The organism is Corynebacterium sp. HMSC29G08, assembly GCF_001806875.1.
GTDB lineage: Bacteria > Actinomycetota > Actinomycetes > Mycobacteriales > Mycobacteriaceae > Corynebacterium.
In genome coordinates this window covers 1-44,837 of record NZ_KV786236.1, presented here as the reverse complement: position 1 = coordinate 44,837, position 44,837 = coordinate 1, and the positions used below count along the sequence as shown (strand labels likewise).

Sequence of the window (44,837 nt, the reverse complement as noted above, 5' to 3'; positions counted from 1 at the left end):
GAGTGTTCTGACCAGCACGTGTCGGAGTAAACGTCGCCGTCAACATTGCATCGAACTGACCATAGGCTTCATCAGTAATCTCAGGGCCAAGTTCAGCAAGCGTACTATCAATCGCCCGCAAATGCTGCAGATTCATCACACGCGTTTCAGCCTGCAAAGCATGCAACTTCGGCAAATGCTGCAGGCGCGCATGGGCAAAAATCGCGCCTTCAACAAGAGATTTAGCCCAGCCGGTCGCTTCCCTAATGGCCACTACTTCCACTTCGAAGTCATCAATATGTGCCCCATCGGTAGCGAAGCGGCAAAACGCATTCCAGTACATATCGCGGATACCCTGACTACAGGTGCTCAATGGATCGTCTGGTCGCTGGGTGCGAAAGTATGGCTTACCCACGATGTACCCCCAAGTGTTATGTTCCCGTCTTCCCTTTTGTTTTATACCCCTAATTATAGCCGACCACCTGTTCCAAACGCAAGAGGATAAACATGATTTATTGTACTATTATCCGCCTATACGTTTGACAGCCATGCTAGCGGCTGCAATCAGTATAAACCCCACCCCCTACACACCCCTGACCAGCAAAAAAGGGAAATACGTGTCAGAAAAAGACCGTGTTTTCGCGCTCCATCCAGGCTCCCTTACCGCTTTCGGAATCCCAGCAAGTCACGCCGGTTTGCTCCACCGCACAGACAAACGGTCCGTGGTAGACCACCTCGCCGTATTGCACCACCTCGGTAGAAGGCGAGCCTTCGGGCCATACAAGATCCGAATACAGTGGGGGCTCGTTCTGCTCACGGACGTAACCGTGCAGTACCTCAACCATCCAGCGAGGCATTCCCAGTTCACCGATGCCGTATTGCTCAGTTTCCATGTAGGACTCGACACCGCAATCGAACATTGGTGGGTCTTCAAGGTTCATCATGCAGCCGATGTTTCCGGAGGGCGTAGTAAATACCGCGTACTCAACATCCATGCCTTCATAGCTCTTGACCGTTGCTATCGGGCGAGCATTCGGAGGAATTGGACCACCCGCGCCTGGATACGCAAGCGGAGCTCCAGGCACGCCGCGCTCGGGCACAGCAGCTCCGGGAGCAGACTCCGAAGCAGACGGTGTCGACTCACGAACCTCGGATACAGCCTCAGAACCCGTCACTGCAGACGTCTCAGCAACAGTTTCCGTCACCGTTTCCGTCACAGTTTCGGGTGTGCCGCTACATCCCGCAAGGAGACCCGCAGCACAGATTGCGGTTAGCTGTGCGGTAACTACCCGTGGATTAAAAGTGCAATTCATGCCCCGATATTTTAAAAACGGGACCTGCAATGTACGTAGGAAGAAACGTAAAACCCGCTGGCATTGCTTTGACCAGCGGGTTTTACCCCACCAGTGGAGCCGCCGGGAATTGAACCCGGGTCCTTCACCACCGCGCCAGGGCTTCTCCGTGCGCAGTTCGCACAGAATCTCTACTCGGCCCTCCGGATCAGACGAACATGTCCGGATGACGGGCCCAGTCAGTGAAAGGTGTCCCTTCCAAGGCCCCACTGACAGGGCCGGAAGGCAAGTCCCCTAAGTCGACGCCAGGTACCGGGTCGGGGACTTCCCCGGCCTGACGGACACGCAGGTCGCTAGCTCTATTTATTAGGCAGCGAGGGCGTAGTCACGCTGAGAGTTCTTCTCTGCGTTTATTAGTTACAGCGACGCTCACGGTGGTCTCCTGCCTGCACCGGCACGCTTCCCCTGGCTAAGTAGATGAAGTCGAAACCAGAATCGACCCCATGTCCACTACGAGAAAACGTAGGTAATGAAGCACTCTAGCTTGCCGACGGCCTCACGCGCAAGAACTCCACCACTGCATCGGGCCCGGCGTCAACCGCAAGGCGCGCAGCTTTGGCCACTTCGGTGGCGGGCATCTTCGGCAAAGCGTCATCACCAGCGAGCATGTCGGTGTCCGTGCGTCCTGGGTGCAAAGAGGTCACACGGATCTTGCCGGCTTCTTCAAGTTGCAGTGACTCAGTAAAGCCTCGGAGTGCGAACTTGGAGGCGCAGTAGCCGGAGTTATCTGCAATTCCGTGGAAGCCGGCGCCGGAGTTGAGGGTGATGATGAGGCCACGTTGGCGTCGTAAAGCAGGAAGCAATGCGCGAGTCAGGGTGACGGGCGCGAACAGGTTGACCTCCATCATCCTGCGCCACGCGGCGTCATCGAGCTGCTCCAGCGGGCCATGCTCCATCACACCGGCGGAAAGGACGAGCACATCGAGCTGCTCGATCCGGGAAGCGGCACGCAGAATCGCATCGGTATCCGTCAGGTCCGCAACGAACGGCTCTGCGCTCGGCAGCTCGGCAACCACCTCGGAGGCATCGGCCGAAGCACCTGCATAAATATGGTGGTCCTTGCCCAACTCTTGCGCAATCGCGTGACCAATGCCGCGGGTTGCGCCCGTAATCAGTGCGGTCTTCTTCATTGTTTAGGCCTTAATCCCCTTCAGCTTGCGCCCCAGCTCGCGCGTGATTTCGCGGTCCTCAGTACGACGCTTAATGTCACGGCGCTTGTCATAATCCTGCTTACCCTGCGCAAGACCAAGCTCCACCTTGGCGCGGCCGTCCTTCAAGTAGAGGGAGAGTGGGACGAGGGTACGGTTGCCGTCGCGAAGCTTGCCCTCCAGCGAATCAATCTCTCTGCGGTGCATGAGCAGCTTGCGGGTGCGTCGCGGCGGATGATTCGTCCAGTGGCCGCGCGAGTACTCCGGAATGTGCATGTTGCGCAGCCAGACCTCGCCGTTGTCAATGGTTGCGAAGGCCTCCACGAGGGAGACTTTGCCCTCGCGCAACGCCTTAATCTCGGTGCCCTGCAGCACAATGCCGCACTCCCAGGAATCCAAGATGTTGTAGTCATGGCGAGCCTTCCGGTTAGTGGCAAGCACCCCGGAATTGCTCAGCTTGGACTTCTTTTTCTTGGCCATAAGTGTCCAAAGTCTACTACTTACGCACGTAGGAACGAAGCGCCACCTGCGCGGCCAGCCCGCCGATCAGCATTGCACCAAGCCCTACCAGCGGCAACACCACAAACACCGCAGAATCCGGCACGTGCGCAATCAGCTGCGAGGCGTAGAGCTCCCCCAGCATGGTGTCAATGACGGAACGTTTGCCAACCCATACGAGCAACGTGGCCAAGATCGAGCCCATGAGCACAGAAAGCACCGCCTCAAGCACGAATGGGGCTTGGGTGAACCACCTGGAAGCACCCACCATGCGCATGATCCCAATCTGTTCACGACGGTGGAACGCCGCCAACTGCACCATGTTCACAATCAGAAACAGCGCAGCCAACCCCTGTACCGCCGCCACCATCCAGGTGACATTGCGGAAGGTGTCCATCGTTTTCGCCGCCTGGCGCACGGTATCCGCCTGATCGGTGACCACGCTGACCTGTGGCATTGTTGCGATATCACTGATCGGCCCTTGGTCGCCCGGGTCCTTCAAGCGCACGTGCAGGACCGCAGGAAGCGCCTCCGGACTGGTTTCACGAACGAGGTCCGGCTCAGTGTCTTGGAACAGTTCCACGAAACGCTCGTATGACTGCTCGCGGGAGCGGAACGTCACCTGCTCCACCCGATCGTCGCTCTGCAGTTTGTCACGCACCTCAAGGCATGCCTCGGAGGAACAGTCCTGGTCATTGGCCGAAATCTCTTCGTCCAGCTCCACCATGACCTCAACGCGGTCAAGGTAGAGGTTCTTCGTCTCAGCAGTCGCGCGCGACATCAAAATGCCCGTGCCCACCAACGCCAGCGACAGGGCGGTAGTAATCACCAGCGCGATCGTCATGGTGATGTTGCGGCCAAGGCCCTTAATGCCCTCGCGGAAGATAAAGCCCCAGTTCATTTATGCCCTCCCGTAGACACCGTTGGCGTCGTCACGCACAAGCTTGCCCAACTCCAACTCAATGACACGTTTGCGCATGTCGTTGACCGCACGCGCGTTGTGCGTGGACATGACCACGGTCGTGCCCAGCCTGTTGATGCGCGCCAAAAGCGCCATAATCTCATCTGCCGTATCAGGATCCAGGTTGCCCGTCGGCTCATCCGCCAGCATCAGCTTCGGCTTGTTCACAAACGCGCGCGCAATCGCCACTCGCTGCTGCTCGCCGCCCGAGAGCTCATGGGGCATCCTTGTGCTTTTCGACGCCAACCCCACCAACTCCAACGCCTCCGGCACCAACTTGGCAATCCTGGTCTTTTTCATACCAATGACCTCAAGCGCAAAAGCAACGTTGTCGTAGACATTCAGCCGTGGCAACAGTCGGAAATCCTGGAAGACGTAGCCAATGGCCTGGCGCAGCTTATTCACGTCCTTGCCTTTCAGCGCGTTGACGTGAAAGTCATTGAAGTAAATGTCGCCCGAGGTGACGTTTTCCTCACGGATCATCAACTGCAAAAACGTCGACTTACCTGAACCGGACGGGCCGATAAGGAAGGCAAAGTCCCCGTCTGGAATCTCAAGCGAGACGTTATCCAGGGCGGGCCGTGTCGATGTTGGGTACGACTTGGTCACATGGTCAAAGCGGATCACGCCGCCTACTCTACCTGTTACGGGTGTGACTATTGTGACTCGGCTAGGTTTCGGGCTTCCTGCTGGAACAGCAGCGCGCGCCCACCCCCATCGATAAGGGTGAGCGCGTTTGAGTGAGCTAGCAACTAGTCGTTGATGTAGCGGTACTGCTTGTTCACAAACTCATCGAGTGCGAACACGGAGAGCTCGCGGCCAAAGCCGGAGCGCTTTACGCCACCGAACGGCAGCACTGCGGAGAAGTACTGGCCCAAGTTGACGTGGATCATGCCGGTATCAATCTGGTCTGCAACCTCGGTAGCCTTCTCCACATCCTGGGAGAACACGGCACCGCCGAGGCCCTGGTAGGAGTTGTTAGCCAGCTCCACAGCGTCCTCAACGGAGGAGACCTTGTAGATCTCAGCCACTGGGCCGAAGAACTCCTCGTAGTACGGCTCGGAGCCAACCGGAAGGTCGGTCAGAACGGCCGGGGTGAAGTACGCGGTGGTGTCGTCGATCTCACCACCGGTGCGCAAGGTTGCACCTGCAGCCACGGAGCGGTCAACCTGATCCTTGAGGATCTCGGCTGCGCGACGCGAGGACATTGGGAAGTACTCGTTCGCACCCGGGGTGCGCGGGTCACCCTTGGTGTAGCCCTCCGCGATCTCCACCATGGCGTCCACGAACTCGTCGTAAATCTCATCCATGACGATGATGCGCTTGTTGGAGGTACAGGCCTGGCCAGCGTTGTGGATGCGCTTGTCCCAAGCCTCCTGAGCGGATGCCTTGATGTCTGCGGAGTCCAGAATGATGTACGGGTCGGTGCCGCCGAGCTCGAGCACTACCTTCTTCAGATTGCGGCCAGCGATCTCAGCAACCTTCGCACCTGCACGCTCGGAGCCGGTCAGGGACACGCCCTGGACGCGCGGGTCACCGATGATGGTCTCAATCTGGTCGTGGGTGGCGTAAATGTTGATGAATACGCCCTCCGGGAGGCCAGCGTCCAGCATGATCTGCTCAAACGCCGCACCCGACTTCGGGGTGATCTCTGCGTGTTTGAGCAGGATGCAGTTGCCGTTCATCAGGTTCGGTCCGGCGAAACGTGCGATCTGGTAGATCGGGTAGTTCCACGGCATGATGCCCAGGATGGTACCCAGCGGCAGGCGACGGACAACGGCCTTGCCACCCGGAACCTCAACCTCCTTCGGTGCGGAGTGCTCCGGTGCGTTGTCGGCATAGAACTGCATGATGTCGCCGGAGAAGTTCATCTCCCACTCGCCTTCCGGAATGGGCTTACCCATTTCCTCAGCGGCGATCTGTGCGAGCTCCCCTGCACGCTCCTTCAACAGCTGGGCTGCCTTGCTCACAATTGCTGCGCGCTCCTCAAAGGAAGTGTTGCGCCAGGTCTTGAATGCCTCGGCGGATTTTGCCAGGGTCTGCTCAACCTGCTCATCGGTCAAAAAGTCGAAGGTTTCAACGATTTCGTTGGTCCAGGGGTTCTGCACACGGTACTGGTTGGACATGGAGGATGCTTTTCCTTTCAAAAATGGGGTCGTTTTTTGGTGTCCGCGCTTCAGCTAGGCGCCTGCGCGGTACTCACCGTCGTTCATCTTGATGCCTTCGTCTTGGCCCATGTAGGACGTTTCTTGAGTCAGGGCATCAAGCAGAATCTGGTGGTTTTGTGCCACTTCCTTCTCCAGCGCCTCTGGGTTGGCGCGCAGAAGGTCGTAGCGTTCCTGCACCTGCGGGATCGCCAGCTCGGTGAAGGGACGCGACGCTGCGTGCGGCACGTTGTAGATGTCCGCAACCTCGTCGCCATGCATGATGCGGGTGGCGGCGTACATCCAGTCATCGATGGTTTCATCGGAAAACGGCAACAGCGCCTTGACGTTGGTGCGGAAGCCGTAGAAGAGTGCCTCTACCAGGGCGCGAGAGGCCTCGTTCGGCTCGCCGTCCACGAAGTGGATTGCGTCGATGGTTTCCTGCGAGGCGTCGATATCCGTCTCCGGCTCCAGAATGTCGCCCGGAATACCCAGCATCAGGCCGACAATCTTCCAGAGGTAGAACAGGTCCTGCTCCTCCTCCAGCGACATGCGGTAGCCCAGGTTGCGGCAGTAGGTGAAGGCGATGTAGGTGAAGTCAAACCAGGTGCGGAACATGTCGAATTCACTGATCGGCGCGCCCCACTCGGAGTAGTCCAGGCCCAGCTTGGTCTGCACGCGACGCACGTGTGCGTGCATAGCGCGCACCATGCCGGTGTGGATGTAGCTGACGTTGCCGGGCTTCAGGCCATCCTTCAGGTACACCGAGTAGATCCAGTTGGTGGTGTAGGCCAGACGGTGCACCGCACCTTCGGTCAGCTCACCGGTGTTGACCAGGATGTCCGCAATGGACGGGGTGGCGTAGGTGTGGATCAGCGCACCCGGTCCGAGCGAGAGGTTCTGCGCCAACACCGGGATCGACAGCGCCGCACGCTGGCCGCGCTCCAGGCGCTCCCAGTCAACGCCCTCAAGCGCCTTGTTCATGTCATCGATCAGGGCCGCTACCTCAGGCAGGGTGTTCTCATCGGCCTCGCCGCGGGCGAGTGTTTCACGCAGCTGCGGCATGATGTCCTTGACCTTGGCGCCACTGGTGAACAGTGCGTCTGCGATCGGGTCCATCGCCCAGTAGGCCTGCTCAAAGCGCCGTGCGCGCTCCTCACCAAAGCGTGCGACGAACTCCTCGCGGTTGCCGCGCTGGGTCGGCCAATCCTTGCGGTCATAATGGCCGGCCGCCAAGGGGTTTTCTACAAAGGTTTGGGTCATTTCATTCTCCGTTTCAGAGGGACTTTTGCTTATCGACGCCTAACGGCGCGCTTCCTTCGAATCGTCATGCAGCTTGAATTCCGGCTTCACGTCCGGATCGTGGTCCTTCACATACGCTTCGATCTGGTTGAGCACGTCCTGCCACGGCGGGTTGTTTTCAGCAGCCTTGGCAACCTTGCGACGCTGCGCTCCCGGCAACTTGTCCAGCGCCGAGAAGATCGCTGCCTCCGCCCTTGCCTTGGCGCCGAAGGCAACCTTCCAGTGTTTGTATGGCGTGCCTTCAAAGCGGGAGCCCTTGACCATGAACTCGGTGTCTTCATCACCGATGACGTTGGCCAAAGCGCCGAGCACCTGGCCTGGCATGTTCTTGTCCAGCTTCTCCAGAATTGACATCAGCGCTGTGGCGATGCGTACGTGGTAGTCCGATGAGTAACCACCGTTGGCATAGATGAAGTCCGTCATCTTGCGCATCTCATCACCAGTCTTGGGAATGAGGCGCTCCTCCGCACCCATCAGGTGGAGTACCCACGCCCAGTACATGGCCACGTCGTCCCACTCTCCGCCGGAGTGCGGGCGGCCAAAGAACTCGTCCACCGCGATCGGCATAAGCGCGAACCAACCCTCGCCAGAGACGAGGAAGGACGATCCGATCGGGCGCCCGAACTCGTTGTAGTGCTTCGGGCCCCACAGCTTCTCCAGTCCGCGGTTGGCCTGAGCGTGCAGGAGGCGCACACGCACAGCCTGCTTCAGGCCATCGCTGTAGCGGTCAAACACGCCCTTGCGACCCAGGTCAGCGAAGAACTTCACGGTCTCCAGGGTGCGGGTGAACGCCTCGTACTCGAACATGCCGGTCTCGCCCGTAGCTGCGGAGGTACGGTCCTCCATCGTGGTAGCCCAGTAGGCGAAGGCGATGGAGAGCAGCTCAGAGGAAGGCGTCACGTTGTAGTACGCGACACGGCCACGCTCTGCGGCTTCCAGATCAATCCACTCCGGGATGTTGTCGACTTCTTCGAAGAAAGCAACCAGCTCTTCCGAGGGGTGCTCCACCGCGTCGATGCCGCGGTTGAGTGCCGTCTCAAAATCTTCGCGAGACTTCTTTGCACCGTCGCGCTTGAAGGCCTCCGCAAGCTTCGCGCCGGTCTCGTCGGTCTGCCACATGTGGTCATCCAGCAGCTTGGTCTGGAAGCTGTCGTAGCCGTCCCAGGTATCGGCGACCGTGTGCCACTTGTCAAAGAGGTTGTGGCGAAGCACGCTCCAGCCCGGGGTGCTGGTGCGACGCTTCGGTGCTGGACGCAGGGGCATGCCCTCGCGGTAGAAGTAGCGGAAGTCCTCGTACGGGTTCTCCGACATCGGCAGAACCTCTGGGTACAGCGCGTACTTTGGCTTTTCTTGTTGAATTTGATCAACGCTTGCAGTCATACATAACACTCCTTGTTATGCGAGACACATCACACGGTTACAGCTTGTGTGGCTGCCGTCTCATTTACGGTGTGGCCTTATAGTAGCCAGTACACGCGCCGCGTGCACAACATTTAAAAAATAAGTTTTTTAGCACCTGTAATTCTCACTCCTAGGCGGGCTTAGTGCAGGTCAACGGAGGTTTTAAAATGAGGGAACAACGAAAACCGTGGAGCTCCATCGCGAAAAAAATGCTCGGTGCAAGTAAATCTTCAAGTCTTAACGCAGCCGATCGCGCCGCAGCATTGGCGTCACGCAGCCCGCTTCCGGAGAAGCCACAGCCGCCAGCACCAGAAGCACCGATGCCGCTCAACGTGATCGGTGTGGATCACGACTGGGACGGTGTCGTGCTGATTACGCTACAAACTGCGGACGGCAGGGCACTGCCCGGCTATGAGCCCGGCTGCCACGCAGATTTCCACATCCCCACCGAAGAGAGAAACGTCGGCGAGGAATTTATCAGGCAGTATTCCCTCTTCCCCACTGAGACGATTGGCCAGGACGGCCCAGAGGAAGGCAAGTACGGCATTGCGGTGAAGTTGGAACCGGATTCCCGCGGTGGCTCGATCACGCTGCACAAGGTGACGGTGGGCGACACACTGTGGATCAACCCGCCACGAAACAAGTTCGCCCTCGAACCTAGCGCGAGACGCACTGTTCTTGTTGGCGCGGGCGTTGGCATTGCGCCGATCTACTCACTGGCCCGCGAGCTCAAACTCCAAGGCGCTGACTACACCATCTTGTACTTCGCCTCCAGCACGGAGCGGGCCGTGATGCAGCACTTAATCGACGCCCACCTGCAAGGCCAGACCCGCTCCATCTTTGCCTCCGGCGCGCGTGAAAAACAGGCCGGTTTTATCGCCGAAGCGCTTCAATCCTCCGACATCGCCTCCGAATACACACACCTCTACGTCTGCGGCCCGCAAGGGTTCATGGACGGTGTGATTGATGTGGCCCGCGCCCACATTCCAAAAGAGAACATCCACTGGGAAGCCTTCCGCCCCACCGAGGAAACGCTTGCCGGCAACGTTGATGCGGATGGCTCGTTCCAGGTGGAGTTCATGGGCGAGACCTACACAATCGGCGAAGGCGTCTCCGTCTTAGACGTGTTTGAGGAAGAGGACCTGCCGATCATGTCGCGCTGTTTCGAAGGCACATGCGGCACGTGCGTAATGAAGGTGGTGTCCGGCACACCAGACAACCGCGACAGCTTCTTCACGGAGGAACAGCATGAGCAAGGCGCGTTTGCGACGTGTGTGTCGAGGGCGCTGAGCCCGTCGATAAGCCTGGAGCGTTGGAAGAACATCTAGAGCAAACGCACCATCGCCACGCCGGTAAGCACGAGGGCAAGACCCAGCACACGTGCGGGTGTTGGCCGGGTGCGTGTGCCGGTGCCAATGCCCAAGGTCTCCAACAGTTGGCCGCACACGATCGTGCCGGTCAAAGATCCGATGACGGTGGTTCCCGTCCCCAGGATCGGCGACAGCGCGGCCCCACCAAGGACAAAGAACACGCCGAGGAAGCCACCGAACCACATCCACCAGGGTCCCGGCGCGATCCCCGTTGCCAGTGCGTGCCGCTCCCGCGGCAATGCCAACACCAGCACAAACAGGAATACCAGGCCCACGCCCAATGAGATCTGGGAGGCATGCACGGTACTGCCAAGCGCTAAGGCAAGTTGACCGTTGACGGCGGTTTGGGTGGCAGAGCCCATGCCCATCAGCACGCCAAAGGCGCGCAGGAGCCAAAGGCGCACGCCATGGGCGGCACCAGTGAGCGGCAGTTTTCGACCAACGCCGAGCACCAACACAATGCCCACCACCACTACGACGGCACCAAGCAGCCGAAGCGGCCCAACGGCAAGCGGCGGGTAGTGAAAAAGCCCGAAGCGATCAACCACAAGCCCCATAATCACCTGGCCCAAAATGGGCAAGATCACGGTTTGGATGGGGCCAAGCTGCGGGAAAAGCACGATGTTGCCCACAATGAACAACACCCCCATAAAGCCACCTAGCCACACCCACCACGGTTGGGTGAGGGCGAGGGTGAGGTTGGGGGTGCACGTGGACGCTGATAAGCAAGCAATGCTCGAAGCCGTAACCACCGCAATGATGAAGGTTACGAAGGTCGCCGCAATCGGCGAGCCTACACTCGCGCGGAAGCGAGTATTAATGGCGGTCTGGACGGGGACGATCGCCCCGACCAGCATCGCCACCAGGACAAGCATTTAGCTGTCCGTTGGAATGTCGCCCGTCCGCTCAAGCATCTTGGCCACATACCCAGTATTGATATCGCCGGAGCGGAACTCCTGCGAATCCAACAGCATCGCCTGGAACGGAGCGGTGGTAACCACGCCCTCAACCTTGAGCTCATTAAGCGCGCGCAAGGTGCGCTCAATGCACTCATCGCGATCTTCTGCCCAGCAGATCAGCTTGCCCACCATCGAGTCGTAGAACGGCGGGATAGTGTAGCCGGTCTCAATGTGCGTATCCATACGCACACCGAAACCGCCCGGCGCGCGGTAGTGCTCGATCTTGCCAGGACGCGGGGCGAAGTTCTCGTTCGGGTCCTCAGCGTTAATGCGGCACTCGATCGCATGCCCACGGATCTGGATATCATCCTGCGTCATGCGCAGCTTCTGCCCGGAAGCAATACGCAGCTGCTCCTTGATCAAATCCACGCCAGTGATCATTTCCGTAACCGGGTGCTCCACCTGGATACGCGTGTTCATCTCGATGAAGTAGTACTTGCGCTCAATGTTGTCAAAGACAAACTCCACCGTCCCGGCGTTCTTGTAGCCCACCTCTTTGCACAGGTTAATCGCGGCCTGCTGCAGGCCAGCGCGCAGCTCCTCATCGATGGCAGGCGAGGGCCCCTCCTCAATGAGCTTCTGGTTACGACGCTGCGAGGTGCAGTCACGCTCACCCAGCGCGATGGCATTCTCACCGTCTGCGAGCACCTGGATCTCAATGTGGCGGATGTCCGTGAGGTAGCGCTCGATATAAACCGACGAGTCGTTGAACGCGGACTGCGCCTCATTCATGATCTCGTTGAGGTCTTTTTCCAGCGTGTCCTCCGACTCCACCACACGCATGCCGCGGCCACCGCCGCCGGCAGCGGCCTTGATCAGCAGAGGAAAGCCAGTTTGCTTGGCGACGGCCAACGCTTCCTCAAACTCCGTCACCACGCCGTCCGAACCGGGCACCGTTGGTACGCCAGCTGCCTGCGCGATCTTCTTCGCCTCGATCTTGTCACCCATGCGACGGATGTGCTCCGAGGAAGGGCCAACAAAGCCAATGCCCTCGTCCTCGACCATCTTCACAAAGTCAGATTTCTCCGACAGGAAGCCGTAGCCAGGGTGAATAGCGTCAGCCTTGAAGGCCATCGCGGCGGAAACGATCAACTCCGGAGAGTTGTAGCTCTTTGCAGCATTTGCTGGACCGATGCACACCGCTTGGTCCGCTTCCTTCACACCGAGGGAGTCACGGTCCCCCTCGGAGTAGGCCAGGATCGACTTGATGCCCAGCTCTTTGCAGGCACGGATCACACGCAGCGCGATTTCACCACGGTTGGCAATAAGGACGCTGCCGAGCAGCTTTTCGTTGTCTGCCATGTGGTACCTACTTCTCCTCGATGACCATGAGCACCTGGCCGTGCTCCACTGCATCCTCGTTCTCTACGAGGATCTCGGTGACCGTGCCGGCAACCTTTGCCTCAATGTTGTTCATCAACTTCATCACCTCAACGATGCAAAGTACTTGGCCAACCTCAACGGTGTCGCCAACCTTCACAAACGGATCAGCACCCGGCTTCGGCGCCGCGTAGAAAGTGCCCACCATCGGGGACTTGACCTGGACACCGTCGCTGGACGGGGCGGTCTTTGGGGCTTCAGCCTTCGGGGTTTCAGCAGGTGCTTCAGCCTTCGGAGCCTCAGGGGCAGGGGCCGGGGCTGCTGGAGCTGCCGGAGCTGCTGCAACATTCAAGCCGCCAGGGGTGCGCGACATTGCCAGCTCTACATCGCCGTACTTGATGTTGAGTTCCTGGATGTCTCCGGACTGGTTGACCCACTCAAGGAGGGACTTAATTTCGTTGATGTTCGGGGTGTTAGACATTATTTGTTCTCTCCTTTAGTGAGGTTGATTTCGAGGTCTTGGGCCTTGAGACGGAACTGTCCGGTCTCGGCGATGTCAGCCATCTGCTTCACCAGGGCAGTCAGGGTGCCGCCGGCGATACCTTCACCCTGGCCAGAGCGTCCTTCGGCGATGTAGCGTTTCATCTCGTCGACGTTGTTGCCAGAGATAGTTGCGCGAAGCAGGATCGTGTCAATGTCGTCGTCCGGGTACTGCTCCTGCAGTGCCGGCAACGCAGGCTGGAGCTCAGGGCGCTCAGGCTTAATCTCAGAGGAGCCGTTAGCAATGACCTTTTCCAGAACGTCCGGGTCGATCGGTGCAAGGGGCTCACCGTAGTAACCAAGCGCGTACTTCTTAATCTCATTCGGCACCACCGAGTAGCGCTCACCGGAGATCACGTTCATCACAGCCTGAGTTCCAACGAACTGGGCAAACGGGGTGATCATGATCGGGTACGCCAGCTCCTCGCGCACGCGCGCGGTTTCATAGAGCAGGTCTTCAAAACGATCGGACAGGCCTGCGGTTTCCAGCTGGGACTCGAAGTTCGTCAGCATGCCGCCCGGCAGCTGGTGCATGTAGTGCACACCGTCGTATGCACGCGGGACACCGACCGGTTTGCCTTCGGCGTCCGCGATTTCCTGGATGCGCTTGGATGCGGCGTCCACGCGGTCGTCGTCAATATTAACCTGGTAACCCAGCGCACGAAGGTCACGGGCGAGCGCCTGGGTAGCCGGCTGGCCCTGGCCGTTAGCCAGCGGTGCGATAGAGGTGTGGATTGCGTCAACACCAAGCTCAGCCGCAAACAGGTAGGTCAGCGGGGACAGACCGGTCAGGGAGTGGGTGTGCACCTCAAGCGTGCGGTCCCCAATGACGGAACGGATCGCAGGAATGATCGTCTTCATGCGGTCCGGGGTGAGCAGACCAGGCGCATCCTTGAGCATGATGCGATCACAGTCCGTGCGGTCAATCAGTTCCTTAGCCTTGTCAATGTAGAGCTGGTCCGTGTGCACCGGCGACAAGCAGTACGACAAGCAGCCATAGGTCTCAGCGCCGAGCTCTTTGGCCAGGATCAGAGTGTCCGCGATGTTGTCAATGTCATTAAGACCGTCGAAGGCACCAATCACGGCAAAGCCGTTCGCACGCAGGCGCTCAACCCACGTATGGATGACATCGTCCGGCAAAAAGTCGAAAGACGCCAGGTTACGGGAACGAACCATTGCGCGGAACTTGGTGTTCGGCGCCGCCTCATGCACAAGGCGGACACGCTCCCAGGGGTCCTCCCTGATGTAGCGCACCGGCACGTCAAACTCGATCGGGGCGACCAAGTCAACGTGTTCGAAACCGGCGTTCGTCACATCATCAATCAGTGAGAGGATATGTTCCGTACGCATGCGGGTAGCCCAAATGGACTGGTGCGCATCACGGAACGTGGTGTCAACGATCTTGATTTCTCGCTCACTGTTCGCAGGTCGGCCACCTGCGGCAAGGATCTCAGCGAGGGTCTCAGTACTCAGCTCTTCAGGACTCAGAGCAGCCATAGGTACCTCCTAGTACAACGCTTGTAGCGGTGCGGGCATCGCCGATGCGAGCTCCGTTGCGGCCAACCCTATCTGTGCAACACCTCACACCGGAGGGAAAACTGTTGAAGTTTTTGTTTTCCCTCCCCCATAAGAGGGTGCGCTGCATGCACCTAGGTTCGCAATGCGAACGGAAACTTTCAATTGTTTTCCCGTCATAAGTCTATGACCTGCAACTATACGTTTTGTCAGCTAACTCCCAAATAAATTCAAAAGTGTGAGCTTCGACGTATTCCTGTCGAATGTGACCGCGGTTATAGTTTTTCAACATCGCCTATTTGCACCTGAGGAGGAAGCATGACGACCAAACGTTCCGGCATGGGCACGACCCACATTGCGGCTGAGCGCCCGGCAGACCGCAAGTCACTCGGCGCCAGCCTGATCGGCCAGCTGCTCGAGTGGTTCGAGTGGAGCTCATACGCCGTATTCGCCCCATTCATCGCCGCTGCGTTCTTTGACAAGAGTGACCCAACGTCAGCGCTACTGGCCACCTTCGGCGTCTTTGCCGTCGGCTTCCTTGTCCGCCCACTGGGCGGCATCGTCTTCGGCCGCATCGCAGACCGCATCGGCCGCAAGAATGTCCTGATGACCACGATCATCATCATGGCGCTCACCGCCGTGATCATCGGGCTGATGCCCACCTACGAGCAGATCGGCATCTGGGCCTCCATCCTGCTTTTGATCATCCGCGTAGCCCAAGGCTTCGCCCACGGCGGCGAATCCGCCACCGCCAACAGCTACATCCCGGAGATCGCCCCGCCGGCCCACCGCGGCAAGTGGGGCTCCATGGTCTACATGTCCATCTTCGGCGGCTCCGTCATCGCGTACACCCTCGGTGGCTTCATTTCGCTGGTTCTTAATGACGATCAGATTGCCACCTGGGGCTGGCGCATCCCGTTCTGGCTGGGTGCTATCGCCGCCCTGATCGCACTCTACCTGCGCCGCCACATGAAGGAGTCTGACCACTTCGAGGAGCTACACGAAGGCGGTGCTGAGAGCTACGACAACCTGTCCTCCGAGCGTCCGGGAACCCCGAAGCGCCCGAACTGGGTCAACATTCTTCTGATCATCGGCATGGTTTCCGGCGTGACCTCTGCGCACTACACCTGGACCAGCTACGTCTCCACCTACGCCATCACCCACGAAGGCATGTCCACCCAGGGCGCTTACTGGACCTCCGTGTTCGCCCAGGTGTGTGGCTTAATCGCCCTGCCGCTGTGGGGCGCGATCTCTGACCGCATCGGCCGCAAGCCCGTGATGTTCATCTTCGCTATCGCGATGGCCCTGCTGCAGATCCCGCTGATGGGCTTCATTGATGCTCGCCCGTGGACCATGCTGATCTCCGCCACCCTGGCCGTGATAGTGGTCGCTGCCGGTGGCGCGCTGCTCGCGCCGATCATGGCTGAGGTGTTCCCCACCTCACAGCGCACGTCCAGCATCGGCTTTGCCTACTCGCTGTCCGTGGCAGTCTTCGGCGGTACCGCACCATACATCTTCCAGTGGTTCACCGCCCAGGATCTGACCCATATCTCCGGCATCTACGTTGTGGTGCTGTGCATCCTAACCTTCATCAGCATGTGGATTTTGCCGGAGACCAAGGGCATCGATCTACGCGACGCTTAAGTCTCACTCAAGTCTCACTCACTCAGACTTCCCGGCCGGTTTGCTGCTGCGCCATCCGCCAGCGAATACCAGCCTCGAGGAAGCCATCGAGATCCCCGTCGAGCACTTTCTGGGGATCACCCACTTCAAATTCCGTACGCAGGTCCTTGACCATCTGGTACGGATGCAACACGTAGGAACGCATCTGGTTGCCCCAGCTTGCGTTACCGCCAGCGCCGAGAGCATCCATCTCGGCTTTTTCTTCTTGGCGCTTCTTTTCCAACAGCTTGGATTGCAACACGTTGAGTGCTGAAGCCTTGTTCTGGATCTGGGATTTCTCGTTTTGGCAGGTCACCACAATGCCGGTTGGAATATGCGTGATGCGTACCGCCGAATCGGTGGTGTTCACGCTCTGACCACCCGGACCTGAGGAACGGTAGACGTCCACACGGATGTCTGAATCGGGGATGTCAATATGGTCTGTCTGCTCCACCACGGGAAGAACCTCAACCTCAGCAAACGAGGTCTGGCGGCGCCCCTGGTTGTCAAAGGGCGAGATACGCACCAAGCGATGCGCGCCCTGTTCCACGGAGAGCTGGCCGTACATGTACTCACCATGCACCACAAAAGTGGCGGACTTGATGCCGGCTTCTTCGGCGTAGGAAATGTCGTAGACATCTACTTTGTGGCCGTGTTTTTCAGCCCAGCGCACGTACATGCGCATCAGCATTTCCGCCCAGTCTGCCGCATCCACACCACCCGCGCCGGAGCGGATGTTCACCACGGCTTCGCGCTCGTCATACTCGCCGGAAAGCATGGTTTGCACCTCCAGCGATTCGATGGCCGAGGTGATCTCGTCGAGCTCATCGTCCGCCATGGAGGCATCGCCTTCTTCTTCGGCGAGCTCGTACATGACCGGCAGGTCGTCCAAACGCGAGCGCAGCGACGTAACCTTTTTCAAACGTGCCTGCACGTTGGACAGTTCGGTGGTGACTTGTTGGGCGTGCGCGGGATCGTCCCAAAGCGAGGGGTCCCCTGCCTGCTGTTCAAGCTCGCGGACGCGTTGCGCCATGGTGTCGAGGTCCATCACCTGCTCAATGGTCTGCAGGGTGGTTTCGAGTTCCTTGATGCGAGCTTGGGTCTCCGGTTGCATAACCATGCAGTCTAGTTGTTCGGTTTTACTCACCAACCGCCATGGTGGCCGCTACATTGTCGCGTGCCCATTATTAAGGACGGGCTTGAGGTACCGAAGCCACAGACCAAGGCAAGTAATACCAGGTTGCACCGGGTAGACTTCGACACATGGTGGAGACACAACGCCGCTCGAAACAACGCCCGCCCGCGCTAGCCAGTAAAGGCCCCCAGCTGAGCAAAAAGCAGCTGGTGGGCCTGGTTTTGGGCGTGGTCTGTTTTCTCATTCCCTTCTTCGTCCAGATCCCGGAGCTGTCCACCCCCGGGCACCGGATGCTGTCGATCTTCTTGCTCGCCATCGTCTTCTGGGTGCTCGAGCCCGTACCGCTGACGGCGACGGCGGTGCTGGTCATCCTGCTCGAAGTCCTCATGCTCTCCGAGGGCGCGCTGATAGACCCCACGGGCGGCGAACCAGCTCTTGCCGACCAACTGCTCCCCGCCTCCGCCTACTTCTCCGCGCTGGCCCACCCGGTGATCATCCTCTTTTTGGGAGGGTTCATGATCGCCCACGGGGCGGAGAAGTTCGGCCTGGACCGCAACCTCGCGGCCATTATGCTGCGCCCCTTCCCTGATAAGGCACGACTCACGGTGCTGGGACTGATGCTCATTACCGCCGTGCTCAGCATGTTCATGTCCAATACGGCCACCACTGCGACCATGTTCGCGGTGGTGATCCCGATTTTGAAAACGCTGCCTGCGGGTAAGGCACGCGCCGGCGTCGCCTTGTCGATCCCCCTGGCGGCAAATGTCGGCGGCATCGGCACACCTGTGGGCACGCCTCCGAACGCGATTGCGATCGGTGCGCTCGCTGAGCACGGCATCCGCGTGTCTTTTACAGACTGGATGCTTATGGCAGTGCCGTTCATGTTTGTCGTGTTGGCCTTTGCCTGGGTGTTCCTCTGCATCGTCTTCATCCCCGCCGAAACCCGCATTTCCATCGATATGCGCTCGAAGTGGAACACCTCTACCGACGCGAAGCTCTTCTACGCCGTGGCGGGCCTGACCATCCTGTTGTGGATGAGCGAGCCGCTGCACGGCATCTCCTCCAATACCGTCGGCTTCATCCCCGTTGTGGCGCTGCTGTGCCTGCAGGTGATGAAGGGCAAGGACGTCCAGGCGCTCGACTGGCCGGTGCTGTGGCTGGTCTCCGGCGGTATCGCGCTTGGCACGGGCGTGGGTGCCAGCGGCCTGGACGAGTGGTTGGTCGGCTCTATCAGCTGGGAGGTTATGGGCGCGCTTGCGATCCTCGCGGTGCTCGGCCTGATCGGCTTCGGCATGGCGAACGTCATCTCGCACTCCGCGGCTGCCAACCTCTTGGTGCCGCTAGCAGTCTCACTGGCGCTCTCGCTCGATGGCATCGACCCGCTGGTAGTCGCCGCGGTGGTGGCGATCGCCTGCTCGCTGGGCATGGCGCTGCCGATCTCCACGCCGCCGAACGCGATTGCGTACGCCACCAAGGAGATCTCCATCCCGCAGATGGCGCTGGTCGGGCTCGTCGTCGGCACCAGTGCCACCCTGCTGCTGATCTTCGTCTTGCCGTCTGTGTGGCAGCTGATGGGGCTGGTGGTCTAGATGCTGCCGCGCTCCACCCTCGCCATCGTGGGCACATCCCAGGCCACCCGCGACGTGCAGCAGGTGGTCAACGAGGCGATCGGCGGCACGCACGACATCCTCGCCGCCGATAATGTGGAGCACCTGCGCTCGCTTCTCGACGGCGACCCGCTCGCCCTTGTCACCGTCACCGTCCACGAGGACGGCCTGGCCGCCGACCACCCGCTGCTCGAGCTGATCTCGCAGCCCGGCTTCGAGTACACCCGCGTGATGGTGCTGACCACCGCACCCGAGATCGCGGGCCTGGACGCGCTCACAGACATGGGTCGGCTCGACATGCTCGTGTTCACCCCGGCGATCAAGCCGGAAGCACTCCTTCACAACATCCAGCAGCAGCTCAACCGCTACTGGTACATGCGCGCCAAGCGCGATCCCTCGATCGCCGGTACCTTCGACTTGCCCGAGGTCACCGAGCTGGACGTCGGGCTGACGGACCAGGAGATCATCAACCGCATCATCCAGGCCGCCGATACGCACCTAGGATATCAGCCGCGCCTGACCTTCCCGCCCGGGGTGTACCTGACGAAGGAGGGCCACTACGTCGAGGAAGTCATCTTCGCCTTGTCCGGCAAGGTGCTTTTGCAGCGTTTTACTGACGCCGGCGATATCGTCATGCACCACGCCTCTACCGGGCATGTGATCGGACTCCTCGCGCTTGCAAGCAACCGGGTCGGCTTTTTCACCGCGCGTACCACCACCGAGGTGGTCGCAGTCCAGTTGCCCACCGAGCAGGTGGACTACCTCATCCGCCAGGAGCCGGAGCTTTCGCGCCTGTTCAATATCTTGTTCGTGCGCTCCTACGACCGCCGCCTGCGCCGCGCCGAGGACATCCAGATCGAGCAGCACGAGCTCACCGCCCAGCTCGAAGACGAGCGGGCACGCTTGACCACGGCGCTGCACAACCTGGAAGCAGCACGCCGCGAGCTGACGAGCCAGGCGCGCTTCGCCTCGCTCGGCGAGCTGGCTGCCGGTGTGGCCCACGAGCTGAATAACCCGATGGCGGCGATCGAGCGCACCGCAGCCCACTTAGCCGAGGACGTCGAAGGGTTGATCGCGTCGAGTCCCAATCGCAGGTGGCGGGAGGCGACCAGCCACGCGCTGGAGGCGGCGCGCAGCTCGCACGCGGTGAGCACCAAGGAGGCGCGTGCACTGCGGCGCGAGCTGACCGAAGTCACCGGCGATAGGGCGCTCGCCCAGCGCTGGGTGCTCGCCGGCCTGCACGACGTGGAGTTTGCCAAGCAGGTGCGCGCGAATCGGAGGTTGGACTACGAGACGGTGGAGCACGCGGCGTCGATAGGCACTGCCCTACGCAACCTCTCCACCGCATCGACGCGCATTACGCAGCTGGTGGCCTCGCTGCGCGCCTACGCACGGCCCGACGGCGACCCGGTCACCGACGTGGACGTGCACCAAAGCATCGAGGACACCCTGCAGCTGATCGCCCACAAACTGCGCGGCGTAGAGATCAAACGGGACTTCGCCGAACTGCCGCACGTGACGTGTACACCAGGGCAGATCGCGCAGGTGTGGACGAACCTGATCACCAATGCTGCCGAGGCCATCGAAGAGTCCGGCAAAGGCTCCACCATCACAATTCGCACGAGCGCCCCGAAGCACGGCTGGGTGCGCGTGGAGATCATTGACGACGGTCCCGGCATCCCACCCGAACGCATCGATAAACTCTTCGAACCCCGCTTTACCACGAAGAACGGGGAGGTTCGCTTCGGCATGGGCATCGGCTTAAGCATCTGCCGCGGCATCGTCAGCGCACACCACGGCACGATCGAACTGACCTCTTCTACCAACGGCACCTGCGCCACCGTGGGCCTGCCCATCGACGGCCCGCATGCACACGACGAAGGAGACACACCATGAACCTTGCCATCCTGATCCTCGAGGACGAGGCGGAAGTGCGCGCCGCCGTCGAGCGCGATCTTTTGCCCTTTGCCGAGCACATCCGTGTGGAGGTCGCCTCCGACGTGGAGGAAGCGTGGGAGGTGATCGACGAGCTCACCGAAGACGGCGACGTTCTCGCACTCGCGTTGTGCGACCACCGCATGCCCGGCACCACCGGCGTGGAGTTCTTGGTCCAGATGATGGACGACGATCGCACCGCCGCCACCCGTAAAGTCCTGGTCACTGGCCAGGCGCAGCTGCGCGATACGGTCCGCGCGGTCAACGAGGCCGACCTGGACCACTACATTGCCAAGCCCTGGGACGTCGACGAGCTGCACCAGGTGGTGCGCACCATGCTCACCGACTACGTCGAGGACATGGACATCGATCCCCTGCCCTACCTCGACGTCCTCGACGCGGCGCGCGCGATGGAGCTTGTCCGCCGCCGTTAGGGCGCGGGATTTGTGCCCTGTTTACCCACCAACCGCCATGGTGGCCGCTACACTGTTTCGTGCCCAACACGGGCGCCCAAGGCTTAAGGGCTGAGATCGTGCTGATGCCGCACGAGCACCGTTTGAACCTGTCTGGTTAGCACCAGCGAAGGAAGTAGAAGGAGCGGCAATGGCCGATATTTACGCGCAAGAAATCCACCCGAAGCACAGCTACGCCCCCATTATTAAGGACGGGCTTGAGGTACCGGAGACCGCGATCCAGCTCGATGACTCCCCCACCGGGCCGAATGAGCCGTTCCGCGTCTACCGCACCCGCGGCCCCTACGCCGAGCCGGAGGTAGGACTGCCGGGACTGCGCTCGGAGTGGATCACGGGCCGCGACGATGTGGAAGAGATTGAGGGACGCAGGCGCAACCTGCTTGACGACGGCACGCGTGCCGCCAAGCGCGGCGCCGCCTCTGAAGAGTGGCGCGGGGCCACCCGTCCGGTGCTGCGCGCCAAGGAAGGCAAACGCGTCACCCAGATGTACTACGCACGCCAGGGCATCATCACGGAAGAGATGAAGTTCGTTGCCCTGCGTGAGCACTGCGACCCGGAGAAGGTGCGTGCGGCGGTGGCGAGTGGCCGCGCGATCATTCCGAATAACGTGAACCACCCGGAGAGCGAGCCAATGATCATTGGCAACCAGTTCCTGACCAAGATCAACGCGAACATTGGTAACTCTGCGGTGACCTCCTCTATCCGTGAGGAGGTGGACAAGCTGCGCTGGGCCACCCGTTGGGGTGCGGATACGGTGATGGATTTGTCCACCGGCAACGACATTCACACCACCCGCGAGTGGATTCTGCGTAACTCGCCTGTGCCGATTGGCACGGTGCCGATCTACCAGGCGTTGGAGAAAGTCAACGGTATTGCGGAAGACCTGACGTGGGAGATCTTCCGCGACACGGTAATTGAGCAGGCTGAACAAGGTGTGGACTACATGACGGTGCACGCTGGCGTTCGCCTGCCGTTCGTCCCGCTGACGGCGAACCGCGTAACCGGCATTGTGTCTCGTGGCGGCTCCATCATGGCTGGCTGGTGCTTGGCGCACCACAAGGAAAGCTTCCTGTACGAGAACTTCGACGAGCTGTGCGAAATTTTCGCGCAGTACGATGTGGCCTTCTCGCTTGGGGACGGCCTGCGTCCAGGCTCCGTCGCCGACGCCAATGACCCGGCGCAGTTTGCAGAGCTGAAGACCATCGGTGAGCTATGCAAGCGTGCCTGGGAGTATGACGTGCAGGTGATGATTGAGGGCCCAGGTCACGTGCCGCTGAACATGATCCAGGTCAACAACGACAAGGAAGAGCAATGGTGCGGTGGCGCACCGTTCTACACCCTTGGCCCGCTGGTGACGGATATTGCGCCTGGGTATGACCACATTACGTCTGCAATCGGCGCAGCCCACATTGCTATGGGTGGCACGGCCATGCTGTGCTACGTCACTCCGAAGGAGCACTTGGGCCTGCCGAATAAGAACGACGTGAAAACGGGTGTGATCACATACAAGCTCGCTGCCCACGCCGCCGATGTGGCCAAGGGACACCCGGGGGCACGCGACTGGGACGACGCGATGAGTAAGGCGCGTTTTGAGTTCCGCTGGCACGACCAGTTCGCACTCTCCTTGGACCCGGACACCGCGCAGTCGTTCCACGACGAGACGCTGCCGGCAGAGCCCGCGAAGACGGCGCACTTCTGCTCCATGTGCGGCCCGAAGTTCTGCTCCATGCGTATTAGCCAGGACATTCGTGATGAATTTGGGGACCGTCTGGCTGATCTGGGCATTCCGGAGATTCCGGCGGATGTGGCTGCCGTGAGCGCAAACGATGCGATTGCTGGTGAGCAGGAGATGGCTGAGGAGTTTCGTGGGCAGGGCTCCCAGGTCTACCTAGAAGAGCAGTCGCAGCCGCAGTAAGTGGGGTATGAATGGGTGCGTGACTTCAGAACCCATTTCAGCACCCATTTCCACTGCAGCTTTTATTGACGCTCACCGAAACGACGATGACGCACAGCTGGCCGCAGCGCTTGTAGCGCATGCTGGCCAGCTTGCACTCTTTATGCGTGATGGTGGCTCGATTGCGTTGTCCACACAACGCAAGACGTCGGTGTCTGATGTGGTGACCGAAGCCGATCACGCCGCTGAAAACTTTGTGGCCAAGGTGCTCGACGCGCTGCGCCCCGAAGACGGCGTGCTGGGAGAAGAGGGCCACGCCCGTGCCTCAACAACCGGGCGCACCTGGGTGATTGACCCTGTTGACGGGACGTATAACTTTGCGCAGGAGTCGGATTACTTCTGCTCGGCGCTCGCGGTAGCCGAGGGCGATCCGGCAGACGGCAAGGCTCTGATTGGCGCGGTGCACCGCCCGGCGACGAACACGACGTGGCTCGCATCCGATGGCCAGGCGTGGTGCGACGGGGAACGGTTGGGGGCGTTAGATATGGCGCACATAAGCGAAAAGGCCCTGGTGACATACCTGCACCCCACGTTTATGGCCGATGAGGCGATTGTGGGGGCGTGGATGCGCGCGGTGAAAGATGCTGCGACGATCCGGATGATGGGCGCGGGCAGCGTGGATTTAGCCAACATCGCTGCAGGTCGTATGGGTGGCTGGCTGCAACATTCGGTGCCTGATTGGGATTGGCTGCCGGGCAAGGCGCTGATTGAGGCGGTCGGCGGGGTGGCCACCAAGGTTGATGCGGGTGGGGTGAGGTGGTGCGTGGCGGGCAATCCGCTGATGGTTGATGAGGTGGCGACTAGGCTTATCGGGCATGCAGCGTAACCACGATCTGAAACTCGCACTAGAACTCGCCGACCTGGCGGATGACATCACGTCTTCTCGTTTTGATGCAGCTGACCTGCACGTTGAGTCCAAGCCGGACTTAACGCCTGTGTCGGATGCGGACCTGGCTACGGAAACAGAGCTGCGCGAACACCTGGCGCAACAGCGCCCAGATGATGCGGTGCTGGGCGAGGAGTTTGGCGGTGACGCCGTGTTTACCGGCCGCCAGTGGGTGATCGACCCGATTGATGGCACGAAGAACTTCGTGCGCGGCGTGCCGGTGTGGGCAACGCTGATTGCCCTGCTTGAAGACGGCGAGCCGGTTGTCGCAGTCGTATCCTCCCCTGCCCTGTCACGCCGTTGGTACGCGGCGAAAGGCGAGGGCGCATGGCGCGAGGTTGGAGACGGCAAGGCAACCCAATTGCGGGTATCTTCCGTGGCCAAGTTGGAGGATGCGTCCGTGTCCTTTTCCTCGCTGACCGGCTGGCGCGACCGCGGCCTGCGCGAGCAGTTCATTGAGCTGACAGACACGGCGTGGCGCCTGCGCGGTTTTGGTGACTTTTTCTCCTACTGCCTGGTGGCAGAGGGCTCGGTAGATATTGCGTGTGAACCGGAGGTCTCGCTTTGGGACTTGGCGCCGCTGGCGCTGTTGGTTACTGAGGCCGGTGGCCGCTTCACCTCATTGGCGGGCGTTGATGGCCCGCACGGTGGTGACGCGGTTGCCACCAACGGGCTGTTGCACGACGAGGTGCTTGGCCGCCTGCAGGGTTAGTTTCTGCTAGTTACGGCAGACGGAAGCCGCCGGGGACGGTGGGCAGGAAGGCGTCGGCACGCGCGGAGCCCGTCGGTGCATGCAGCGGGCCCTGCAGTGGGGTGTGGCAGGCAAGCGCGAACGGCTGCGGGAACATACCACCGTTGATAATGCCTACCAAGCGATCGCCGGTGTAGAGCGGTCCGCCGGAGTCGCCCTGCATTGCACAGACCTGGTTAATGTTCATCACACCGCCGTCCTGCCAGGTAATTCCGCAGGTCACGCCGGAAGCAACGCCCTTTTTGCACACGGTCTGCCCGGCCGGCACAGGTGCTGCACCCAGGTGGTTGATGGTCAGCCCGTCATAGCTGCGGGAGACTTCCGTGTTGGGGTGCAGTTGGATTACGGCATAGTCCAGGTTGCGGTCCACGGCGATCACACGGCCGGTTTGGCCGAGTGCGCGGGCATCCGCGTTGACCACCGGGTCACCGACGTTGCCTGCGCAGTGGCCTGCGGTCAGGGCGATTTTTTCGCCAGCGTCGTTGTAGCCGGCAACTGCCACGGTGCAGATCAAGTCATTCGGGGCGTGTCCCACGTAGATGGGGGTGCCAGGCCCGTAGAGGGCGTTGCCGCGTGCCTGGGCCTGGGTGGCTTCGGCGGGGGTGCGTGGAGCATCATGGAACGAGGTGGGCACGCGGTGCAGCACGCGATCCGCGTTGAGTTTGCCGGCAAGTGCCTTGGACATGAGGTCTGTGCGCCAGACGTAGTTGGGGTCAGCTGGCTGTGCACTGGCGGCAGGTGCGAGCAAAGCAGTAGCAGTAAGAACGGCAGCGGCGGCGACAGCGGCGATGCGACGGAACATGCGGACCCCTTTTGTTATGTGTCTTGTATGCGTCAGGCAGGAAATCACAAACGTAACTTCAGTTAACACAAACACCTTACGTCACAGCGGTGTTAGGATCACCCCCGTGACACACCCTGCGCTGCATCCTGCAATGACGTTCAAAACCCTCGACCAGATGAGCTCACGAGAGGCCTTCGACCTATTTCGCCTCCGCGTGGACGTGTTTGTGGCCGAGCAGGACTGCCCCTTCAATGAGCTTGATGACATTGACGCAGCCGAGGACACCTTCCACGTCCTCGCCTACGACAACGCAGGCAGGCTCGCCGGCTGCGCACGCGTCTACCCCGAGGTTGCAGACGGCAAACCCCGCGCGCGCTTTGGCCGTTTCGTCGTTGCGCCGTTCGCGCGCGGCACCGGAATTGGCCCCGAGATTGTCCGCAAGGCGCTAGCGTTCACCACCCGCTGGCCAGGCGACGTTGTCATTGAGGCGCAGAGCGGACTTGTCGGCTACTACAACCGCTTCGGCTTCAACGAAGAGGGTGAGGAGTTTTTAGACGGCACGATCCCCCACATCGCCATGCGGCTGGAACGCCCCTAACCCCAGTGGTATGATTTTTGAAGTTTCATAAAGGTTTGAAGGGGAGTAGCTCACCAACAACTCGCTCGACATACTGGTTCTCCACGTAGAGCCCGGGCGGTTGGCCTTACACGCTTTACAGGACATGCTTTACAGGCGAGCGAGACCTTCGGTTGTTTTCTGCGCCGAGAGGATTTCCTATGCCCACCCATCCCCGTGAAGAACAGCGCATGCTTGAGCGCTTCATGTGGATCTCTATCGCGGCTTCCCTGATTGTTATCGCGTTGAAGGCGTATGCCGCGTATGTCACTGGCTCTGTTGGCTTCCTTTCGGACGCGCTGGAGTCTTTGGCCAATGTCGCCGCCGCCCTGGTTGGCCTTTGGGCGTTGAAGCTTTCCGCCAAGCCTGCGGATGAGAACCACAATTTCGGCCACGCCAAGGCCGAATACTTCGCAGCCCAGGTAGAGGGCAGCCTGATTCTGGTGGCGTCGGTGGCCATTATCTACACGGCCGTGCAGCGCCTGATCACCCCGCAGCCGGTGGAGCAGCTTGGCATTGGTTTGCTGTTTTCTGTGGTGGCTACGCTGATCAACCTCGGTGTGGGTGCGATGTTGGTGCGCGCTGGCCGCACGCACCGCTCCAGCACGCTAGTTGCGGATGGGAAGCATTTGCTTACAGATGTCTGGACCACCGTCGGCGTCATCGTCGGCATGGCCTTAGTGTGGCTGACCGGCTTGCAGGTCCTCGACCCGATTGTGGCCATCCTGGTTGGCGCCAACATCCTGTACACCGGCTACAAACTGTTGCGCGAGGCTATCCAGGGCCTGCTTTCAGAGACGTTGCCGGAGGAAGAAGTAGCAACGGCACAAGAATTTTTGGACACCTACGCCAAGGACAATGGTGTCGTATTCACGTCGCTGCGCACTACGGCTTATGGGCGCCAACGTCTCATCAATGTTGTCATGCAGGTGCCTGGTGAGTGGACGGTGTCGCACTCCCACGAGCACGCCGACAATGTTGAGGAAGGCCTCGCTGCTGCCCTGGGCGGTGCGGAAACCATCGTGCACATTGAGCCGCTTGGGATAGAAACCACCACCGGCCCGATCATGGCGTAGCGCAACAGTGATAGGTTCGGTGCCGTGAATCAAGCGCTAGCGCCAAACCAAGCAACCACACCCCGACTCTTAGTCCCCGACCTTGCGCGCGGCCTAGCCCTGCTGGGCATTGCCATGGCCAATGCGGTGCAGACGTGGATGATCAATGACATTGACGCGCTGGACCAGCCGGGTTCCACCCTTGGCGGTGTGCGCCCAGACAGCACGCTCGACCAGATTGCTGCGATCCTCTCGGCCGTGTTTTTGCACGTACGCGGACTGCCGATGTTTTCCACACTGTTGGGCTTTGGCATTGGCCTTGTCGCGGCAAGTGCGTGGCGTAAGGGCTATCCGGCAGCCAATGCGCGCTTGATGCTGGTGCGCAGATACGGGTTCCTTGCCCTGTTTGGCATCGTTCACATGCTGCTGATCTTCCACGGGGACATCATGTTCTACTACGGATTGATGGGCATGCTGGTTGCCGCCATGTTCACGGCAAGCAACAAAGCGCTGCGCATTACCGCTTACTCAGTGCTCCTGGTCGGCGCCGCGTTCGGTACTGCTATCGCCGTGGCGGTGTACAGCGTCCAGGCGCCGATCGGCGCGATGGAGCAGACAGCCACCCCTGAGATGACCAGTCTGGGCGTCTACTTCAGCGAGAACCTCCTAGGCGGGTTGGGCATGTTGCTCAATGCCCCGTTTGCGGTGTTCCAGCTCGGCGGGCTTGTGCTACTGGGCTACGTGTGGGCGCGAGAGGGCTACCTGGTCAACGTTGAGCAGCACAAAGGCGTGCTAGTCCGGTGGACCATCCTGGGTGCCGTGGTCGCCCTGGTCACGGGCGTGCCGTGGGGCTTAAGTGCCGCAGGTTTCATCGACCCGCTGCTTGAAGAACCCCTCTTTATGCTCAACCTGGCCTGGGGGCTGTTCACCGGCCCGGCTATCCTGGCAGCACTCGCGCTTGCCACCAACGGCGTACAGCAGCGCATCAACACCACCGGCCAGACACCGGCGTGGGCACGCCCGTTCATCGCGTTGGGCAAGCGCTCGATGTCCGGCTACTTGGCGCAATCGTTCCTGTTCATTGCGCTGGTTATGCCGTTTGGGCTGGGGTGGGGCGTGGAGGCGTCGATAAGCGGGAAGCTCCTTGTGGGCTTTGTGGTGTGGTTGATCACCCTGCTGCTTGCCATGGTGCTGGAGCGTGCGGGCCTGCCGGGGCCGTTTGAGCAGCTGCACCGCCGCGCAAGCTACGGCAAGACGAAGCGGCTGGAGCCGTACGTGCCACCGCTGCCCCAGTAGGCTTTGAGCATGGCTGATACCACCTTGATGAATCCCCGCAGCTTGGACCTGCGCTGTTACTTTGTCACCGGCCAAGGCCCCGATGTGGTCGAGCGCGCTGTTGAGGCGGCCCACGGTGGCGCCGGCATCATTCAGGTGCGCTCCAAACCAATTTCCGCACGTGAGCTCTACGCCCTGTCTTCAGCGATTGCCGCGCAGCTTCCTTCCTCGAGCATCTTGCTTATCGACGACCGCGTGGACATCGCCCTCGCCCTCCAAGATGAAGGCGTCCACGGTGTGCATTTGGGACAGGACGATCTGGACCCGCGCGAGGCACGCCGCCTGCTCGGCCCTGACGCTGTGATCGGCCTAACTACCGGCACACTTGAGCTGGTCAGAGCCGCAAATGAGCTTGAAGGCGTGATTGATTACATCGGCTGCGGGCCGTTTCGCAATACTCCGACTAAGGACTCCGGCCGCAAGCCCATCGGTCTGGATGGCTACCCGGCGCTGGTGGAGGCCTCCCGACTTCCAATGGTTGCCATCGGCGATGTCACGGTGGATGACGCGTACGCACTGGCCGGAACCGGTGTGGATGGCGTGGCCATTGTCCGCGGCATCATGCACGCCGATAATCCCCGCGCCTACTGCGAGCGGGTGGTCGCGGAGTTCGACCGCGGCCGCGCTGCGCTCGCCTAGCTACAGGTTCATCTCGACAATCCCGTCACGTTCACCTCGACAATCCTGTCAGGTTTAGCTCGACAATCCTGTCAAGTTCAGCTCGACAATCCTGTCAAGTTCAGGTATTTTCGCAGTATGAGAGCTTATCGGCCGCGGATTCTTGATTCAGTTTTAGAGCAGTATCTCAAGGCTTCATCAGCGGTGAATATCACTGGTGCAAGGGCAACTGGGAAGACAACTACCGCTCTCCAGTCAGCTAATTCCTCAATCCAGTTGGACGGGCAGCGACCGGAGATAATTGAAGCCGCATCGCTAAACCCATCGGCAGTCCTTGAAGGCGATGCGCCACGTTTGATCGATGAGTGGCAGCTGGCACCAGATCTCTGGGGCGCGGTCCGTCGGGCTGTGGATGCGGACCCAACGCCGGGTCGTTTTCTACTTTCGGGATCAGCATGGCCAGATGACACAGCTCTGCGTCATTCCGGGGCAGGAAGAATCATTGACCTTCCAATGCGCCCGATGACCCTATATGAGTCGGGCGACTCAACGGGAAGCTTTTCCCTTTCCCGCGTGTTCCAAGGTGAAGCTCCTGTACAGGGGCAGCAGCTCAGCCCCCATTCAATTGATGACGTCTGCGCATTGATCACCCGAGGCGGATGGCCGGCATGGGTGGACAGGGAGGCTGACCAGGTCGAACTCCTTGTTGAGGGTTACATGGACACGTTGGCACAGCGCGATTTTCCTTTCGTGGGTGGGCCGCGCCGATCGCCTCAGCGCCTTCTCCATTTTCTTCGGGCGTATGCTTCACTCACCGCTCACCCAGCCCCGCTGAGCACAGTGCAAGAGCGTCTGGGGGAAGATGGTGTGGAGGTTGGTGAACGGTTTGGGTACCAGTTCCATGAGTTTGCAAGCCGGATGCATCTCGTCGAAGACCAGCCGCCATGGGCACCGGCACGCAGGTCTAAAACTCGGCTGAGTGCCACGCCTAAGCGCCACCTCGTAGACCCTTCGCTTGCCGCATCTGCGCTAGGTGCTTCCCATACGGCTCTTGCTGTCGACCCGCGCACTCTTGGATTCCTTTTTGAATCACTCGTATTGCGTGACCTGCGGGTGTACAGCCAACCGTTGCGCGGCACCGCTTTCCATTTCAGGAACAAGGATGGCACAGCCGAAATGGATATTGTGCTTGAGCTTCGAGACGGTCGCTGGGTCGGAGTCGAAGTGAAACTATCACCACAGGCAGCTAAGGAAGCCGCCCCACGTTTACGCGAAGTCGCCGACACCATCGGAAGGCCCCCAGAAGGACTGCTGATTGTCACGCCAACAGGTACGGTCGCAGAAGTTGGTGAGCGCACCTGGCTCGTGCCCATCGGATTGCTCGGCCCTTAGGGAACAACTGATCCCTCCCCCCATCATCCACACGGCGTACGGTAATTCCCATGGAAAACATGAACGTCGCCGTTATCGGTGGGGGCATCATCGGCTTGACTTCCGCGCTGACGCTGGCGGAGCGGGGCCATACGGTCACGGTGTTTGATCCGGCGCCAGTGTCTGGCGCTTCCTGGCATGCGGGTGGCATGTTGGCGCCTACGGCGGAGGTTGTGTACAAGCAGGAGCCGCTGTTTCCGCTGATGAACGCTGCCGCCACGTGGTATCCGGAGCTGATCCAGCTGGTGAACAAGTACAGCGATTTGCTCACCGGGTATCGCACGGACGGCACGTTGGTGGTAGCGCGAGATCGCGCGGATAACACGCACCTGGAGGAGCTTTCCGCCTACCAGGCCCTGCACGGGATGGAGGTCAACCGCCTAACTACCCGTGAGGCGCGCAAGCGCGAGCCTGCGCTGTCGCCTGCGTTGGCGGGTGCAGTGGAGATCATCGGGGATCACCAAGTGCAGCCACGTCTGTTTGCACAGGCGTTGCTGGATGCGTGCGCGAACGCGGGCGTGACAATTGTTCAAGAGGCGGTCACCAACGTCGATGACGTCGACGCTGACCAGGTGCTGATCGCTGCGGGCCTTGGCGCGGCGGAGATCACCGGCTGGTTTATGGGCGCAAACCCGCTTGAGCTGCGTCCTGTCTACGGCGATATCCTGCACGTGCGCGTGCCCAAGCACCAGTTCCCGCTGCTGGATCGTGTGGTGCGCGGCTTTGTGGAGGACCGCCCGATTTATCTCATCCCGCGTGGTGATGGCACGTTGACCATCGGCGCCACCACGCGTGAGGACGGCCGCGCCGAACCCCAGGTCCAGGGCGTCTATCAGCTACTGCGCGACGCGATTGAGGTCTGCCCGGCGCTGGAGGAATGCGATTTTCTTGAGGCGGACGCCGGTGCGCGTCCGGGCTCGCCAGATGACCTGCCATATTTGGGCCGGGTCAGCGACCGCGTGACGGTATCTACTGGTTATTTCCGCCACGGTATTCTTCTAGCCGGCATGGCGGCGCGTTGCGGGGCCGATCTGGTGGAACAAAAAGCGCCTGCAATATCGTTGGAAGCGTGTGACCCCTGGCGTCATCAACGGGCTTAGGAGGTAGCCATGGCCATTACTCTCACAGTGAATGATGAAACCCGCACGACGGAGGCGGCGTCGGTTGTACAGCTGGTGCACGAGGTGCTCGGCGAGGTGCCGGAGGCTGGCACTGCGGTAGCACTCGACGGTGACGTGGTTCCGCGCTCGGTTTGGAACACCACCGAGCTTGCTAACGGTGCACGCGTAGACATCCTCACCGCAGTTCAGGGGGGCTAAGCGTTGCTTTCCATTGCAGATAGGCAGTTCGGCTCACACCTGATTATGGGTACGGGTGGGGCGAGCTCGATGGATATGTTGGAAAAAGCGCTGGTGGCTTCGGGGACGGAGTTGACTACGGTGGCAATGCGCAGATACGCCAAAGCCCCCACTTCCGGCGAGAGTGTCTTTGACATGCTGCAGCGTCTGAACATTGCGCCGCTGCCAAACACGGCGGGGTGCCGCACGGCGCGTGACGCGGTGATTACGGCGAAGCTTGCGCGTGAGGCGCTAGGCACCAGCTGGGTAAAGCTTGAGGTGATCGCGGATGATCGCACGCTGCTGCCCGACGTGGTTGAAACCGTTGATGCCTGCGAGATGCTGGTCGCGGAAGGTTTTACGGTGCTTGCCTACACCTCCGATGATCCGGTTGCGGCGAAGCGTCTGGAGGATCTTGGTGCGGCGGCGGTCATGCCGCTGGGCTCCCCCATCGGCACCGGCTTGGGTATTTTGAACCCGCACAACATTGAGCTGATTTGTTCGCGTGCCGAGGTGCCCGTGCTTATCGACGCTGGCGTGGGCACCGCCTCCGACGCCTCCCTTGCCATGGAACTGGGCTGTTCAGGCGTGCTGTTGGCTAGCGCCGTGAACCGTTGCCAGGACCCGGTAGCTATGGCGGAGGCGATGCGTCTTGCGGTAGCGGCTGGCCGTCTGGCGCGCGAGGCCGGCAGGATCCCGAAGCGGGAACACGCGGTGGCATCCTCAAGCTTTGACGGCCTGGCTAGCTGGGCAGATCAGGTGCTGTAACTAGCCCCTTTTTAGGGCCTTTTAGGGCCACCGTAAGGGTGAAACTTGTTTGACGGTGCAAGACGTAGGACACTTCATTCAAACACTAGATTGACCGTTTGAAGGAAGGTTCATCATGCGTCGTCTACTTCCCATCTCTTTGATCTCCGCGCTTGCGCTGGCTGGCTGCGCCGGTGGCGAAACTGACACCACCACTAGCACTGACACCAGCGCCGAAGCTAGCGCCAAGCAGATCGACAACTGCGGCGTCATGATTGATGCCGCTCCGACTGTTGAGCGCGCGGTTGCCCTTGAGCAGGGCGCGTCTGACACCCTGCTGCTGCTGGGTGCTGCGGATCAGATCGCTGGCGTTGGCCACCAGAAGGACAACCCGCCGGAGGGATTCGAGACCCCGAAGATCATTGCACCGAGTATTCCTACTGCTGAGCAGATCCGTGCGGTGGACCCAGACTTTGTGTACTCCCCGTTCCGTTTGGTGTGGACGGCGGACTCTGCGGGCACCCGTGAGGAGTGGGAGAAACTGGGTGTTCGCACCTACCAGTCCAACGTGGAGTGCCAGGACCACGGCGAGAACAAGGGTAAGAGCACCTTTGAGCTTGTAGAGCGTGACATTACGGAGCTCGGCCAGCTTTTCGGCCACGAAGACACCGCGGCTGATCTAGTAGAGAAGCTTCATGAAACCAAGGAGGGTGCTGCCCAGGCGCCAGACGGCACGACGTTTGCCATGGTGTACTCCACCGTCGGTGGTGCGCCGTATGTGGCTGGTGGCCCGTCCATTGTCACGGAGATGGGTGACTCAGTAAACATGGTCAACGTGTTTGCCGATGTGAAGGAAGAGTGGCCGCAAATTTCCTGGGAGGCTTTGGCGGAAGCTGACCCGGACGTGCTCATCTTGGGGGATCTGCCAACGCGTGGTGAGCCGGGTGATACCTGGGAGGAGAAAGTCGAGGCGCTTAAGGCAACGCCGGGTGTCAACAGCATGCGTGCAGTGAAAGAGGAGCGTTTCATTGTGATCAACGGTGTGACCACTTCCCCGTCGGCGCGCTCCTACCAGGGCCTGCAGCAGATCTCTGACGCGATTGAAAACGGTATCGCAGAGTAAGAAGTAAGAACCGAAAAGCGTGAAGAAGTCCATCGCCTTCGGGCTGTTATCACTGCTGGCGCTTGCGGCGGCGATTGTTGTTTCGCTGCCGCTTGGCTCTAGCGGTATCTCCGTGTTTGATTTGGATAGCATGTCGCCTGTGCAGCGGTCCATCCTGACGGAGTTGCGTCTGCCGCGTGTGCTGATGGCCGCGTGCGTGGGAGCGATTCTGGCGGTGTGTGGTGTGGCTATGCAGGCCATTACGCACAACGATCTGGCTGAGCCGTACCTGCTGGGTATTTCCTCGGGTGCGTCTACTGGTGCGGTGATTGCCATCATGTTCTCCACGTGGCAGTGGGGCATTGTGGTTGGCGCCGCCGTTGGTGGTTTGACGTCGTTTATGCTGCTGATGGCCCTGCTTCGTCATACGCGTGCTGATGCTACGCGTGTGGTGCTGACTGGCGTGCTGGTGGGCTTTTTGTTCCAATCTTTGACGTCGCTTGTTGTTACGGCTTCCGGTAACGCGGAATCCACACGCGGCATCATGTTTTGGCTTCTTGGCGTGCTGTCTGCGGCGCGCTGGAACACGCTTATTGTTGTTGCCATCGCTGGTGCGGTTGGCCTTGTGGTGCTGTGGTTGCTTTCGCGGCACTTGGATGCGCTGACGCTTGGAGACGCCACAGCGCACACCATGGGCGTTCCCGTTGTCGCTGTACGCTACACGGTGCTTATTGTGGTTTCCTTGCTCACGGCGGCGACCGTCGCCGCGGTTGGTGCAATCGGTTTCGTTGGCTTGATCGTGCCCCATGCAGTGCGCATGGTGCAGGGGCCGTTGCATGCTCGTTTGATTCCGGTTGCAGCAATCGTTGGCGCATTGTTTTTGGTGATTGCTGACGCGATTGCGCGTGTGCTGTTTGCACCCCAGGAGCTGCCCGTGGGTGTGATCACGGCACTGATTGGTGTGCCGGTGTTCTTCATCATCTTGAGGAGGATCAACCGATGATTGACATCAAGGTCCAAGCCCAGGTGCAGTCGTTCCGCCTCGATGTGGAGACTTCGATCCCTACCCCGGGCATCATCGGCATCGTTGGTCCGAATGGCTCCGGAAAATCCACTCTGCTGCGTGCGATGGCGGGAGTCAGTGACGCCAAGGGCAGCATTCTTTACGACGCCACGCCTCTGTCCTCCATGTCCCGCGCCGAGCGCGTGCAAACGGTAGCTTACGTGGCGCAAAGCCACGGCACCTTGCCGGATCTGACGGTCCAGCAGCTGGTGGAGATGGGCCAAAGCGCCGCCTACGGTTTGTTCGGGCGTGGCAGTGGCGGTGATGAGGCCATTGTTGAAGAGGCGCTGATCCACTCCGACCTGGTGGAGCTGAGAGATCGCTCCCTGCGTGCCCTTTCTGGCGGGCAAGTGCAACGCGCAATGACGGCACGAGCGCTAGCGCAAAACGCGAAGTTTTTGCTGTTGGATGAGCCGACCAACCATTTGGACCTACACCACCAGTACCGGCTGATGAACATGCTGGAGCACGTGGGCACCCACCACGGCACCACCGTGGTGTTGGCGCTGCATGACTTGGTGTTGGCCGCACGCTATTGTGACACGGTGCTGGTGATGGACCACGGCCACGTTGCGGCACTTGGGGATCCGAGTGAGACGTTGACGCCTGAGTTGCTGAAAGAGACGTTTGGCGTTGATGCCTCCCTACGCAAGGCTGATGGTGAACATTCCCTGATTGTCCACGGACCGGTGATTACGCACTAGGCTTAGTGGCTATGCGGTATCACGAGACTTGGGCAGAGGTATTCAAAACCCTAGGTGACACCACGCGGCTTCGACTCTTGGACGCCATGCATACGGCAGGCGAAAACAAACTGACCGTCACTGACCTGGCAAATGCAACTGGCACGCGGGTGGCTACAGCTTCTGCGTCTTTGCGCGCTATGGAAAAGATGGGCACGGTGCGCTCAATCCGGGAGGGCCGTAGCATTTTTTACGGTCTTGCAGATGAGCGCATCCACCGCCTCCTCCACTGGGCTGCGGATTACGCGGACCCAGAGGAGTAACCCCCTATACCTGGCGCTCGTACTGGATTTAGTACTGGCGCAGGTGCACCTTGCCTTGGCTACGCAGCTCGGAGCGAACCACGTTGGCTGCGCGAAGCACCACTTCCATGAGGTGCTCGGTGCGGTTAGCCACACCACGCAGCACGAACCCAGGTACATCCGTTGGGGTGACGGATGCCTGCACACCCTCGACGTCACTGATGGCGTCACGGACCTGAGCAATCAGGTCCTCATCCACCTGCGGGTCGAAGCAGATGGCGGTGGAGAAGTGGGTGTTTTCTCCCAAAAACGTTGGAGAAGCAATCTCCTCACGCTCTTCCAGCGGCTGGATCCGCATGTTGTCTACCAAGGCCAGCTTGTCCCCTACGCGCACTGTTGAGCGCAGGTGCGCCTGACGGTAGCGGAACATCTCCTTATCAGGAGACCAGCCTGGGGTGACAATGTCTGAAAGGAACACGTGGCCTTCAGGATCCACCTCAACCGTCATGTGCTGGCGGTAGTCCGCGTCACGGTACAGGATCAGCTGATCCGGAATGTACTCCAGCACAGCACCCGCACCTACCTTGAAGTGCAGGTGTTGGGTCACATGCGAACCCGGGGTGCGGTACACCTTGGTTGCTGACTGGTCTGTCAGCAGCACTGAGGCACCATCAGCAACGCTGACGGCAATATCGTAGGAGTCTCCTCCCACGTATCCCCCGCCGGGGTTGACGGTGATGTAGTAGACCTGCCCACTGTCATCCAGGTAGTGCGGGCGGATGATCTTCAGCGCACCGTCGTGGTACTGCTTGGTGGCCACGGAACGGCCAGCGCGAACAGCAATCCCCAGATCAAGGGTGCCGGTGAAATCCGTGCCGGGAGCTTTGTTGAAGCGTTCTGGCGAAATGGACCACATACTAGCCCTTGATGTCCTGCATCAGGACGTCACGGCGGATCCACTGCAGTACTTCATCCAGGCCCTCATCAGTCTTGAGGTTGGTCAGCACAAACGGCTTATCCCCACGGAACTGCTTCGAATCATCAGCCATGACCTGCAGGTTGGCGCCAACGTACGGAGCCAGGTCCGTCTTGTTAATCACAAACAGGTCAGACTTGATCATGCCCTGGCCCGCCTTGCGCGGGATCTTCTCGCCCTGGGCTACGTCAATGATGTAGATGGAGAAATCCACCAGCTCCGGGGAGAAGGTAGCAGACAGGTTGTCGCCGCCGGACTCCACGAACACCAGCTCCAGGTCCGGGTGGCGCTCAATAAGCTCCTCGTAGGCGGCCTCGTTCATCGAGGTGTCCTCACGAATCGCGGTGTGCGGGCAGCCACCGGTCTCAACACCGATAATGCGGTCCTTCGGCAAAATGCCTTCGCGCGCAAGGATCTTCGCATCCTCGGTGGTGTAAATGTCATTGGTAATAGCGGCCATGGAAACCTCACCGTCGAGCGCACGGGTGATGCGCTCAATCAGCTGGGTCTTGCCGGAGCCAACCGGCCCGCCGATGCCAACCTTGATAGTGGTCATAATGTTTCAATTCCTTTCGTTTTAAGACATGAACATGCGCGAGCGCATGTACTGATGTTCCATCTGCGCGATCTCAAGCCGCGGGAAGGACACACCGAGATCAGCCACGTCGTGTGCCAGAGTCTCCTCCGCAAACTTCGGCAGATACTCGTACACATCAATCAGGATCCGCTGTCCAGCGTCTTGGCCGAGCGGGATGGCACGGATGGCGTTTTGCGTCATCGAGTTAGCCATCTGCATCAAGTATGCCGATACCGCGGTGTGTTCATCCACCCCGGCGGCGCCCAACACCAGACCAGCGGCAATGCCGGGGTTGCCAAAGAACTCGCGCTTGCGCAGGCCGGCGTCGTAGGCGTCAACCAGCGCATTGTCAGCGTCCATAATCTTGGCAACCTTGGCCATACGCTTGCCCATTGCCTGCATGGATGCACGCAGCTCCTGCGGGGTCTGCGTTGCGTGGCAAATCTCATCCAACTCACGCAGCGCAACGATTGCCTGCTCCTGCTCCAGGTTGGCAGCTTGCAAGCGCACCGCCAAAAGCACCGCCAGGGCTTCACCGTAGGTGGCCTGGTGTAGGTAGCCAACCAGCCAGCGCAGGTAGCTCTCTGGGTCATGAACCTCATCACGCTGGATGTAGGTCTCTAACCCTGCGGAGTGTGCGAACGCGCCTGTAGGGAGAGCGGAATCGGTGATGTGCCACACCACCAGATTCGCACGCGCGTTAGTGGGTGTGTTCTGCATGACGGAAAGCCTTCGGCATGACGTAGTCACCGCGGTGGTAGTCCACGGACATGTGATCCAGGTGGTGTTCAACCGTGTGGTCATAGCGCACAACCATTACCTCAGCGTTGAACTGGCTGTCCTTGCCAAAGAACTGCGCCTGCAGGTGGCGGTTACCCAAGGAGTGAGCCACTTCCAGCGCCTCTTCAATGGTCTTCGGAGCGATCACCAGCACGTCCAGCGGAGCCATCTCTGCGATGACGTAGCCGTTTTCGGTTTCAGCCAGGATGTCGCCATCTTCCAGCTCACGCACGGACTTATCCAGCTGCAAGCCCATCTCCACCCCACCGGCGGTGGTGACGCGCTGGATGCGCTTGAGTCGGCTTTCATTGTCAAACACCACCCGGTCTGCAACACGGGCGCCTTCGCCCGCGTCCCGAATGTTGCCACGAAGTTCGGTGACAATCATTGTGCTCTCCTTCATAAATAGCGAGAGCGGAGTGGCCAAGGCCTCTCCGCTTTCAGGGTTTGAATGACGTGCTACTGACTAGAACAGGAAGTAGCGCTGCGCCATCGGTAGAACCTCGGCCGGCTCAGAGGTGATCTCCTTGCCGTCCACGGACAGAACGTAGGTCTCCGGGTCCACCTTAATGTCTGGCGTGGCGTCATTGTGCTTCATGTCCTTCTTGGAGATGTTGCGCATGTTCTTCGCCTCGACAAACTTGCGGCCAATGTTCAGGGTGTCCGGTACGCCGGCCTCGATCGCAACCGTCGGTAAGAAGGTAACCGAGGTGCGTGCAGCAGCGTGGCCGTATGCGCCGAACATGTTGCGCATGGTGCGCGGCTGCGGGGTCGGGATCGATGCGTTGGAGTCACCCATCAGGGCACGAACGATGAAACCGCTCTTGAGTACCAGGTACGGCTTGACACCGAAGTATGCCGGCTCCCAGATAACCAGGTCAGCAATCTTGCCTTCCTCAACGGAACCAACAGCATGGCCAATACCAGCGGCAATCGCCGGGTTGATGGTGTACTTGGCAACGTAGCGCTTGATGCGGTTGTTGTCGTTGTCCTGGGTATCACCCTCCAGCGGACCGAACTGCCCCTTCATGCGGTGAGCAACCTGCCAGGTGCGCAGTACAACCTCACCGACGCGGCCCATTGCCTGGGAGTCAGAAGAGGTGATGGACAGTGCGCCCATGTCGTGCAGGACGTCCTCAGCTGCGATGGTCTCGCGGCGGATGCGGGAGTCAGCGAATGCCACGTCCTCCGGCAGGTCCGGGTTGAGGTGGTGGCACACCATGATCATGTCAAGGTGCTCATCCAGGGTGTTCACCGTGTACGGCAGGGTCGGGTTGGTCGACGCCGGCAGCACGTTCGGCAGGCCAGCTGCCTCGATGATGTCCGGTGCGTGGCCGCCGCCAGCACCCTCGGTGTGGAAGGTGTGGATTACGCGGTCACCGATTGCAGCCAGGGTGTTGTCCACAAAGCCGCCCTCGTTCAGGGTGTCGGTGTGGATTGCAATCTGAATGTCCAGCTCATCCGCAACGGTCAGTGCGGTGTCGATGGAGTTAGCGGTTGCACCCCAGTCCTCGTGGATCTTCAGGCCGATTGCACCAGCGCGGATCTGCTCACGCAGCGGGTTCGCGTCAGATGCGTGGCCCTTGCCCAGGAAGCCAACGTTGACCGGGAAGTCACGGGTTGCCTCGATCATGCGGGTGATGTTGGCCGCACCGGAGGTCACCGTGGTTGCGTTGGAGGACTCAGCCGGGCCAACGCCGCCACCGACCAGGGTGGTGGTGCCGTTGTCCAGAGCAACCTCTGCCTGCTCCGGGGAAATGTAGTGAATGTGGGTATCCACAGCACCAGCAGTCACAATGCGACCCTGGCCTGCAATAACCTCGGTGCCAACCCCAACGACAATGTCAATGTCGTCCTGCACGTCCGGGTTACCGGCAGCACCGATCTTGGCAATCTTGCCGTCCTTGATAGCAATATCCGCAACGTAAATGCCGGTGTAGTCAACCACGGTCGCACCCGTGATAACTACGTCCGGAATCTGCTCGTCGCCCATCGTGCGGCTGTTCTGCCCCATGCCGTCACGGATAACCTTGCCGCCACCGAAGGTGACTTCTTCACCGTAGTGGGTCAGGTCCTTCTCAACACGTGCCACGAGGTCGGTATCGGCCAGGCGAATACCATCGCCTGCAGTCGGGCCGTAGAGCTCAGCGTACTGTCGACGCTCCATCTCAAATGCCATTGTCTAATGCCTTTCTTGTAGAGATTGGGTGGACTAGTCGAGCTTCCCGTTGACCTTGCTGTTGAAGCCGTAAACCTCACGGCTTCCACCAAAGTCAATCAGGTTGACGGTGCGGCTATCGCCGGGCTCAAGGCGCACAGCGGTGCCAGCTGGGATGTCGAGGCGCTTGCCCTTAGCTGCTTCGCGGTCAAACTCCAGGGAAGCGTTTGCCTCAGCGAAGTGGAAGTGGGAGCCGACCTGCACAGGGCGATCCCCTCGGTTGGTCACCTCGAGGGTCAGAGCCTCGCGGCCCTCATTGATGGTCAGCGGGCCATTGTCAGAAATGAAGTACTCGCCAGGAATCATATGTTTCACTCCTCTTAGCGGATCGGGTTGTGGACGGTAACAAGCTTGGTGCCGTCAGGGAAAGTTGCCTCAACCTGAACGTCAGAGATCATCTCGGGCACGCCCTCCATGACGTCATTGCGGCTAAGAACCTCAACGCCCTCACTCATCAGCTGCGCCACGGTCTTGCCGTCACGAGCACCCTCAAGCAAGAAGTCCGAAATCAGTGCTACGGCCTCTGGGTGGTTGAGCTTCAGGCCACGCTCCTTGCGGCGGCGAGCCACATCGGCGGCGACCACAATCAGAAGCTTTTCCTGTTCACGCTTAGTCAGATGCATTGACTGCTCCTTATGGTTGTCGGCCCCGCGGGAGTCTCTCCCGCTAGGGCCTTGGATTAGTTACAGCTTTTTCGGATTTTCCGGAACGTCCTCCGGTGAGTGGGCAGGTGCCAACCCCTCCCTTTGTAGCTGTTCCGAAAGATTCGTGTCTGGATTTTCTTCGTCCGGTTTCTTCTTTTGGCCGAAGAGCATTGCAAACAAACCGTTTTGGTAGGCAACCGTTGCCAGAATCATCAGCACACCGACGATCTGCAGCGTGGACGGGATCTCACCGAACAGGGGCGCTGCAATGATGACGGAGGTAACCGGCGACAGCAGCAGGATGCCAGCGGACAGCGTCGGGTCGAGCCAGACGGAGCCGTACTGGACCATGGTCCACGCAAGTGCCTGGCCAAAGACCGCCAGGGTGATCAGTGCGATCCAGTTGCCGGTAGTCAGCGGGTCACCCAGGGTGGTCTCCGGGTTCACTGCCGGCAGGACGCCGTCAACCAGCACACCGTTGGTGAAGTCGAAACCGCCGCGTGGGGAGAAAGTGTATGCCACCACAATCGGGGCAATCATCTGGGTGATAGCCGTGTACATCATCGGCTGGACGTAGAGGTCCTTACGTGCCGAGGTACCAGCCTTGCGGGAGAAGTACAGGTAGAAGGAGTAGCAGATGCCAGAGGTCAGGCCGAACGCGGTACCCAAAATTGCGGTCTTAACGCCGTAGATGGTCTCTGGCCCGGTCGCCTCAGCAGAGCCTTCAAAAACGCCACCGGTCAGCAACACGCCAACAGCCATGATTGGCACAAGCACGAGGAACACCGGCGGAATCTTGTACTTATCAAAGATTGCCGCAAGCATCGGCACAATGATGACCTGCAGGTTCAGCAAAACAGCTGCCACGCCGGCACCGATGTAGAAAATGGAGTAGTTCCAGGCAGTAAAGTCAATACCCAGGAACACGCCAGAGACCAGCGAGAGGATGACAGCCTGCTTGCTCAGCTTTTCCTTCTTCTTCATCTCCCAAATAGCGAAGGGCAGAAGAATCAGAAAACCGAGAAAGACACGAAGAAAAGCCTGGGTAGCCGGGTCCATGTTCGAGGCCTTCACCTGCAGCGGGGTAGCTGCAAGGAAAGCTGTACCCAATGCCAGGACAGCAAGAGCGCTGCCGTGTGACACGGGCTTCACTGGCGAGGACGTTGCCACGCCAGCTGCGCTGTTAGGAGTAGTAGTTGACATAAATCTTACTTTAGGGCGAAAAAAGGGCTTATGACGTGCCAAACTTGCCACACTGCATAATATGCAGAAAAACGCATTGATCGGGACATGTAAGGCCAAGCCGAAAAGTATAATCTATAAATTGATTCATAATCCCTATCCCCCATTCCGGGGGTCCCATAGCCCACCTATCGGCACAAACGCAGCGGCAAGAACATTAGATAGTCCCATCGCACTCACAAAGCTGCCCAAGTTGACAAATTCAATTATACAATTGATCAAACGGACAATTGACCTTTGAGGGTTGAATAGTATTGCGTTACAACAGAAACGCAATACACACCAGGGACGTACATTGGTGCAGTGAGCAAGACACCTGAATTCCAGCTAACCCAGCTAACCCAGCTAACACTGCCCCGCGAGGAACTTGAGCGCACCGCCAGGCAGATGAACCTGCCCGGTTTTGGCCCCGAGCAACAGCAGCGCCTGCACAACGCGCACGTGCTGGTCATCGGCGCCGGCGGGCTTGGCTGCCCAATTATGCAAACACTTGCGGCCACTGGCGTTGGCAACATCACGGTGTATGACGATGACACGGTTGCCCTTTCCAACATCCACCGCCAGATCCTGTTTAACGCCGATGATGTAGGCAAGGCGAAGGTGGAGGTTGCCGCGAAGCGCATTCAAGCAATCCAGCCCCACATCACCGTGCATGCGCGCAGGCAGCGGCTTACGGAGGATAACTTCATTGAGGCGCTTGAGGGCATTGATTTGCTTATCGACGGCTCCGATACCTTCCAAACCAAATTCCTCGCCGCCGACGCCGCAGAGATCACCGGCACACCGCTGATGTGGGGGTCCGTGCTGCGCTACCGCGGCGACGTTGCCTTATGGTGGTCCGGCCCCGGCGCGCCAGATGGCGGTGTAGGCATGCGGGACCTCTACCCTGCCCAGCCGGATGCGGATAGCGTGCCGGATTGCGCAACCGCGGGTGTGCTTGGCGTAACCACGAGTGTGGTGGGCGGGCTTATGGCAACGGAGGCGGTGAAGTTCCTCACCGGCCTTGCCCCTGTGACCCCGGGACGGCTGCATATGTACGACGCGTTGAGCGCCACCATCCGCCACTTCAACGTTTCCCGCGACCCGGCGCGTGCGCTGGTTGAGGGCTTCGGGGTTTACGACGCTTCGTGTGCCCTTCCCAGCAACGACGGCCAGGAGCTGCTGGACTTGTTGGCCCGCGGCGAGGCGGTGGCGTTGGATGTGCGTGAGCCACACGAGAAGGTGCTTAGCGATATTGCGCATCCCGGGCAGAACCTCCCCATGAGCCAGGTGGCGCAGGACAGCAATGCAGCGGATCAGGTGTTTGCTGCGTTGCCAGCTGGCGACGTTATTGTCTACTGCGCCTCCGGCAAACGGTCAACTAATTTTGTTGAAGAATACGCAGGTAACGCAGCTAAATTCGGAATTCGGCTGCATTCCTTGCCTGGCGGGACTAATCGCTGGGCGCTACCCTAAATGTTATGCGTATCACACCAGCATTCACGGCAGCCGTTACCGCTGCCACCCTTGTAGGCGCCCTTGCACCGTCCGCAGCAGCCACCGGCAGCCGAGGTTTTGCCAACGCTGACGGCTCGGTGCGTTGTGAGCTCACTCAGTTCGACTCCACCCACGAAACCCTCTGCGTGTCCCAGCGTGCACGCGAATCCCAGCCGGAGTGCAACCCACCGCAGCACCTGATTCCGGCGATTGCTATCCAGGATCGCTTTGTTGGCAAGAAGTGCTGGAACCAGGGCTTCGGGCAGGAGCCGGAGCGCCTGCAGCCGTTCCAGATCCGCTCCTACGGCCAGGCGACAGTAATCCCTGGTTTTTTCGGCACACTGTACGTGCTTGACATTGCCCGCCTGGCGCTAATCCAGGCGGGTGCACACAACACGGTGCTGTTCGGAGCGCGCTAAACAACCCCCTTTCGGCCCCGCCCCTGTGCTGAACACTGTGCCGTGCACACCTGCCCTGGTTGGGAAAACAACCTATAGTTGACACATCACCAACTATTCACGTGGACAGGGAGGCCCCAAATCGCTACCGCCGCCAAGAGGGAAACACCGACGGACTGGGCAGGTGCCCCACAAAACGCCTCGACGGATGGCGAGTTCAAGCGAGATACCAACTACATTGGTGACCGCATCGTTGCATCAGTGACAGGGAACGAACCACAGCCTTCTCCTGACGGCGCAGGCGCAACCCTCCACTGGCCGGTGCAACCGAACCGCTACCGCCTTATAGCCGCGCGTGCCTGTCCGTGGGCACACCGTGCGGTCATTGTGCGTCGCCTGATGGGGTTGGAAAACGTGATCTCCCTTGGCTTGGCTGGGCCCACCCATGACAAGCGCTCCTGGACGTTCGATCTAGATCCAGGCGGGCTCGACCCTGTCCTTAAGATCCCTCGCTTGCAAGACGCGTATTTCAAGCGCTTTCCGGATTATCCGCGGGGCATC

44 protein-coding genes, 1 other RNA gene, 3 pseudogenes and 1 riboswitch are annotated in these 44,837 nt (G+C 60.0%); of the genes and pseudogenes, 24 read left to right on the top strand and 24 right to left on the bottom strand.

The features are described 5' to 3' along the window. The 10 genes and pseudogenes from HMPREF3101_RS04880 to HMPREF3101_RS04835 form a co-directional block, all read right to left on the bottom strand. Positions 1-394: pseudogene (locus tag HMPREF3101_RS04880) on the bottom strand (HNH endonuclease); the annotation flags it as partial. 205 nt (positions 395-599) lie between these two features. Beyond that, entirely contained in the window at positions 600-1,292 is a 693-nt protein-coding gene (locus HMPREF3101_RS04875; protein ID WP_141737361.1) for a hypothetical protein, read from the bottom strand. A gap of 91 nt (positions 1,293-1,383) precedes the next feature. Next, positions 1,384-1,774, bottom strand: a transfer-messenger RNA (tmRNA) gene (ssrA, locus tag HMPREF3101_RS04870). Positions 1,775-1,810: 36 nt separating this feature from the next. Beyond that, positions 1,811-2,461, bottom strand: a complete 651-nt coding sequence (locus tag HMPREF3101_RS04865) for an SDR family oxidoreductase (protein WP_070463273.1) — start codon at positions 2,459-2,461, stop codon at positions 1,811-1,813. A 3-nt stretch (positions 2,462-2,464) separates the two neighbouring features. Further along, the gene (smpB, locus tag HMPREF3101_RS04860; protein WP_070463271.1) at positions 2,465-2,959 is read right to left on the bottom strand and encodes an SsrA-binding protein SmpB; all 495 of its coding nucleotides are present in this window, start codon (positions 2,957-2,959) and stop codon (positions 2,465-2,467) included. Between the two features lie 16 nt (positions 2,960-2,975). After that, a complete protein-coding gene (gene ftsX, locus HMPREF3101_RS04855; protein ID WP_070463269.1) occupies positions 2,976-3,878 on the bottom strand; it encodes a permease-like cell division protein FtsX in 903 nt (300 codons plus the stop codon). Beyond that, on the bottom strand, positions 3,879-4,565 hold the full coding sequence (gene ftsE, locus HMPREF3101_RS04850; RefSeq protein WP_070463267.1) for a cell division ATP-binding protein FtsE: 687 nt from the start codon (positions 4,563-4,565) through the stop codon (positions 3,879-3,881). Between the two features lie 125 nt (positions 4,566-4,690). Next, positions 4,691-6,064 (bottom strand): NAD-dependent succinate-semialdehyde dehydrogenase, encoded by a 1,374-nt coding sequence (locus HMPREF3101_RS04845; RefSeq protein ID WP_070463266.1) that lies wholly within the window; start codon positions 6,062-6,064, stop codon positions 4,691-4,693. Between the two features lie 54 nt (positions 6,065-6,118). Continuing rightward, positions 6,119-7,345 (bottom strand): oxygenase MpaB family protein, encoded by a 1,227-nt coding sequence (locus tag HMPREF3101_RS04840; protein ID WP_070463264.1) that lies wholly within the window; start codon positions 7,343-7,345, stop codon positions 6,119-6,121. Positions 7,346-7,384: 39 nt separating this feature from the next. After that, on the bottom strand, positions 7,385-8,764 hold the full coding sequence (locus HMPREF3101_RS04835; RefSeq protein ID WP_246816652.1) for an oxygenase MpaB family protein: 1,380 nt from the start codon (positions 8,762-8,764) through the stop codon (positions 7,385-7,387). A 188-nt stretch (positions 8,765-8,952) separates the two neighbouring features. Here HMPREF3101_RS04835 and HMPREF3101_RS04830 point away from each other — a divergent pair, with 188 nt between their 5' ends. Beyond that, positions 8,953-10,113 (top strand): PDR/VanB family oxidoreductase, encoded by a 1,161-nt coding sequence (locus tag HMPREF3101_RS04830; protein ID WP_083280090.1) that lies wholly within the window; start codon positions 8,953-8,955, stop codon positions 10,111-10,113. Here HMPREF3101_RS04830 and HMPREF3101_RS04825 read toward each other — a convergent pair. Genes HMPREF3101_RS04825 through HMPREF3101_RS04810 form a run of 4 tightly spaced genes read right to left on the bottom strand, consistent with a single transcriptional unit; the run spans position 10,110 to position 14,471 of the window. Beyond that, a complete protein-coding gene (locus tag HMPREF3101_RS04825) occupies positions 10,110-11,030 on the bottom strand; it encodes a DMT family transporter (RefSeq protein WP_070463260.1) in 921 nt (306 codons plus the stop codon). The two genes, HMPREF3101_RS04830 and HMPREF3101_RS04825, sit on opposite strands and share 4 nt — an antisense overlap. Continuing rightward, positions 11,031-12,416 (bottom strand): acetyl-CoA carboxylase biotin carboxylase subunit, encoded by a 1,386-nt coding sequence (gene accC, locus HMPREF3101_RS04820; protein ID WP_083280089.1) that lies wholly within the window; start codon positions 12,414-12,416, stop codon positions 11,031-11,033. Between the two features lie 7 nt (positions 12,417-12,423). Further along, entirely contained in the window at positions 12,424-12,915 is a 492-nt protein-coding gene (gene accB, locus HMPREF3101_RS04815; RefSeq protein WP_070463258.1) for an acetyl-CoA carboxylase biotin carboxyl carrier protein, read from the bottom strand. Next, the gene (locus HMPREF3101_RS04810; protein ID WP_070463256.1) at positions 12,915-14,471 is read right to left on the bottom strand and encodes a pyruvate carboxylase; all 1,557 of its coding nucleotides are present in this window, start codon (positions 14,469-14,471) and stop codon (positions 12,915-12,917) included. The genes accB and HMPREF3101_RS04810 overlap by 1 nt, the downstream gene beginning before the upstream one ends. 336 nt (positions 14,472-14,807) lie before the next feature. On the opposite strand from HMPREF3101_RS04810, the gene HMPREF3101_RS04805 reads away from it, so the two are divergent. Continuing rightward, complete coding sequence (locus HMPREF3101_RS04805; protein WP_070463254.1) at positions 14,808-16,133, top strand: MFS transporter; 1,326 nt, start codon at positions 14,808-14,810, stop codon at positions 16,131-16,133. A gap of 22 nt (positions 16,134-16,155) precedes the next feature. Here HMPREF3101_RS04805 and prfB read toward each other — a convergent pair whose 3' ends face one another. Then, on the bottom strand, positions 16,156-17,265 hold the full coding sequence (gene prfB, locus HMPREF3101_RS04800) for a peptide chain release factor 2 (protein WP_070463282.1): 1,110 nt from the start codon (positions 17,263-17,265) through the stop codon (positions 16,156-16,158). A gap of 149 nt (positions 17,266-17,414) precedes the next feature. On the opposite strand from prfB, the gene HMPREF3101_RS04795 reads away from it, so the two are divergent. From HMPREF3101_RS04795 to hisN, 6 genes are all read left to right on the top strand, one after another. After that, positions 17,415-18,875 carry an SLC13 family permease gene (locus tag HMPREF3101_RS04795; protein WP_070463252.1) on the top strand — a complete coding sequence of 487 codons (1,461 nt, stop codon included), beginning with the start codon at positions 17,415-17,417 and terminating at the stop codon, positions 18,873-18,875. A gap of 27 nt (positions 18,876-18,902) precedes the next feature. Then, the gene (locus tag HMPREF3101_RS04790) at positions 18,903-20,789 is read left to right on the top strand and encodes a sensor histidine kinase (protein WP_168160160.1); all 1,887 of its coding nucleotides are present in this window, start codon (positions 18,903-18,905) and stop codon (positions 20,787-20,789) included. Beyond that, the gene (locus HMPREF3101_RS04785; RefSeq protein ID WP_070463249.1) at positions 20,786-21,262 is read left to right on the top strand and encodes a response regulator; all 477 of its coding nucleotides are present in this window, start codon (positions 20,786-20,788) and stop codon (positions 21,260-21,262) included. The genes HMPREF3101_RS04790 and HMPREF3101_RS04785 overlap by 4 nt, the downstream gene beginning before the upstream one ends. A gap of 58 nt (positions 21,263-21,320) precedes the next feature. Continuing rightward, a riboswitch (TPP riboswitch) is annotated at positions 21,321-21,433 on the top strand. Then, positions 21,432-23,216 carry a phosphomethylpyrimidine synthase ThiC gene (gene thiC, locus HMPREF3101_RS04780; RefSeq protein ID WP_070463246.1) on the top strand — a complete coding sequence of 595 codons (1,785 nt, stop codon included), beginning with the start codon at positions 21,432-21,434 and terminating at the stop codon, positions 23,214-23,216. Its footprint overlaps the riboswitch before it by 2 nt. 19 nt (positions 23,217-23,235) lie before the next feature. Then, on the top strand, positions 23,236-24,081 hold the full coding sequence (locus HMPREF3101_RS04775; RefSeq protein ID WP_246816651.1) for an inositol monophosphatase family protein: 846 nt from the start codon (positions 23,236-23,238) through the stop codon (positions 24,079-24,081). Next, positions 24,071-24,853, top strand: a complete 783-nt coding sequence (hisN, locus tag HMPREF3101_RS04770) for a histidinol-phosphatase (protein ID WP_070463241.1) — start codon at positions 24,071-24,073, stop codon at positions 24,851-24,853. The genes HMPREF3101_RS04775 and hisN overlap by 11 nt, the downstream gene beginning before the upstream one ends. Before the next feature lie 10 nt (positions 24,854-24,863). On the opposite strand, the gene HMPREF3101_RS04765 is transcribed toward hisN, so the two are convergent. Beyond that, a complete protein-coding gene (locus HMPREF3101_RS04765; RefSeq protein ID WP_070463239.1) occupies positions 24,864-25,694 on the bottom strand; it encodes a S1 family peptidase in 831 nt (276 codons plus the stop codon). Between the two features lie 106 nt (positions 25,695-25,800). Here HMPREF3101_RS04765 and HMPREF3101_RS04760 point away from each other — a divergent pair, with 106 nt between their 5' ends. The 13 genes and pseudogenes from HMPREF3101_RS04760 (at position 25,801) to HMPREF3101_RS04705 (ending at position 35,986) form a co-directional block, all read left to right on the top strand. After that, entirely contained in the window at positions 25,801-26,274 is a 474-nt protein-coding gene (locus HMPREF3101_RS04760; protein WP_246816650.1) for a GNAT family N-acetyltransferase, read from the top strand. Between the two features lie 179 nt (positions 26,275-26,453). Beyond that, entirely contained in the window at positions 26,454-27,368 is a 915-nt protein-coding gene (locus tag HMPREF3101_RS04755; RefSeq protein ID WP_070463235.1) for a cation diffusion facilitator family transporter, read from the top strand. 24 nt (positions 27,369-27,392) lie between these two features. After that, positions 27,393-28,643, top strand: a complete 1,251-nt coding sequence (locus HMPREF3101_RS04750; protein ID WP_070463234.1) for a DUF418 domain-containing protein — start codon at positions 27,393-27,395, stop codon at positions 28,641-28,643. A gap of 27 nt (positions 28,644-28,670) precedes the next feature. Next, positions 28,671-29,321 carry a thiamine phosphate synthase gene (locus tag HMPREF3101_RS04745; RefSeq protein WP_070463279.1) on the top strand — a complete coding sequence of 217 codons (651 nt, stop codon included), beginning with the start codon at positions 28,671-28,673 and terminating at the stop codon, positions 29,319-29,321. Positions 29,322-29,438: 117 nt separating this feature from the next. Continuing rightward, positions 29,439-29,825, top strand: a pseudogene (locus HMPREF3101_RS12560) (AAA family ATPase); the annotation flags it as partial. 48 nt (positions 29,826-29,873) lie between these two features. Further along, positions 29,874-30,692, top strand: coding sequence for an ATP-binding protein (locus HMPREF3101_RS04740; protein ID WP_246816649.1), 819 nt, complete (start codon positions 29,874-29,876; stop codon positions 30,690-30,692). A gap of 50 nt (positions 30,693-30,742) precedes the next feature. Then, positions 30,743-31,831 carry a glycine oxidase ThiO gene (gene thiO, locus HMPREF3101_RS04735; protein WP_070463230.1) on the top strand — a complete coding sequence of 363 codons (1,089 nt, stop codon included), beginning with the start codon at positions 30,743-30,745 and terminating at the stop codon, positions 31,829-31,831. A gap of 9 nt (positions 31,832-31,840) precedes the next feature. Further along, positions 31,841-32,050, top strand: coding sequence for a sulfur carrier protein ThiS (thiS, locus tag HMPREF3101_RS04730; RefSeq protein ID WP_371327069.1), 210 nt, complete (start codon positions 31,841-31,843; stop codon positions 32,048-32,050). 3 nt (positions 32,051-32,053) lie between these two features. Further along, a complete protein-coding gene (locus HMPREF3101_RS04725) occupies positions 32,054-32,836 on the top strand; it encodes a thiazole synthase (RefSeq protein ID WP_070463227.1) in 783 nt (260 codons plus the stop codon). 115 nt (positions 32,837-32,951) lie between these two features. Beyond that, positions 32,952-33,938: an ABC transporter substrate-binding protein gene (locus HMPREF3101_RS04720; protein WP_070463225.1), complete on the top strand. Its 987-nt coding sequence runs from the start codon at positions 32,952-32,954 to the stop codon at positions 33,936-33,938. Between the two features lie 19 nt (positions 33,939-33,957). Further along, on the top strand, positions 33,958-34,920 hold the full coding sequence (locus HMPREF3101_RS04715) for a FecCD family ABC transporter permease (protein ID WP_070463222.1): 963 nt from the start codon (positions 33,958-33,960) through the stop codon (positions 34,918-34,920). Further along, the gene (locus HMPREF3101_RS04710; protein WP_070463219.1) at positions 34,917-35,684 is read left to right on the top strand and encodes an ABC transporter ATP-binding protein; all 768 of its coding nucleotides are present in this window, start codon (positions 34,917-34,919) and stop codon (positions 35,682-35,684) included. The genes HMPREF3101_RS04715 and HMPREF3101_RS04710 overlap by 4 nt, the downstream gene beginning before the upstream one ends. A gap of 11 nt (positions 35,685-35,695) precedes the next feature. Further along, entirely contained in the window at positions 35,696-35,986 is a 291-nt protein-coding gene (locus tag HMPREF3101_RS04705) for an ArsR/SmtB family transcription factor (protein ID WP_052205164.1), read from the top strand. A gap of 28 nt (positions 35,987-36,014) precedes the next feature. Here the strand turns inward: HMPREF3101_RS04705 and HMPREF3101_RS04700 are convergent, their stop codons facing one another. The 8 genes from HMPREF3101_RS04700 to HMPREF3101_RS04665 all read right to left on the bottom strand — a co-directional run bounded on the left by HMPREF3101_RS04700 (position 36,015) and on the right by HMPREF3101_RS04665 (position 42,363). Beyond that, complete coding sequence (locus HMPREF3101_RS04700; RefSeq protein WP_070463216.1) at positions 36,015-36,881, bottom strand: urease accessory protein UreD; 867 nt, start codon at positions 36,879-36,881, stop codon at positions 36,015-36,017. A gap of 1 nt (position 36,882) precedes the next feature. Then, positions 36,883-37,497 carry an urease accessory protein UreG gene (ureG, locus tag HMPREF3101_RS04695; protein ID WP_052205166.1) on the bottom strand — a complete coding sequence of 205 codons (615 nt, stop codon included), beginning with the start codon at positions 37,495-37,497 and terminating at the stop codon, positions 36,883-36,885. 21 nt (positions 37,498-37,518) lie between these two features. Beyond that, positions 37,519-38,238, bottom strand: coding sequence for an urease accessory protein UreF (locus HMPREF3101_RS04690; protein ID WP_052205167.1), 720 nt, complete (start codon positions 38,236-38,238; stop codon positions 37,519-37,521). Continuing rightward, a complete protein-coding gene (locus HMPREF3101_RS04685; protein ID WP_052205168.1) occupies positions 38,219-38,686 on the bottom strand; it encodes an urease accessory protein UreE in 468 nt (155 codons plus the stop codon). The genes HMPREF3101_RS04690 and HMPREF3101_RS04685 overlap by 20 nt, the downstream gene beginning before the upstream one ends. 78 nt (positions 38,687-38,764) lie before the next feature. Next, the gene (gene ureC / locus HMPREF3101_RS04680) at positions 38,765-40,477 is read right to left on the bottom strand and encodes an urease subunit alpha (RefSeq protein WP_070463214.1); all 1,713 of its coding nucleotides are present in this window, start codon (positions 40,475-40,477) and stop codon (positions 38,765-38,767) included. A gap of 33 nt (positions 40,478-40,510) precedes the next feature. Further along, a complete protein-coding gene (locus HMPREF3101_RS04675; protein WP_052205170.1) occupies positions 40,511-40,822 on the bottom strand; it encodes an urease subunit beta in 312 nt (103 codons plus the stop codon). Positions 40,823-40,836: 14 nt separating this feature from the next. Then, positions 40,837-41,139, bottom strand: coding sequence for an urease subunit gamma (locus tag HMPREF3101_RS04670; protein WP_070463211.1), 303 nt, complete (start codon positions 41,137-41,139; stop codon positions 40,837-40,839). A gap of 60 nt (positions 41,140-41,199) precedes the next feature. After that, the gene (locus HMPREF3101_RS04665) at positions 41,200-42,363 is read right to left on the bottom strand and encodes a DMT family transporter (protein ID WP_070463208.1); all 1,164 of its coding nucleotides are present in this window, start codon (positions 42,361-42,363) and stop codon (positions 41,200-41,202) included. Between the two features lie 342 nt (positions 42,364-42,705). Here HMPREF3101_RS04665 and HMPREF3101_RS04660 point away from each other — a divergent pair, with 342 nt between their 5' ends. The 3 genes and pseudogenes from HMPREF3101_RS04660 to HMPREF3101_RS04650 form a co-directional block, all read left to right on the top strand. Further along, positions 42,706-43,857: a ThiF family adenylyltransferase gene (locus tag HMPREF3101_RS04660; RefSeq protein WP_256365744.1), complete on the top strand. Its 1,152-nt coding sequence runs from the start codon at positions 42,706-42,708 to the stop codon at positions 43,855-43,857. A gap of 5 nt (positions 43,858-43,862) precedes the next feature. Then, on the top strand, positions 43,863-44,297 hold the full coding sequence (locus HMPREF3101_RS04655) for a hypothetical protein (RefSeq protein ID WP_070463202.1): 435 nt from the start codon (positions 43,863-43,865) through the stop codon (positions 44,295-44,297). 120 nt (positions 44,298-44,417) lie between these two features. Beyond that, positions 44,418-44,837: pseudogene (locus HMPREF3101_RS04650) on the top strand (glutathione S-transferase family protein); the annotation flags it as partial.

Bases quoted from the DNA above. Each gene is read 5' to 3' on its own strand.
- thiO (WP_070463230.1), top strand. From the start codon at position 30,743: ATGGAAAACATGAACGTCGCCGTTATCGGTGGGGGCATCATCGGCTTG.
- ftsX (WP_070463269.1), bottom strand. From the start codon at position 3,878: ATGAACTGGGGCTTTATCTTCCGCGAGGGCATTAAGGGCCTTGGCCGC.
- HMPREF3101_RS04675 (WP_052205170.1), bottom strand. From the start codon at position 40,822: ATGATTCCTGGCGAGTACTTCATTTCTGACAATGGCCCGCTGACCATC.
- HMPREF3101_RS04840 (WP_070463264.1), bottom strand. From the start codon at position 7,345: ATGACCCAAACCTTTGTAGAAAACCCCTTGGCGGCCGGCCATTATGAC.
- hisN (WP_070463241.1), top strand. From the start codon at position 24,071: ATGCAGCGTAACCACGATCTGAAACTCGCACTAGAACTCGCCGACCTG.
- prfB (WP_070463282.1), bottom strand. From the start codon at position 17,265: ATGCAACCGGAGACCCAAGCTCGCATCAAGGAACTCGAAACCACCCTG.
- HMPREF3101_RS04805 (WP_070463254.1), top strand. From the start codon at position 14,808: ATGACGACCAAACGTTCCGGCATGGGCACGACCCACATTGCGGCTGAG.
- HMPREF3101_RS04810 (WP_070463256.1), bottom strand. From the start codon at position 14,471: ATGGCTGCTCTGAGTCCTGAAGAGCTGAGTACTGAGACCCTCGCTGAG.
- HMPREF3101_RS04765 (WP_070463239.1), bottom strand. From the start codon at position 25,694: ATGTTCCGTCGCATCGCCGCTGTCGCCGCCGCTGCCGTTCTTACTGCT.
- accC (WP_083280089.1), bottom strand. From the start codon at position 12,416: ATGGCAGACAACGAAAAGCTGCTCGGCAGCGTCCTTATTGCCAACCGT.
- ureG (WP_052205166.1), bottom strand. From the start codon at position 37,497: ATGACCACTATCAAGGTTGGCATCGGCGGGCCGGTTGGCTCCGGCAAG.
- HMPREF3101_RS04825 (WP_070463260.1), bottom strand. From the start codon at position 11,030: ATGCTTGTCCTGGTGGCGATGCTGGTCGGGGCGATCGTCCCCGTCCAG.
- HMPREF3101_RS04875 (WP_141737361.1), bottom strand. From the start codon at position 1,292: ATGAATTGCACTTTTAATCCACGGGTAGTTACCGCACAGCTAACCGCA.
- HMPREF3101_RS04685 (WP_052205168.1), bottom strand. From the start codon at position 38,686: ATGATTGTCACCGAACTTCGTGGCAACATTCGGGACGCGGGCGAAGGC.
- HMPREF3101_RS04690 (WP_052205167.1), bottom strand. From the start codon at position 38,238: ATGCAGAACACACCCACTAACGCGCGTGCGAATCTGGTGGTGTGGCAC.
- HMPREF3101_RS04865 (WP_070463273.1), bottom strand. From the start codon at position 2,461: ATGAAGAAGACCGCACTGATTACGGGCGCAACCCGCGGCATTGGTCAC.
- HMPREF3101_RS04835 (WP_246816652.1), bottom strand. From the start codon at position 8,764: ATGACTGCAAGCGTTGATCAAATTCAACAAGAAAAGCCAAAGTACGCG.
- ureC (WP_070463214.1), bottom strand. From the start codon at position 40,477: ATGGCATTTGAGATGGAGCGTCGACAGTACGCTGAGCTCTACGGCCCG.
- thiS (WP_371327069.1), top strand. From the start codon at position 31,841: ATGGCCATTACTCTCACAGTGAATGATGAAACCCGCACGACGGAGGCG.
- HMPREF3101_RS04720 (WP_070463225.1), top strand. From the start codon at position 32,952: ATGCGTCGTCTACTTCCCATCTCTTTGATCTCCGCGCTTGCGCTGGCT.
- HMPREF3101_RS04845 (WP_070463266.1), bottom strand. From the start codon at position 6,064: ATGTCCAACCAGTACCGTGTGCAGAACCCCTGGACCAACGAAATCGTT.
- accB (WP_070463258.1), bottom strand. From the start codon at position 12,915: ATGTCTAACACCCCGAACATCAACGAAATTAAGTCCCTCCTTGAGTGG.
- HMPREF3101_RS04830 (WP_083280090.1), top strand. From the start codon at position 8,953: ATGAGGGAACAACGAAAACCGTGGAGCTCCATCGCGAAAAAAATGCTC.
- thiC (WP_070463246.1), top strand. From the start codon at position 21,432: ATGGCCGATATTTACGCGCAAGAAATCCACCCGAAGCACAGCTACGCC.
- HMPREF3101_RS04700 (WP_070463216.1), bottom strand. From the start codon at position 36,881: ATGTGGTCCATTTCGCCAGAACGCTTCAACAAAGCTCCCGGCACGGAT.
- HMPREF3101_RS04670 (WP_070463211.1), bottom strand. From the start codon at position 41,139: ATGCATCTGACTAAGCGTGAACAGGAAAAGCTTCTGATTGTGGTCGCC.
- HMPREF3101_RS04705 (WP_052205164.1), top strand. From the start codon at position 35,696: ATGCGGTATCACGAGACTTGGGCAGAGGTATTCAAAACCCTAGGTGAC.
- HMPREF3101_RS04710 (WP_070463219.1), top strand. From the start codon at position 34,917: ATGATTGACATCAAGGTCCAAGCCCAGGTGCAGTCGTTCCGCCTCGAT.
- smpB (WP_070463271.1), bottom strand. From the start codon at position 2,959: ATGGCCAAGAAAAAGAAGTCCAAGCTGAGCAATTCCGGGGTGCTTGCC.
- HMPREF3101_RS04665 (WP_070463208.1), bottom strand. From the start codon at position 42,363: ATGTCAACTACTACTCCTAACAGCGCAGCTGGCGTGGCAACGTCCTCG.
- HMPREF3101_RS04755 (WP_070463235.1), top strand. From the start codon at position 26,454: ATGCCCACCCATCCCCGTGAAGAACAGCGCATGCTTGAGCGCTTCATG.
- HMPREF3101_RS04745 (WP_070463279.1), top strand. From the start codon at position 28,671: ATGAATCCCCGCAGCTTGGACCTGCGCTGTTACTTTGTCACCGGCCAA.
- HMPREF3101_RS04795 (WP_070463252.1), top strand. From the start codon at position 17,415: ATGGTGGAGACACAACGCCGCTCGAAACAACGCCCGCCCGCGCTAGCC.
- HMPREF3101_RS04655 (WP_070463202.1), top strand. From the start codon at position 43,863: ATGCGTATCACACCAGCATTCACGGCAGCCGTTACCGCTGCCACCCTT.
- HMPREF3101_RS04785 (WP_070463249.1), top strand. From the start codon at position 20,786: ATGAACCTTGCCATCCTGATCCTCGAGGACGAGGCGGAAGTGCGCGCC.